40 protein-coding genes, 1 pseudogene and 1 riboswitch (1 of these 42 only partly in view) are annotated in these 50,963 nt (G+C 43.2%); of the genes and pseudogenes, 11 read left to right on the plus strand and 30 right to left on the minus strand.

The window, feature by feature from the left end; all coding sequences use genetic code 11:
- From AACW06_RS06405 to AACW06_RS06415, 3 genes are all read left to right on the plus strand, one after another.
- Positions 1-16, plus strand: partial view of a TRAP transporter permease gene (locus AACW06_RS06405; RefSeq protein WP_192074456.1) — the 3' end only. It extends 2,564 nt beyond the left edge of the window; 16 of the gene's 2,580 nt are visible here — the last part of the coding sequence; the start codon falls outside the window, past its left edge; its stop codon occupies positions 14-16.
- Between the two features lie 85 nt (positions 17-101).
- A complete protein-coding gene (locus AACW06_RS06410) occupies positions 102-539 on the plus strand; it encodes a universal stress protein (RefSeq protein ID WP_192074457.1) in 438 nt (145 codons plus the stop codon).
- Positions 540-688: 149 nt separating this feature from the next.
- The gene (locus AACW06_RS06415) at positions 689-1,081 is read left to right on the plus strand and encodes a DUF2061 domain-containing protein (RefSeq protein WP_192074458.1); all 393 of its coding nucleotides are present in this window, start codon (positions 689-691) and stop codon (positions 1,079-1,081) included.
- Between the two features lie 101 nt (positions 1,082-1,182).
- Here the strand turns inward: AACW06_RS06415 and AACW06_RS06420 are convergent, their stop codons facing one another.
- Together AACW06_RS06420 and rraB are read right to left on the minus strand one after the other, a co-directional pair.
- Positions 1,183-1,986, minus strand: a complete 804-nt coding sequence (locus AACW06_RS06420; protein WP_192074459.1) for a glycosyl hydrolase 2 galactose-binding domain-containing protein — start codon at positions 1,984-1,986, stop codon at positions 1,183-1,185.
- A 189-nt stretch (positions 1,987-2,175) separates the two neighbouring features.
- On the minus strand, positions 2,176-2,598 hold the full coding sequence (gene rraB, locus AACW06_RS06425) for a ribonuclease E inhibitor RraB (protein WP_168523479.1): 423 nt from the start codon (positions 2,596-2,598) through the stop codon (positions 2,176-2,178).
- Positions 2,599-3,158: 560 nt separating this feature from the next.
- On the opposite strand from rraB, the gene arcA reads away from it, so the two are divergent.
- Positions 3,159-4,379, plus strand: a complete 1,221-nt coding sequence (gene arcA, locus AACW06_RS06430) for an arginine deiminase (RefSeq protein WP_053308805.1) — start codon at positions 3,159-3,161, stop codon at positions 4,377-4,379.
- An 87-nt stretch (positions 4,380-4,466) separates the two neighbouring features.
- Here arcA and tldD read toward each other — a convergent pair whose 3' ends face one another.
- From tldD to AACW06_RS06560, 26 genes are all read right to left on the minus strand, one after another.
- Positions 4,467-5,912 (minus strand): metalloprotease TldD, encoded by a 1,446-nt coding sequence (tldD, locus tag AACW06_RS06435; RefSeq protein WP_168523484.1) that lies wholly within the window; start codon positions 5,910-5,912, stop codon positions 4,467-4,469.
- On the minus strand, positions 5,909-6,742 hold the full coding sequence (locus AACW06_RS06440) for a carbon-nitrogen hydrolase family protein (RefSeq protein WP_192074460.1): 834 nt from the start codon (positions 6,740-6,742) through the stop codon (positions 5,909-5,911). Before AACW06_RS06440 ends, tldD begins: the two co-directional genes overlap by 4 nt.
- 10 nt (positions 6,743-6,752) lie before the next feature.
- Positions 6,753-10,631, minus strand: a complete 3,879-nt coding sequence (locus AACW06_RS06445; protein WP_192074461.1) for a YhdP family protein — start codon at positions 10,629-10,631, stop codon at positions 6,753-6,755.
- A gap of 10 nt (positions 10,632-10,641) precedes the next feature.
- The gene (gene rng / locus AACW06_RS06450; protein WP_053308809.1) at positions 10,642-12,111 is read right to left on the minus strand and encodes a ribonuclease G; all 1,470 of its coding nucleotides are present in this window, start codon (positions 12,109-12,111) and stop codon (positions 10,642-10,644) included.
- Between the two features lie 20 nt (positions 12,112-12,131).
- Complete coding sequence (locus AACW06_RS06455) at positions 12,132-12,695, minus strand: Maf family protein (RefSeq protein ID WP_238336649.1); 564 nt, start codon at positions 12,693-12,695, stop codon at positions 12,132-12,134.
- Positions 12,695-13,183 (minus strand): rod shape-determining protein MreD, encoded by a 489-nt coding sequence (gene mreD, locus AACW06_RS06460; RefSeq protein WP_053308811.1) that lies wholly within the window; start codon positions 13,181-13,183, stop codon positions 12,695-12,697. The genes AACW06_RS06455 and mreD overlap by 1 nt, the downstream gene beginning before the upstream one ends.
- Complete coding sequence (gene mreC, locus AACW06_RS06465; protein ID WP_192074463.1) at positions 13,173-14,060, minus strand: rod shape-determining protein MreC; 888 nt, start codon at positions 14,058-14,060, stop codon at positions 13,173-13,175. The genes mreD and mreC overlap by 11 nt, the downstream gene beginning before the upstream one ends.
- 51 nt (positions 14,061-14,111) lie before the next feature.
- A complete protein-coding gene (locus tag AACW06_RS06470; RefSeq protein ID WP_053308813.1) occupies positions 14,112-15,155 on the minus strand; it encodes a rod shape-determining protein in 1,044 nt (347 codons plus the stop codon).
- Between the two features lie 170 nt (positions 15,156-15,325).
- Positions 15,326-19,747 carry a DUF6701 domain-containing protein gene (locus AACW06_RS06475; protein WP_238336650.1) on the minus strand — a complete coding sequence of 1,474 codons (4,422 nt, stop codon included), beginning with the start codon at positions 19,745-19,747 and terminating at the stop codon, positions 15,326-15,328.
- Complete coding sequence (locus tag AACW06_RS06480; protein WP_192074464.1) at positions 19,737-20,165, minus strand: MSHA biogenesis protein MshP; 429 nt, start codon at positions 20,163-20,165, stop codon at positions 19,737-19,739. The genes AACW06_RS06475 and AACW06_RS06480 overlap by 11 nt, the downstream gene beginning before the upstream one ends.
- Complete coding sequence (locus AACW06_RS06485) at positions 20,137-20,907, minus strand: PilW family protein (RefSeq protein ID WP_192074465.1); 771 nt, start codon at positions 20,905-20,907, stop codon at positions 20,137-20,139. The genes AACW06_RS06480 and AACW06_RS06485 overlap by 29 nt, the downstream gene beginning before the upstream one ends.
- Positions 20,907-21,464 carry a prepilin-type N-terminal cleavage/methylation domain-containing protein gene (locus tag AACW06_RS06490; RefSeq protein ID WP_192074466.1) on the minus strand — a complete coding sequence of 186 codons (558 nt, stop codon included), beginning with the start codon at positions 21,462-21,464 and terminating at the stop codon, positions 20,907-20,909. Before AACW06_RS06490 ends, AACW06_RS06485 begins: the two co-directional genes overlap by 1 nt.
- Complete coding sequence (locus AACW06_RS06495; RefSeq protein WP_053308817.1) at positions 21,454-21,951, minus strand: type II secretion system protein; 498 nt, start codon at positions 21,949-21,951, stop codon at positions 21,454-21,456. The genes AACW06_RS06490 and AACW06_RS06495 overlap by 11 nt, the downstream gene beginning before the upstream one ends.
- A gap of 148 nt (positions 21,952-22,099) precedes the next feature.
- On the minus strand, positions 22,100-22,573 hold the full coding sequence (locus tag AACW06_RS06500) for a type II secretion system protein (RefSeq protein ID WP_192074467.1): 474 nt from the start codon (positions 22,571-22,573) through the stop codon (positions 22,100-22,102).
- Positions 22,574-22,611: 38 nt separating this feature from the next.
- Entirely contained in the window at positions 22,612-23,187 is a 576-nt protein-coding gene (locus AACW06_RS06505; protein WP_192074468.1) for a prepilin-type N-terminal cleavage/methylation domain-containing protein, read from the minus strand.
- A gap of 83 nt (positions 23,188-23,270) precedes the next feature.
- Positions 23,271-23,768 carry an MSHA biogenesis protein MshF gene (locus tag AACW06_RS06510; RefSeq protein ID WP_192074469.1) on the minus strand — a complete coding sequence of 166 codons (498 nt, stop codon included), beginning with the start codon at positions 23,766-23,768 and terminating at the stop codon, positions 23,271-23,273.
- Position 23,769: 1 nt separating this feature from the next.
- A complete protein-coding gene (locus AACW06_RS06515; RefSeq protein WP_192074470.1) occupies positions 23,770-24,993 on the minus strand; it encodes a type II secretion system F family protein in 1,224 nt (407 codons plus the stop codon).
- A gap of 8 nt (positions 24,994-25,001) precedes the next feature.
- Entirely contained in the window at positions 25,002-26,726 is a 1,725-nt protein-coding gene (locus AACW06_RS06520) for a GspE/PulE family protein (protein ID WP_192074471.1), read from the minus strand.
- Positions 26,716-27,765 carry a tetratricopeptide repeat protein gene (locus tag AACW06_RS06525; RefSeq protein ID WP_192074472.1) on the minus strand — a complete coding sequence of 350 codons (1,050 nt, stop codon included), beginning with the start codon at positions 27,763-27,765 and terminating at the stop codon, positions 26,716-26,718. Before AACW06_RS06525 ends, AACW06_RS06520 begins: the two co-directional genes overlap by 11 nt.
- Positions 27,762-28,607, minus strand: coding sequence for an ExeA family protein (locus tag AACW06_RS06530; protein WP_192074473.1), 846 nt, complete (start codon positions 28,605-28,607; stop codon positions 27,762-27,764). The genes AACW06_RS06525 and AACW06_RS06530 overlap by 4 nt, the downstream gene beginning before the upstream one ends.
- Before the next feature lie 5 nt (positions 28,608-28,612).
- Positions 28,613-30,286, minus strand: coding sequence for a pilus (MSHA type) biogenesis protein MshL (gene mshL, locus AACW06_RS06535; RefSeq protein ID WP_192074474.1), 1,674 nt, complete (start codon positions 30,284-30,286; stop codon positions 28,613-28,615).
- A 15-nt stretch (positions 30,287-30,301) separates the two neighbouring features.
- Positions 30,302-30,628, minus strand: a complete 327-nt coding sequence (locus AACW06_RS06540) for an MSHA biogenesis protein MshK (protein WP_192074475.1) — start codon at positions 30,626-30,628, stop codon at positions 30,302-30,304.
- Positions 30,618-31,262, minus strand: a complete 645-nt coding sequence (gene gspM, locus AACW06_RS06545; protein WP_192074476.1) for a type II secretion system protein GspM — start codon at positions 31,260-31,262, stop codon at positions 30,618-30,620. Before gspM ends, AACW06_RS06540 begins: the two co-directional genes overlap by 11 nt.
- Positions 31,262-32,701: an MSHA biogenesis protein MshI gene (locus AACW06_RS06550; RefSeq protein ID WP_192074477.1), complete on the minus strand. Its 1,440-nt coding sequence runs from the start codon at positions 32,699-32,701 to the stop codon at positions 31,262-31,264. The genes gspM and AACW06_RS06550 overlap by 1 nt, the downstream gene beginning before the upstream one ends.
- Before the next feature lie 12 nt (positions 32,702-32,713).
- A complete protein-coding gene (gene csrD / locus AACW06_RS06555; RefSeq protein WP_192074478.1) occupies positions 32,714-34,702 on the minus strand; it encodes an RNase E specificity factor CsrD in 1,989 nt (662 codons plus the stop codon).
- A gap of 143 nt (positions 34,703-34,845) precedes the next feature.
- Entirely contained in the window at positions 34,846-35,376 is a 531-nt protein-coding gene (locus AACW06_RS06560; RefSeq protein ID WP_192074479.1) for a single-stranded DNA-binding protein, read from the minus strand.
- 310 nt (positions 35,377-35,686) lie between these two features.
- Here AACW06_RS06560 and AACW06_RS06565 point away from each other — a divergent pair, with 310 nt between their 5' ends.
- The 4 genes from AACW06_RS06565 to AACW06_RS06580 all read left to right on the plus strand — a co-directional run bounded on the left by AACW06_RS06565 (position 35,687) and on the right by AACW06_RS06580 (position 42,173).
- Positions 35,687-36,334, plus strand: a complete 648-nt coding sequence (locus AACW06_RS06565; protein WP_192074480.1) for a LuxR C-terminal-related transcriptional regulator — start codon at positions 35,687-35,689, stop codon at positions 36,332-36,334.
- Between the two features lie 118 nt (positions 36,335-36,452).
- Entirely contained in the window at positions 36,453-37,322 is an 870-nt protein-coding gene (gene galU / locus AACW06_RS06570) for a UTP--glucose-1-phosphate uridylyltransferase GalU (RefSeq protein ID WP_192074481.1), read from the plus strand.
- Between the two features lie 185 nt (positions 37,323-37,507).
- Positions 37,508-40,330: an excinuclease ABC subunit UvrA gene (gene uvrA, locus AACW06_RS06575; protein WP_192074487.1), complete on the plus strand. Its 2,823-nt coding sequence runs from the start codon at positions 37,508-37,510 to the stop codon at positions 40,328-40,330.
- A gap of 70 nt (positions 40,331-40,400) precedes the next feature.
- Positions 40,401-42,173, plus strand: coding sequence for a PglL family O-oligosaccharyltransferase (locus tag AACW06_RS06580; RefSeq protein ID WP_192074482.1), 1,773 nt, complete (start codon positions 40,401-40,403; stop codon positions 42,171-42,173).
- 54 nt (positions 42,174-42,227) lie between these two features.
- Here AACW06_RS06580 and AACW06_RS06585 read toward each other — a convergent pair whose 3' ends face one another.
- Complete coding sequence (locus tag AACW06_RS06585; protein ID WP_192074483.1) at positions 42,228-43,349, minus strand: pyridoxal-phosphate-dependent aminotransferase family protein; 1,122 nt, start codon at positions 43,347-43,349, stop codon at positions 42,228-42,230.
- A 178-nt stretch (positions 43,350-43,527) separates the two neighbouring features.
- Positions 43,528-43,703: riboswitch (Lysine riboswitch) on the plus strand.
- A gap of 105 nt (positions 43,704-43,808) precedes the next feature.
- Here AACW06_RS06585 and lysC point away from each other — a divergent pair.
- The gene (lysC, locus tag AACW06_RS06590; RefSeq protein WP_192074484.1) at positions 43,809-45,161 is read left to right on the plus strand and encodes a lysine-sensitive aspartokinase 3; all 1,353 of its coding nucleotides are present in this window, start codon (positions 43,809-43,811) and stop codon (positions 45,159-45,161) included.
- Between the two features lie 77 nt (positions 45,162-45,238).
- On the opposite strand, the gene metH is transcribed toward lysC, so the two are convergent.
- Positions 45,239-48,916: a methionine synthase gene (gene metH, locus AACW06_RS06595; RefSeq protein WP_192074485.1), complete on the minus strand. Its 3,678-nt coding sequence runs from the start codon at positions 48,914-48,916 to the stop codon at positions 45,239-45,241.
- Between the two features lie 181 nt (positions 48,917-49,097).
- Here metH and AACW06_RS06600 point away from each other — a divergent pair, with 181 nt between their 5' ends.
- Complete coding sequence (locus AACW06_RS06600) at positions 49,098-50,414, plus strand: cation:proton antiporter (protein WP_172532129.1); 1,317 nt, start codon at positions 49,098-49,100, stop codon at positions 50,412-50,414.
- 223 nt (positions 50,415-50,637) lie between these two features.
- Positions 50,638-50,963, plus strand: a pseudogene (locus tag AACW06_RS06605) (IS982 family transposase); the annotation flags it as partial.

The raw sequence follows: 50,963 nt of genomic DNA on the forward strand, positions 1-50,963 counted from the left end.
AAAAATACGCGCTTAATCAATATGCCTAGCTAAAGCTAGGCATATACTTAACGGAAACAAGGTGCTCCAAAGCGCCATATCGCACAATGAGATAAACAATAATGTATAAACATATCCTTGTTCCAGTTGACCTAAATGATAAAGGCTTTGCAGATAAAGCCGTTGAACTTGCTGTTTGGCATGCAAGACATTCAAACGCTGAAATTCATCTATTAAATGTACTACCTGGCATTCACATGTCGATGGTCGCAACTTACTTCCCTAAAGATGCTGCGGCTAAAATGAAAAGTGATATCAAGCAGCAGCTCAAACAGTTCGCTGATCAGCATATCGATGATGAAATTATTTACAAACTGCACGTAGCAGAAGGCAAAACCTACGCGACCATTTTAGATTATGCAGAAAAACTCGGAGCGGATCTGATTGTGATGCCAAGCCATAAACGCTCGAAGATCGATAAAGTCATGTTGGGTTCAGTGGCGAGTAAAGTCGTGCAGCATTCACCGATTAACGTGTTGGTTGTAAAGCCACAAGGTTAAAAACCTTATCCCCACCGTAAAAAGGCGCTGAATGCGCCTTTTTTTACGTTAGGAATCGACTATCACATTAATCGATATTTCCGCCTTTCCATTGTGAGAATAGTTATCAATAATGTTTGTATCCCATAGATAATTAATAGGTATACGACATGAAAAAGACACTTAACTTTGCAGCTATACATTTTAGCATTGCGTTTACAGTGGCTTATTTATTAACCGGTGACATCATTCTCGGTAGCTTGATTGCTATGCTTGAACCTATGGTCAACACAGTTGCTTTTTACTTCCATGAGAAGCTATGGGCTCAATATTCACCGCTGCAACGCTTTGCTCAGTCCGCCACAATCAAAACCACCAGTTTTGCTGTCATACATTTTAATGTCGCCTTTAGGGTCGCCTACTTAATGACAGGGAGCTTTTTAATTGGTGGGGTAATGGCGATGATCGAACCAAGTATTAACACTTGTGCTTACTACTTCTACGAGAAATTTTGGCAACGCAAACATGCAGCCACTTGGCACCCAGCCCATTGTTCACACTAAAATGTTTTGAAGTTGCAGTGAGGTGCAAACAAGCCCCTCAATGGCTATAAACAAGATAATTGGGAAAGTTGAGCGCCGTCAGCAACTTCACAGCGCAAGGTTTACAAAGGAAAATGAGTGACACATAAATCTTCACTCAATGCGATATGAAATGATTGCTGCTGTCCATCAAGTTGCACAGTTAACGTGTAAAGATCACTCGGATCAAGCTTATTCAGATCAGCATATTTAGGGGCTTCAACTTGAAATAGCGCACTGGCGTGATCTTGACGTACATCGATCGGCAACTGATAGCTCATACCATTAAATTTAACCACCGCCGCCACCAACCCTGGTGAGTAGGTTTGGTAGTGCAGATTGACCAAAAACTCACACCCACCACCGTGGTGCCAAATCTGTTCAGTGGTCACATGCTCTAAACGAACGTGACGAATACACTGTAGATACGGCTGCTGCCAAATACCGATTCGTTGATCGTACTTTTTAACTTGATGATGGCCCAGTGGACAAAGTTCAATCGCTTCTTCTTCGTCAAGCAACCACTCTTCTTCTTGTTCGAGAAATAAAATCTCAAAACGATTACGCCCAGGCTGCATTAAAGGACGAATATCTTTTTTATAGATAGACTGGCTACCATCACAATCAAAAAGGGCCACACCGTTTAAACGTATTTCGGCATAAAAATCGATCCCTTCCAATACCAAATCTACCGCGGCAAACGCCAGCATAGACTCATCGACATCAATATCATGCATCAAGTGCCATTCTTGTTCGGCAATCTGCTGCTCTGTCATTGTTTCAGGCAAAACTTGACTAAGAGGAGCAGGAAAGCACAGATCATCTTGAGGGATCGACAAATCAGTCAACGGTGAAAGCTGCCAAAAGCCAGCGAGAGAAAGTTGCATAATAAACTTGAGCCAGATCAATTTTGTTGCATTATATACAAAAAAAGCACTCAAATGTGCGCTTACAGGTAACTATTTATTCTGTAGTCCGAGATAAGCAAAGATGAAATGTTGGATAAATAAATGCACTTTGCCTAGTTGCAGATAAAAAAATACCAGCAACAAGGCTGGCATTCTTTAACTGAGGAATTACTCTTCATCATCCTCGTCGTCGTCACCGTACAGTGCATCCTCACCTTCGTAGTAAGTGCCCCATCCGTCGTAGATGATGTCATATTTTTCAGCAAGATTGATAAGCTTAGCCGCTTGTTCGTCAATGGCTTCTGCATTGAGCGTTGACTGCATTGTCGCATCACAGCACAGTAATTTATTACCATCTTCATCTTCAGTTTCTTCAGCTTCAAGAACTTCAAAACCCATTTTAAATGCTTCAACTACCGCTTTTTCTAACGTGTCAAAATCTTCGGCAAACAGATGGTGCTCAATCTCATATAACGCTTCTGGATCACTTCCATCTTCCAATAGTGCTTGAATGATGTCGCGAGTATCCTCTTTTTGGATTTCAATTAACTCTTCAACGGACACGTAATCATCTTGTTGAGGTTGAGACATAAGGCGCTCCAGATTTGGCAAAAATAGATCTAAATGAATTGCGACGAAATATGGCATGGATCGCTAAAAATTACCACCAACAAAGTATTAAGATCGTTATCTTTGTAGAAGATCATTCACCTTAAAACTCTCGTAAAGCGGCGAGACAGCATAATTTAACAATTTATTTTCAATTGACCACTTCAGCAGATTATCTGCCTATCGTTTTTGGTGAATTACGCCTGAAAGTGCCCATTTATCGATCATCCATGCATATTCGAAAATTAGAACTTACAGAGAATCTCTGACCTTTATTCACTAAAAACGCATAAAAGCGAAATTTTATGCATATATTGTTCATGCTTGATTACTTTCTATTTTACGCAAAAGCGCATAATAAGGCATTTTCTATTCTAGCTCTTATTTATGCAAAATTGGAATTTATGAGCATTAAAGTAAATATTAATAAAATTTAAAACCAATCATTTTGATTTTTTTGGTTTATATTGCCAGAAGGATAACTTGCATCTTAACGGTAAGCTTGTCATTAATAGCCTCAGGAATAAGAGTAAGGATACAAAATGAGTAAGTTGTACGTGGGATCTGAAGTAGGCCATTTACGAAGAGTACTGTTAAATCGACCAGAACGCGCCTTAACCCATCTCACCCCTTCGAACTGTCATGAACTGCTGTTTGATGACGTTCTCGCGGTCGAAGATGCGGGAAAAGAACACGATGCTTTTGCTGATACACTAAGAAAGCAGGATGTCGAAGTATTGCTATTGCATGATCTTTTAGTCGATACCTTAGCGGTGGCAGAAGCAAAAACCTGGCTGCTTGATACTCAGATATCTGATTTTCGCTACGGGCCGATCTTTGCTCGCGATCTTCGCCGTTATCTAGCCGAGATGGACAACGAGCACCTTGCCACTATTTTACTTGGTGGGCTAGCCTATTCTGAACTACCGATACCTTCATCATCAATGCTACCAAAGATGCATAGACCATTGGATTTTGTGATTGAGCCTCTACCTAACCACCTATTCACTCGTGATACATCATGCTGGGTATACGGTGGCGTATCACTCAACCCAATGATGAAACCAGCTCGTCAACGTGAAACTAACCATCTGCGTGCAATTTATCGCTGGCACCCAGTCTTTGCTGGTCAAGATTTCATTAAATATTTTGGCGATGAAGATCTGCATTACGATAATGCCAATATCGAGGGTGGTGACGTACTGGTGATTGGTAAAGGTGCGGTTCTGATTGGTATTTCAGAACGAACCACACCACAAGGTGTAGAAAATTTAGCGGCGAACCTATTCAAACATGGTCAAGCCAAAGAGGTAATTGCGGTTAATTTACCCAAACATCGCTCTTGCATGCACCTAGATACCGTCATGACACATATGGATATTGATACGTTCTCTGTCTATCCGGAAATTATGCGTAAAGACTTAGATACCTGGCGTTTAACACCAAAAAACGATGCTGATATACAGGTCGAAAATGTCCCCAGTTATATTCACGCCATTGAATCGGCCCTCGAGGTTGATTACCTTAAAATCATCACCACTGGTGGTGACAGCTATGAAGCAGAGCGTGAACAGTGGAATGATGCTAACAACGTACTGACAGTAAAGCCAGGCGTGGTTATCGGTTACGAACGCAATGTGTATACCAACGAAAAATACGATAAAGCAGGTATTGAAGTACTTACGATTCCAGGAAATGAGCTTGGACGCGGTCGCGGTGGAGCACGCTGCATGAGTTGCCCAATTGAACGCGATGGTATTTAACCATTTCTAACTTGATAAGTATTGCCTCATAAAAAAGCGGCGAATCATATCGCCGCTTTTTTGTAAATCTAACCACCCAAAAAGTGCTTATTCCGTGCCGCCAACCGTCAAGGAATCAAGTTTAAGTGTGGGCTGACCGACACCCACTGGTACACTTTGTCCTGCTTTACCACACACGCCAACGCCACGGTCAATGCTTAGATCATTGCCGACCATCGACACCTGCTGCATAGCTTCAATCCCTGAACCGATCAAGGTTGCACCTTTAATTGGGTGAGTGATCTTACCATTTTCAATCATGTAAGCTTCTGAAGCTGAGAAAACAAACTTACCAGATGTAATATCGACCTGACCACCGCCAAAGTTAGGCGCATACACCCCTTTTTTAACGGTAGAAATGATCTCTTCTGGTGTGTGTTCACCTGGCAACATGTAAGTATTGGTCATACGCGGCATAGGCAAATGTGCGTAAGATTCACGACGACCGTTACCGGTCGGGTTAACGCCCATCAAGCGCGCATTAAGCTTATCTTGCATGTAACCTTTCAATACGCCCTTTTCAATCAAGGTATTGTATTGGCCGTTCACCCCTTCATCATCAACATTGAGTGAACCACGCAAATCTTTCAAAGTACCATCGTCAACAATAGTACAAAGATCTGACGTCACTTTTTGGCCGATCTTACCGGAAAATACCGATGAGCCTTTACGGTTGAAATCACCTTCCAGACCATGTCCGACCGCTTCGTGAAGCAGTACACCCGGCCAGCCAGAACCCAAGACCACTGGCATAGTGCCCGCGGGAGCGGCTACCGCTTCTAAATTCACTAACGCTTGGCGAATCGCTTCATCTGCAAATTGGAAAGCAATTTTGCTTCCGTCTTGTTCAGTCAAGAAAAAGTCGTAGCCAAAACGTCCACCACCACCAGCACTACCTCGCTCACGGCGGTCACCTTTTTGAGCCAATACGCTGATAGACAAACGAACCAATGGGCGAATATCACCCGCATAAGTGCCATCAGTTGCTGCGACTAACATTTGTTCGTGCACACCACTTAAGCTAACCGACACCTCCTGAACCATTGGTTCTTTAGTTCGGATGTAAGCATCGAGCTCTTTGAGGAGATCTGTTTTTTGCTGCTTTTGCCAGCTTTCTAATGGATTATCCGCAGAGTAAAAGGCTTGGTTATCGGTTCGCTTAAATGCTTGAACACGGCCATTTTTACCTTGCTGAGCAATACCACGCGCCGCCATAGCACTTTGTTTCAATCCTTCAAGTTGAATTTGGTCTGAATAGGCAAACCCCGTTTTCTCTCCGGTAACAGCGCGTACGCCAACACCGCAGTCGATATTAAATGAACCATCTTTGATAATGCTGTCTTCAAGTACCAATGACTCATGCCAGCTAGATTGAAAATAGATATCGGCATAATCAATTTGGCGAGTAGCAATACTCGCTAGCGTGTCAGCAATATCTTGCTCAGTTAAGCCAGCGGGTTTTAATAGTGCATCTTCAATGCGGTTAATACTCATAGTTTGCTCTTATCATCTATAAATTGATTCGTGAATCGTGTGTGTGTGGCAATGGGCATGCGTTGGCGAATCTGCTCAACGATGCTTAAATCAATATCAACCACCAAGTTATCAGCTTGGTTGGCTAAGCTTGCGACAACTTCACCCCAAGGATTGATAACCATAGAATGCCCCCAAGTTTCACGCCCACATGGATGAACGCCCGTTTGCCCGACGGCAACGACCCAACACTGATTTTCTATCGCTCGCGCTCGCAGCAGAATTTCCCAATGTGCTTGTCCAGTCACAGCGGTAAAAGCCGCGGGAACTATTAAAATCTGCGCACCTTGTTTTCGAAGCTGAGAATACAAATGAGGAAAGCGAACATCATAACAGATGGATAGACCTATTTGACCAAATGGTGTCGAAACAACATTCAGCTTTGTGCCGGGGGTAAAAGTTTCAGACTCTCGATAGCGTTGATGGCCATCGGTAACATCAACATCAAACATATGTAGCTTATCGTAATGTGCGCAAAGTGTGCCTTGCGCATCAAACAGCAACGATGTAGTCGTCACAGCAGCACCTTGCTTAATCGGCATACTACCAACCAACAACCAGACCCGATACTGACGCGCAATCGATGCTAACTTAGCTTGAATATCACCTTGCCCTAGTAGCTCTGCATATTGGTGATAATCTTGCCGAGTACCAAATACAATCGAGTTTTCTGGTGTGACAACCCATTGAGCGCCTTGAGCAGCCAACTGACTAACTTGTTGTTCGATATCAGCAAGATTCAACTCCGGCCGAGGGCCGGAAGTCATTTGAATAAGTCCTACGCTATCCATGCTTGTGTCCTTATTTTTCTGCGATATTTCTCAGTTTTTCGGGCAGTTTGAATTCACCTTTGCTACGTGACAGTTCTTTAACAACAGGAGCGTTAATGGGCCCTTTAACCTCATAGTTCACTTGGCTAAACACTTCCACTACGGGCGCAATGACCGTGGTAATTGCCAATACATACAACGCGGTTTGTGGCGTTACCGCAAACGCTGTCAGTACTGGAATGCCAGAGGTAATATCAGGCACAAAGTTAACTTCAGCATCGACTATCCGTGTATTAAGGTTGGCTAACCCTTTAATTTTCATGTCACCCGCAACCGCATCCATCTCGATATTATTAGTCACAAATACCCCTTGGGAAATTTCACCGCTACCGGTAATCGAGTTAAATGCCATACCTTTATCAAAGACATCGCTAAAATCGAGCTGCATCTTACGGATGATCGAGTCTAAACTAAACAAACCAAGTAACCGCGCCGCGCCGCTTACATCTGAAATGATACCTTTTCCTAATTTAGTTCTGAGTTGTCCTTGTAGCGTATTGATCTTCATTGACCATGGTGCACCATCCCAATTACTTTCAGAGGACAATTCAAAAGGTGCTCTCTGAATGCCTGAACTAATACCAAAACGTTCCATTACATCACTGTTATTGTCACCTTTCATATTGAGGTTAAAAACAGTATGACTGCTTTCTTCGCTGAGCGTCCAAGTAGCATTTATATTGACCTGGTTAGTGCCGCTATTGATGTCAATATTCTTCCATTCGAGCGTGTCACCATGACGTTGGAAGTCCATATTTAACTGACCAATTTTATACCCTTGCAACCAAAAATCATCGATAGCTAAGGTTAAGTTTGGCATCAACTGATGAAACTGGCGGTCAAACTCAGAAATAAGAGGCTCGGCTTGACGGCCTGAATCCACTAGTAAGTTTTTATTATTATCGTCATACAAAGTATCTAAAGATGGAATGTAAACATGCAGACGTTCTAATGAGACAGACAAATCATAAGGCTCAATATAACTGGCTTGTCCTTTGACTTCTTGACTGTCAAGTTGTACCAACCACCCTAGGTTTTTACGTCTTGTACTAAAATCAACATCGTGCCATTCAAGCCCAGCTAACATCAACTCCTTGACGTTAACATTAATCTTTTCTGGCTGTGGAATAGTCGGAGTGTTCATTTTATCAAGCACAGCACTAGCTTTTGGCTGAGGTTCATTGGCTACGTTTAACCACTGGTCTAAATCAAATTGATCACTACGTATCAGAGCATGATGCCCCACGACAGGGCTAATTCTGAAATTTCCCTTTCCAACCACTAGGTTGGTGGCAGTAAGCACTGGCGTGTTAGGGGTTATGTCTATTTCCGCTTGGTATTTAACTTGTGGCAATTGTAAGCGAGCGGTAATCGACTCCTGATTTCCTGAAGCTTGTAAACGCGCTTTACCTGCCACATTAGATGCTTTTTTCAATGGATATGGATAATCACTTTCGATCATCTTCATATCTGCTGTGCTATCAATTTGGTAAGTAAAACCAATATCATTGAGCTGGAGATCAACGTCCATTTGCCATGGTGCATGACCACCTAAACGACTCACCCAACGTTCACCAACAAACGAGGTCAACGGTTTTATGTCCCAATCACCTAACGCATCAATCTTCACTGAGTAGCCTTGAGGGACATTTTCACCCTTAAAATCGATAGAGATTGGCTGAGTCAGCAGTTCAGCGGAAAGACCGGCCGCCGTTACGACATCATTATCAAATTCAATTCGTCCTGATACCCCGTCCAGTGTCATTGGTGGTGCATTAATTTGGACATGGTTACTGTTTAAGTCAGCCCAACCCCACGCTCTGGCTTCTCTATCGTGATCAAAAGGGATATTGAGCTGAAATTGTGATTGAACTTCCCCACTCACTTGAATAGCGGTTAATGCCGCACCAACCGAATCAACCAACGGTGTGGAAGTCATGTAATCACGAACTGCGTTGCCTTGCGCTACCGCCGTGGCTTCAATTTCTATATGACCACCCGGTGCAAGCTTGGGAATACGACCTGTAATTCTTTTGGCTGTCACATCCATTAACGTTGCAGAATGTGAATCTAAATACATCACATCATTTTCAAATAACAGATCAAGCTGTAAATCGATGATCGGTGGCCACGCGGTATCAAAACTAAACTTAGCTTGTTTTAATCCAACCCACGCCTGGAACATGCCGTTATTTTTGTCGTAAGGGAAATCCGCTAGTTCACCGTACCACAGTAGTTTAGAAGTAGTGACTTTACCGGCCTGAATCGCCGTTGAAAGATAATCGGTTAAGTTACGACCCATCGCAAGCGTTGGTAAATAACGCCACGTTTCACCAGCGTTGTATAAATCCGCTTCCGCATAGAATGAAAGCAAAGGGCTTTTCTGCTCAGGGAAATCGAGGCGAAATGCACCAAGCACTTGTAGATCGGGCGTTGCTGCAGTGACTTTATCTGCCCATAATGACCAACCGTCAACCTGCTGTTGCCAAACAATATCAACTTCAGCTTGACGGATATTTAATGGCGCTTGAAAGACTTCGCCATACGGTAACACATCATCAATCAAAGTAACCTTAGCTCTGGCTTGTTCTGTATTACCAGAAATTGCAGCTTGCAGGTGATGAACTTCAGGCAATAACTTCCATTGCGCCATTGAACCGTCATTCAATTTGGCAGAATATTTCAGTGAATTTAGCGTTTCGCCTTTACTCAACCGGACATCTTCCAGTATGCCGCCAAAGTTTAACTGTTGCAAAAGCTGGTTGGTTTCCGATGAATCAGGTACAAGTTTGACCAACGGAAGCAGTGTTTTAATGTCCAATTGAGAAAGATTTAAGCGCCATTGGCTAGGATGCCAATCAAAAGCGACATCAAGATCTGGCCATGCATCATCATCCGTACGAAGTTTCAGTGAGTAAGCATTTACTTGCCAACCTTTATCCACTGGAGAAAGCTTAACCGTTCCTGATTCTAATAGCAGATCATGTTGACGTTCATCATGCCACACCAGTTCTGACGGTTTTAGCTCAACATAACCATCGACTGGCTGGTTATGTTGAGCCGTTAGCCAACCATCAAAGCTAATGTTGCCTTTTTCAATCCCGGTTTCATCTTTCAAGTAACGAGTTAGCCAAGGCCCAATTTTAATATTGTCAGCACTGACATAGAAATTGCCGGAAATATCAAGCAATGAACCATGATCTTCGAAGTTAGCACTCACCAACAAAGAGTTGATACTGGTATCAGCAATACTGACCACACCTTCCGCTTTATGCTCAGCGCCATTATTTTGCCAACGCAGACGCTCTATATCTAACTGACGAATATCGCCCGCTACCGACTGATAAAAGACAGTAGAGTCGAGCAACGCAAAATCATCCAGTTGCCGTAGCAGTAAGTTATCTAAACGATGAATGACACTGCTCTGAGTGTTATTTTGAGGATTATCATCCTTATTCAGTTCTAACCAATTTACCGAACGAATATCCAGTTTGAGTTGATGTACGCTCAGGTCAGCAATGACAGGCTGTAACTGCAACAGAGATTGAATAAGGTCAAACTCAACATCAATTTGCTGGGCGGAAAAATAAATTTTCGAACCATCGGGTAAATTAGCTTGTAGCCCTTTTAAGGCAATAGAAGGGTGCGTATTACGCCAGAATCCCTTTACCTCACTGAGCTCAAATTCAAAGTCTGAGTTTTGGTTGATCCAATGCTGAATCTCGTCCTGAAAACGATTCATTTGTGGCAGTGCAACACGCAAGGTGGTCACAGCAATGGCTAAGACCACCATGGCACTAACTAATAGCCATAACACGATGCGCCAAAGGCGCGTAAAAGGTGATATCACAAAGGTCCTACTACATCATTACAACGTCAAATTGCTCTTGAATATACAGTGGCTCAGCCTGAATACGCACTTCTTTACCAATAAAGACTTCCAGTTCAGCCAGAGCATGAGACTCATCTCCTTGCAAACTTTCTGCCACAGCTGGCGATGCATACACCACAAATTTATCCGAATCATAGGCGCGATTGACGCGTGTAATTTCACGTAATATTTCAAAACAAACGGTCTCAACCGTCTTCACGCTGCCACGACCCTCACAGGTTGGACAAGAAGAACAGAGCACATGTTCAATACTTTCGCGTGTGCGTTTACGCGTCATCTCTACCAATCCGAGTTGCGTAAAGCCGTTGATATTGGTTTTTACACGATCTTTAGATAACGCTGCATCTAATGAAGCGAGTACCCGCTTACGATGCTCTTCCGACATCATATCGATAAAATCAATAATGATGATGCCACCAAGATTACGTAACCTAAGCTGACGAGCGATCGCCTGGGTTGCTTCAATATTGGTGTTAAAGATAGTTTCTTCAAGATTACGACGGCCAACAAATGCTCCGGTATTAATATCAACCGTGGTCATTGCTTCGGTTTGATCAATGATCAGATAGCCACCAGATTTAAGCTCAACCTTTCTCTCTAGAGAGCGTTGAATTTCATTTTCGGTGTCATACATGTCGAAAATTGGTTTATCCCCTTCATACAGTTCAAGCTTTTCGGTAAGCTCTGGCACGTATTCAGAGGTGAATTCTTTAAGGTTTTCAAATTCAAGACGTGAGTCAATGAGGATCTTAGTCAGTTCTGTGCCGACAAAATCTCGTAAAATACGTTGAGATAGACCTAATTCACCGTACAAAGTAGTGCGTGTTTTGTACTTTACGCGTCGTTCTAACACTTTCGACCATAAGCGTTTAAGAAAGGCAGCATCTTGCGACAACTCTTTTTCATCCGCCCCTTCCGCAGCCGTGCGAATGATAAAGCCACCGTGTTCATCACAGTAATGTGAAACTACTTTTTTTAGTCGCTCACGCTCACATTCACTTTCAATACGTTGTGAAACACCCACATGACTCGCCCCAGGCATGAACACTAAATAGCGAGAAGGAATGGTAATATCGGTTGTCAAACGAGCGCCCTTGGTACCTAGAGGGTCTTTCACCACTTGTACTACAATATCTTGCCCTTGACGAACCAGCTCTGAAATATCACGCACTTGAAACTGCTGTTTCTCGTTTTCAGCAACACATTCGGTATGAGGAACGATGTCGGATGCGTGCAAGAAAGCGGCTTTATCTAAGCCAATATCAACAAAAGCCGCTTGCATACCAGGTAAAACCCGGCTGACTTTACCTTTGTAAATATTACCGACAATACCGCGCTTTGCTTCACGTTCAATATGGATCTCTTGAAGAACTCCACCTTCAATCATCGCCACACGAGTTTCACTCGGGGTGACATTTAGTATCAACTCTGCACTCATGAGCACACCTCAATGTTAAATTATAAGAATTCGTGCAAGAGCTGGTCAGTTTCAAATAGCGGTAACCCTACAACGGCGTAATAACTGCCTTCGATCCTCGTTACAAATCGTCCACCCAATCCTTGAATGCCATAACTGCCAGCTTTATCGCATGGTTCTCCTGACTGCCAATATTGTTCTATTTCATTGTCTGACAGAGGTTTAAACCAAACATCCGTGGTAACAACCACGGATTTATAGTGATCATTTGTTGCTACGGTTACAGCAGTCATCACTTGATGCTTTGTCCCCGATAAATGGCGTAACATTTGTTGAGCATGGTTGAAATCAATAGGTTTTTCCAGTACGGAATCACCTTGCACAACGATGGTATCTGAACCGATAACAATCGCATCAGCGGAAATAAGTTTGAGTCCAGCAAACGCTTTATCACGAGAGAGCCGCTCAACGTAAGCTCTCGGGCTTTCATTTGCTTGTCGCGCTTCTTCCACATTCGGTACGTTAATATCAAATTGATAACCCAATTGGGCGAGCAATTCTCGGCGTCTTGGCGAGCCAGAGGCTAAAACAATTTTTTTACTCATCACTTCACATGCCAATGGCGACGAACTCGACGCAGTAGTAAAAACATCCATGGCCATAAAATGCAGTTAATCAACCCACTCCACAGTGAAAGAGGATTGAAAGTCACATCTTGAATCAAATATTCACCACAGAAAATCAATACATCTAGCAACATCGAAAGCAAACCAATCACTACCGCTTGTTGCCACAACGCCATATTGCGTAATACTAAAAAGTTGATCGCAACCAAATAGATCACGATCGCCATCATCATACCGCGAATACCGAGTGTAGAACCGAGCAATAAATCCCAAAGCAAACCAAGGATTAATGCGGTGCCGACGTTGATTCGATACGGCAAAGCCAGCACCCAATAACACGCAACCAGCAATAACCATGATGGGCGCATCAGATCTAATTCACCAGGCCATGGAATAGTTTGCAAAATCAGAGCGAAAAGAAACGAAACACCAATGACCAATTTACCGCGAAATACTCTATTGGCCATGTTCTACGTCCTCTGACATTTGCTCTGGTGTTGCTTGTAATACTTTATGCTGGCGATCTTCATTAGGCCAAATAAGTAACAAGTACCGCAGCCGATCAAAATCGACAACAGGGTCAGCTATGATGGAAGCAAACTCGCGCTGCGTGTCTTTATCAACAACAGAAACGTGCGCCACTGGGTATCCTTCTGGATAAACACCACCCAGACCTGATGTCACTAATGAATCACCCACTTCAACATCAGTGCTAGTTGGTATGTGCTCTAACTGAATTCGGTCAATCTGACCATTACCAGAGGCAATGACCCGTATGTCGTTGCGGATAATCTGCACTGGAATTGCGCTATTGGAATCGGTAAGCAACAACACTCGGCTATTATGTGCCGCAACAAACGTAACTTGCCCAACAATGCCTTTATCGTTGATAACCGGTTGTCCTTCATAAACACCATCAATACGTCCTTTATCGATCACAACTTGATGTCGATAAGGTGAGGTATCCACCGCCATGACTTCGGTAACGACCTTCTTTTCATCACGAACAAAAGAAGAACCAAGTAGTTTGCGCAAGCGCTGATTTTCTTCACGGTATTGGTCAAATAAAATCAAATCACTTTTCAGCCCCAAAGCTTCTCGTTTCAGTCTTTGATTGGATTCTAAAAGATGTTGATGTGTCGTAAAACGCTCGTAAACGCCATCAAACATACTGCGTGGTAAGTCGGCAGCATATTGAATGGGGGCAACTAAACTATTTAAAAAAAACCGAACGTTAGAAAATGCGCCTAAACGACTATCAGCCAGCATTAAACTGGCTGATATTATGACAGCAAAAAAGAGACGTAGCTGAAGAGATGGTCCTCGACCAAATATTGGCTTCATTCTATAAAAATCCTAGATTTCATGATGAGAGCACAATGGCTCTCAAAGCCATTATTCTTCGCTAAATAGGTCGCCACCGTGCATGTCGATCATTTCTAACGCTTTACCACCACCAAGGGCGACACAAGTTAGAGGATCATCAGCGACAACCACTGGAATACCTGTCTCTTCCATCAATAGACGATCGATATCTTTCAGTAGTGCACCACCACCAGTCAACACCATACCATTTTCTGAAATATCAGAAGCTAGCTCTGGTGGACACTGCTCAAGCGCAACCATGACAGCAGAAACAATACCACTCAGAGGCTCTTGAAGTGCTTCTAAGATCTCATTGGAATTCAACGTAAAGCTACGCGGCACACCTTCAGCAAGGTTACGACCACGCACTTCAATTTCCATCACTTCATCACCTGGATAAGCGGAACCGATCTCATGCTTAATTTTTTCTGCTGTTGCTTCACCAATTAAACTACCGTAGTTACGACGTACATAGTTGATGATAGCTTCGTCAAAACGGTCACCACCGATCCGCACAGAAGAAGAGTAAACCACACCATTCAGTGAGATAACTGCAACTTCGGTCGTACCACCACCGATATCGACCACCATTGAACCTGTTGGCTCTGATACGCGTAGACCAGCACCGATTGCCGCCGCCATTGGCTCATCAATCAAATATACTTCACGAGCACCAGCACCGAGTGCAGACTCACGAATAGCACGACGCTCAACTTGAGTTGAACCACAAGGTACACACACAAGAACACGAGGGCTTGGTTTAAGCACACTGTTGTCATGCACTTGTTTGATAAAGTGCTGCAGCATTTTTTCAGTCACATAGAAGTCAGCAATAACACCGTCTTTCATGGGACGAATAGCAGAAATATTGCCCGGTGTACGGCCTAGCATTTGCTTTGCCGCATGACCGACAGCAGCAACACTTTTGCCACCACGGCCTTTGTCTTGACGAATAGCAACAACGGAAGGTTCGTCGAGGACAATACCTTGTCCTTTAACGTAAATCAGAGTATTGGCGGTACCTAAATCGATCGATAGGTCGTTAGAAAACATGCCACGCAGTTTTTTGAACATATTCTTCGCTCGTCCTGCAAGAATTAGAAGATAAAAAATTGCACTAAATGTACCAATGCCTCGCCATCACAGCAAGGCATTGCTACATAAACATGAACCGAAACCCGTAATTTCTAACAGATCCCTAACTTAGGTAGGAAAAAACGCTCTAAATTGAACTCATTCTTCGATTAATTTCTTTCGCGCCACCAGATAACGCGATCACTACCTCGGTACAAACCAAATTGAACTCGTCCCGATACGTCGTTTTCAAAACTCCCATCTTGATCTTCATCGATGCGTAACCAAGGTAAACCATTGGCATCAAGATCGAGTAAGGTATCAATAAATCCTTGTTCCCCCGCACCTGGAGCAGAGAATTTAATCGTTGTCACACCAGATGATAATGTACGATTCGTTAGGGTCGCCTCCACAGCCGGTGGTCCACCCGAGCCTAAAGTCAGATCCGTCGCTGTTAAAGTGAAATTCGCAATGTCTGGCAACTGAGTACAACTATCGAAACTGTTAATGACAAAACCATTTGCCGAATAATATTCACTCACCACCTGTTGCAATAACGGTGTTGTTTCTGGGCCATAAGTGTCGTGGATCACCAGTTTTCCCCAACGCAGTTTCATTTGGTTATCGATATCGGCAATCGTATAGTCTATGCAAGGGCTGCTTGCCGTCGCCCTATAACAAACACCATCAAGATCAGTAAGATCGGACGCGGTGAGAGTAAGATCTAGTTTGCTATTAAAAGGGACAATCGCCTGTGGTGGTTTTTGATAAATTAACTCTTCGCCTAAAAGCTCAATACGAGAATCCCCCGCGTTAATTCGGTTTACGCTAGTCGCATCTTTATCAAAGCTGATTGATAAATCATGCACGGTATCCTCATAGACACGATTATCCCACTGTTGGTTATAACGCCACCAAGTACTGTCGAAATAATTGACCGTTTCATTGCCTAACGCGGATCTTGGGTTTAAGTAGACACCAGGATTTTCTTGATACCCAAAAGGTTGCCCTAAATAGCTAAAGGATTCCGTGTTTGAAGAAATAACCTCACATTCAGCCTTTAGGCTTGTCACAACCGAGGTTGGAGAAAAGTAAGCGGGAATAAAACGCCCAACAGGCCCCGTTGATACCATAGTAATTGGTAAATTTTCCTCTAATAAATCAACGCCAAGGTAAGAAGTCGGCGACAGCAAAGAAAAATCAAATGCCCCAACTTCACTCACTTTTTGTAGCACAGTGGTTGAACTGCCCAATTGATGGTTATATTCCACTTCACCAAGATTACCCGGCACGCCAGTTGCCGGCTCTATTAGTGTATGCGAGAGTTCAATATTTGTTTGCTGATAATTTGTCACACCGAGATTATTGGTGAAATCATTATCTTCAACGGGTTCAGCCGCTACCGCCTTGACATGCAGATTGAAGTTTTCATCAGCCCTAGCAAAAATATTACAGCTCATATCGGCACTTGGACACGCTCCATCATCACCATAATAATTAGTTGCACTGAGCACTAAAGCACGAGGTACACGAACAAAACTATCTTGTCCTGTGAGCGTTAAATCCTGCTCTTCTCCACTACCCTCAAAACGTGCATTTAAAGCTAGGCTACCTGCGTCACGATAAGAGACACTAATGCTCGCCTCGCCATTTTGGTTGAAATTGAGAGTGACCGGAACCGAAGAATTTGATGATTGCCCTACAGCAACATTATTCACTCCAACTGTGTAAGCTGTGAAACCTTGCCCTGCAATTGGACTCAAGTAATCACTCCAAAAAGAAACGGATTTCGGTACATTTTGGAAGCTAGGCGAACACTGTTGCGAAGCATTGTCTTTACGTACCGCTTTAATGGTTCCTGCTACCGTTTGATTGGCATAAGAATTCGGCACATCCAAAATAAAACCACTGTCAGCAAAAGTGATGGTGCAATTGTTAGTCGAAAATGGGCCTGCATCACCATTATGGCTACATAACGTATCATTGAAGGCGATCGCTGTAGGTATAGAGCCGGACACACCAACAGTGACATTACCTGCACTGTTACGCCTTAATTGAGCATTGCCGACACCATTGCTAAACGATAATGTTGAGCCCCCCACCCAACCACCACTGGCGCTTGGCAAGGAATTCGGTATTAGATAAGCCGTCACGGGATCAGTGAATAAATTATTACAGCTGTCATCGGCACACGCTTTTATAGAAACATCAGAAGCGGCACAAGTTAACCCTTGCGCAGGCAAAGAGATACGGAAGTGATTAATCTGTTCTCCGACTGGTCGTGAATCGAGCGCACAGACTTCAAAATTATCAATTTCATGATAATTGGTTGAGTCTCCCGTTGACCCTGTAATGGAAAGTAACAGATCGTCAGGAACATTACTTTGCCCAGCAAAGCTTAAGACGTTAATTGGTCCAATTAATGTTTCCCAATTATTTGATCCCACTTTGCGTTTGATGGTGACATTAGATACACCCGATTGCGTCGAGTCGATCGAGATTTGATAACGATGTAAAGGGTTACCATTATTGCTATCGACTTTAGGATTTAAGCAGTCACCATTACTGTTTTGTGAACCATTATTACAAGTGCCAGCCAGATAACCATAGCCACTATAACCACTACCAGAGCCTCTCAGTGCAACGGCTTGTTTTCGACGTCCCGGTCCATCAGGGCCGCCCTCGATGGAATAGTTACCAAATTCATCAATACCAATCCCTAGCCAACCACCCGCAAACCCCGGTTTCTGCTCATAGGTTTTATAGCCATAACCTAACGGGCCACCGAATGCTCCCACTTGCGGAGTTATACTCGCATCAGAAAAAACGATGGCAACGCCGTCGGCTCCTGAGCCTCCGTAAGCAAAATAATCAAACTCAACATCAATTTTGTTATCCGCCGCTGGAAATATACGTTGGAAGGTTGAAGCGGTGGCCTGATTCCCCACCGCCTGAGTCAAACGTAAACGCTGGTTAACGATCGAGGGGGTAAATGCACCGCTACTACTAAAAACACGCCACTGTTCGTCTAAAGGTTTGCTCTGAAAATCATCGGTAAAACAACTTGGCGTAACCTCTCCACATAAGTGACGCTGGCTATAAAGATCCCAAACTTGCTGATCGGTTAATGAACGATTAAAGATCAAAACCTCATCAATACTTCCATCAAATGCACGCTCAGGATTGTTTTGATCTTGTCCTATTTGTAATGGACGATTATTGGTTTGCAGTTGTTTGTTTTGACTCGATGTTCGAGAACCCGCAAGTACACCATTAATAAAAATATTTGCGCTGCTATTTTTAAAATTATAACGAACTGTAACGTGACTCCATTGATCATTGGGAATCGGCGACGTACTGGTTAAAGAAAGGGTTGAACCATTTTTTTCTTGCCACCACCAATAAACATAACCAGTAGAGTTTATATGAAATTCGTAGTTGTTATCTTTAGACAAGATACTGTATAAATCGCGATTTGGGCGACTCTTCGGATACACCCATGCTGAAATCGTTAACTCTTTATCCAGATCTAATTTGTTATCATATGGTACCTCTATATACTGATTACTTGCATGTTTAAACTCACCATAACCACATGTCCCTAAGTTATTAATCTCAGGTAGAGCAGGCGAATTCTGTGCAGTGTTTGCTCCATTTATCGCTCGACCATGAAGATTATTTCCCGAACTATCAGCAACAGTGCCTTGAAGATTATCCCAACTATCCTCATCCATTTTTAACCACATAACAGGGTTCGATAGCAAGCTATTACTGCCCTCGATGACCGAGTCATTAGTCATTATTAATCTACGGCTATTGGTACGACCGACAATTCTGGCTGAATGATAGAGATTCAAAGTCTCCGATATATATAAATCACCCGTTATTTGTGTATCACCTACGAGCGATGCTCCGCTATATCCAATAACTTGAACACTGCCATTAGCCGACGGTTCAATAGTGGCAAAAGTATTTAAAGTAATATTACCATTAACGAAAATTCTCACATCACCATTTGCGATGATCTTACTGCTGCCATTTAATTGCAGCAAATTAAACCAATAGTCACCAGTATTGAGTATCACTTCAGCACCGCTGCCCATATCCAGTGAATTCACTCGATATTCCGTTCTTGAACTATCAAACTCTAAAGTGCAATTACTGTATAAAAAGATATTCTGTGTCTTGAGGGCATTAATGAATAAGCGCTCCCCAGGCTTACAGCTATAAATTGAGCTACCACCGTTACTATTTTTAAATTTGTCTAAATTTAACTCTGGCGTTGGAGAGCCTGAAACATTACAAAGCACACCATTACCAGCACTATTGTCACAAGTGCTACCAAGCCTCTCATAGATTGAGTTTATAGTACAAAATGGTAAATCAACGCCATATGTACCTTTGATCTGTGAACGACCATATTGAATCAATTGTGAACCCCAAATATAACTGCAACTGCCACTTATGGAATGCCCTTGTGCGCTATTAGGGAAATAGACAGACTCATCAATCGGTGCCATTGCTTTGGCTAAATTGGCAAAGCACAACATTAAAATACAAAATGCAAACTGACCCAATTGCCTAGCTATCATCACGAATTCCTGCCTCAATAATTCTTTGGTAGAAACTATCTCCTGCCCTACAGGTTCCAGTACTCACTAATAGATAAACCTGATATCCACTATCATCTAGCACTCCAATTGAACTACAAGATACCTTTGCCTGACACCGCTCAAGCCCTTCACCTTCAAAATTATAGTTAGTCTCAGTACTAAGCTGGCAGCTTCCTTGTGCCTGTGGGCTATAAAAACGGCTAATATCAATTTGCATCGCAGAGCGGGCTGCCATTTCGGCTCTTGTGCCTAAGACCATGGATACCAACTGTTGACTATTACGTTGTTGATTTCGATTGGCAACCGCGGCAACAAAGCCCACCACCACAATGATAAAAATAACCAACACCAAACCACTGCCTTGTTGCCTATGGCGTGTTGTAGATAAGTGCATCATGGTCAAACTTGATCTCCTCACCACGGTCAGAAAACGTTAATTCAATTTTAATTAACCCATTTCGTTGCAACTCAGGCTGTGTAACTTGAAAACTGGCTTGGCTAAGATTTTCAGCGACTAGCGCTCCACTTCCAAGCTGACTCGGTGTTAGTGCAGTACGATTTAAAGGGTAGTTAGCGTAACGATAAATACGCTGATTTTGATAACAAAAGGCGACGGGAGCACGATAAAAATAAAGTCGCTTAGCCGGAGATTGAATTGAAAAACCGGTCGCTTGAGTCAGCGAGACATCAACCATAGTGGCACGGTTCACATCGGTAAACTCAACATCGGCATCTACTTCTGCTATCTGGCTATTTGCCGTTGGGGCTTGACGTAATAATGCCGCATTGGTTGGATAAACGACGAGCCGCTCTCCTTTCGATACACTTTTATTTATAGGCAAAATACGAATAGCACTTGATGCCGCTTGAGGGGAAGGAAGGGTATTGTAAATCGCGCTATTGGTGATAGGTAAAAACTCAATACAGTCATTTTCCACCAGCACACTGTTGGGTACGGCTTCTCTTAATTCTCGGCTTAAACGCTCTGTAATAAAGCGCCCTTGTTGGATAAGCGCTTCACGCGCGGTGGTATCGACATAAATGCCCATCCCTTGGCTAATCACTGAACCTAAAAACAACCCAACGACAGATAAAAGAATAATGGAAATCACCATTTCAATCAGGGTAAAACCACGCATTAAAAGTTTCCCCTCGTTGCAGCAAAAGGATAGCGGTTGCCACTAGGGTCGATGATCACTACCGATATTCGTTTATAGTCGGTTATCGTGCCTGCATCTTGCCCAGTCATAACACCGCTACTGTTTTGTTCATAAAACACTTTAATCTCAACGTTATAACGTTGGTAATCAGCACTAATATCAGCGCCTAATACATCTTTAACTGGACCAGTTAAGCCATGAAAATCATCAACATCGTTATAAAGCGTATTCGCATTTTCACCCGCGTCAGGTCCAAGCGCACTCGGCAAGGTGCAAGTTTCTCGCCCTGTGGTAGCCACCAACACACACTCCGGCACCCCACCATTGGGGCCAGAGTTTTCGTCAAAAGCGCGGCCCATTACCTCATCTAATACGGCGCGACCAAGCTCAGCCGCTTTCACCGCCAATACCTGTTCAGCACTCTGCTGAGAACGCGGATAAAGCGCAGCGGTGATGCCGGTCATAGCAATCGCAATCAAGGTGATCACAATGATCATCTCGATTAAGGTAAAGCCTGTTTTTCTCTTAGCAGCCATAAATAAACCCTTCGCTATTGATGCACACTTGACGAGACTCTCCAGACTGGGGGTTGCTTACTGTCACTGTACATTGAGCGGCAAGGCATTGAGCGGCGCGCCCTAAGCTATCAAAATCAAAATAGTGGCTACCGTCGTTATTGGTCAATGTCAGGGTAATATCGTTTGCTGCCGCATCAACAAAACTGCTGTCTGTCGACGGATTGGGTAGTGAGGTGGTGCAAGCACCAGCAGAAACGGAAGGAGACACTTGTTGCGCTTGATTATTGCTGACCAACCAGCGGTTACAATAGCCCGTGCGCTGCATGGCACGGTTTTGCGTTAAACGTAATGAGGCCAGAACTTCACTTTGCGTCGTAATGGTAGAAAATGTGGAAACACCACTGTAGCGGCTCGCCGCATAAACAGAGACAATACCAAGCAGTAGAATAACGACAATCAGTTCGATCAAGGTAAAAGCCGACTGCTTCACTAAACGTTGCCGCATCACAATGCCTCAAACAAAAAATAAGTGCTTAGATTATATAAGAAATAGCGGAGTTAGACCTAAAATTTGCTGGGTTTTATTGCGAGAAGAGCTGGGTCGATCAGATAGATATAATAAAGGCCAGCATTGCTGGCCTTTATTCAAAAACTTAACAACCGTCAGAACTTACTGATGTGGAATAGACTGCAGAACTAGTTGCCTCTGTATAAGTGACATAGCAATTTGTTTTTGCAACAGAAGACGCATTTGTAAGCTTGCTATCTTTAAACGTAATCAGGTAAGCTGCAGGGCTTGAACCTGAGACTTGAGACGTCCAATCACTACTTAAACCAACCACCGCCCCAGCGATACCATTAGCACTAGCTGTTGGATAGCCATAAATAGTTTCAATGCCATCTTTAGTCTTGGTTGCAGAACTCTTTGTTTCTAGACCTTCAATTGCTGCTTTACCATATACAATACCAGCGGCACCATCTAAAGCACCTTTTAGGCCTTGTAGGGATGACTTACGAGCATCATTTTGCAAATTCAAGAAACGAGGTGCTGCGGTCACCGCTAAAATACCCAAAATTACAATTACCACCACTAGTTCAATAAGGGTGAAACCGCCTTGTCTTTTCATAGTTACCATCTCTCTATGTTTAAATTAAATACGCAGACTTACTGCAAAGTTACGGTCACACGACCTGTTTTAATCTCGTACACAAACTCGTGTGCGGTTCCGCCCTCTTTTTGTACATAAGTACAAGTGGATAAATCCGTATCGGCTTGTGCTGAGTATTTTACGTCAGAGTTAGTCGCAGCATTAGCAACTGTGTCAACTGTTGGTGGGTTTTGTAATAAATTATCCATTAAATCAATACATGCTTGGTCAGTAACTGCATTTGGGTAACTAGCATTATCGGTATTCAACGCAATTGGATAACCATTACGAAAGCCGGTTGATGTCCCACTGCTGTCTTCCGAACGAGTTAACCAAAAGTTTACCCCATCATAATTGACGGTATTTTGTTTCTCAGCACCCAGCGTCACCGATGTTCTTGCTTGTGCCTCCCACTGAGCACGAGCCGACAACACACCAGTAGCATAACCACCAGCGACACCTTCAATACTGGCTTTTTTGGCTTCATCGGCTACATCTAAGAAACGAGGCAACGCAGCAACGGCAAGTAAGCCGACTACCACAATGACAACCACTAATTCAACCAAAGAAAAACCGGTTTGCTTGTTATGCATGCATCTACCCATTCATTTATTAGTTGAGCGTATTATACTCATGTATTTTTACATAACTATATGTTTAGTGACAATTTACCTTACTATGCCGGAAAATCGACACGAACAGTAAACTTATCATTCAAAATTTCAATAGTTATCACTTGTTTTTTACTATAATGATAACGACATTGATATTGGTTAGTTTGAACTTTAGCATCAATCGCAACCACATAGCTTTCTAGCACTTTCTCATCAGGATACAGCAAAAGTAGCCAATGCTGGCAATTGAGCGTTGATGATTTATCCTTAACCTGAGCATGATGTACAGCACTCCCATTATTAAACAGTGGTAGTACCCAACCGGCCTTGCTCATTGTTAACTGTTGACCATCCACATTCAGAATTAAAGGCTGACCTTTTAGTAACCAGTTTTGTTTATAAAGATTGGCACTTTCAACAATTCGGTTACGTGCAACCGCAAAAGCCGTTTGGTTCGCCTCCTGCTCTATTGACTTCCAAACAAATAAAAATGAAAGCAACAAAATGAGTACCAGAAAAAGCCAAATCACGAACTGAGAGCGCTCTATCGCTGTTTTCATATTAACGACCTTTAATCGCGTCTAACATGCCCCACATTGGTAAGAAAATACCCAGTGCTAGCACCAATACCATACCAGCGACAATCACCAATAAAATCGGTTCGATGCGAGCCGTTAATGTTTTAAGATCGTAATCCACTTCTCGATCATAGAAATCAGCGACTTCCAGCAACAACTCATCAATACGTCCCGTTTCTTCACCCACTGAAATCATCTGAATGACTAATGGGGTAAAGATATGCGCATTAATTGCTGTAGCTGACACGCTTGTCCCAGCTTCAATCGCGGCTTTCATTTCCAATAGCCGAGACTCTAAAAACTTATTATCTAATGCTTCTGCAGATAAAGCGACAGCTTGGTTAAGCGGTATACCTGCTTTCAACATTAACGCGAAGGTGCGAGAGAAACGCGCAAGCTGAGCTCTGTTAACTATGCCACCGACAATGGGCATTCGCAGGCGAAATTTATCCCATTTTTCACGACCGGCTGCGGTATTCAACCACGCTCTAAATCCAAATAAACCACCAATAATAACGCCGACCATCATTGGCCAATAGTTGACAAAAAAATCTGACATACCAATCAAAATACGCGTCGGTAGCGGCAAGTCGACACCAAAACGACTAAACATACTGGAAAATTGAGGTATCACTTTAATGTTGAGAATGAATAGTGCGACCACGATAAAGCTAATCACAAACGTTGGATAACGCATTGCCGTTTTAATCCGCTTACGGGTTTCCACTTCTTGTTCGTAATAGTGAGAAAGTTGCAATAACGCCTCATCAAGCCGGCCTGTATTCTCCCCGACCTGAATCATAGAGACGAATAATGGGCTAAACACTTTAGGGTGTAATTGCATTGAGCCAGACAAACTGCGCCCGTTTGTCAATTCAGCACTGACCTCTTCTAATGCTTCTTTTAACTGTTTATTGGCGCAATTTTGGATCAACCCTTTCATTGAGCGTAATAACGGCACCCCAGCTTTGGTTAAGCTATAAAGTTGACGACAAAATATCACCAATACTTCGAGCGGTACTGCTGGTGTGAATACGCTTTTCCAGTCAACATTAAAACCAGCCGAGCCTTTGTCTGATGAGATTAGCGTCGGAATAACCCCTTTATTAAATAAAGCTTCAGCGGCCAGCTCTTCAGTTGGAGCATCCACTTGCCCCGAGGCTTTACTGCCATCTAAATTTCGGCCTTGATAGCGATAAGTTGGCATTGGTTATCCTATAAATAAATCGCTTGGATGACGCCCGATGAATCACCTTCACCCAAGTTCATCACTTCATCTAAACTGACGATACCTTGCAACGCAAATTCCATTGCAGATGCCAGCAGTGGTTTATACTGCTCGGATTGACGCGCAGCAGCGGCAAAGCCAACCGCATCATTTGCCCTTAAAGCATCCATCATGCCGTGTTCCAGCTCGAGCATTTCAAACACACCAATTCGACCACGGTATCCGGTTAAATTACAGTTTTGACAACCGCGACCATGAGTAAATGTCGCCTCGACTTGGTTTGGGAAACGAACCGCTAACCACTGTTTACGAGCTTCATCCACTTCCTCATTGGTCTTACAATCTGGGCACACTTTACGTACCAAACGTTGTGCCACTACAGCACGTACGGCACTGGCTACTAAATAACCTGGCGCGCCCATATCCATCATCCGTAAAGCACTGTCGACCGCATCATTGGTATGCAACGTACTAAGCACCAAGTGACCGGTTAGCGCTGCACGTAAACCAATTTCAACCGTTTCTTGATCACGCATCTCACCAACGAGAATGATATCTGGGTCTTGACGCAAAAAGGTTCTGAGTACTTTTGAAAAATCGAGATCAATTTTGGTATTGATTTGTACTTGGTTAACACGCGGTAGACGATACTCGACTGGATCTTCAGCAGTAATGATTTTTTTGCCCGGAACATTGAGTTCGGACAACGCACCGTACAAGGTGGTGGTTTTACCTGAACCGGTTGGCCCAGTGACTAATATCATGCCATGTGGGCGTTTAAGTTGGCGACGCAAACGCTTAAGCAGATCATCGGGAATACCTGATTCTTCTAGCTTACGGACTCCAGAAGACTGATTGAGCAAGCGCATCACCACTGACTCACCATATTGCACTGGCATGGTAGACATACGAATATCGACCGATTGGCCTTTGACTCGGATATTAAAACGACCATCTTGTGGTAGGCGTTTTTCTGAAATATCAAGGTTTGCCATCAGCTTTAAACGCAGTACTAACGCAGAAGCAATGTTAGTTTCATTGAGGAGGGTTTCATGCAATACGCCATCAATACGCTGACGCAAACGCAACACATTGGCATCGGGTTCGATATGAATATCCGATGCCCCGACTTGAATCGCATCTTCAAATAGTGAGTTAATCAGCTTAACAACCGTAACTTCATCACTATCGTCTCCACCAATATCAAAATCAAATGCATCGTTACCTTGGTGCTCAAGCTGTAACTGTTCGGCAAAGGAGGCAATTTCTTTTGTACGGCGGTAGTAACGGTCAAACCCTTCAACCAATTGTTTTTCATGTGCGATAGCAAATTCAAAGCGATATTGCGGCAGTTGAGTTAACAGTGATTCTTGGGCAAAGAGATCCGCAGGATCACTCATTGCCACGCGCAGTATGTCGCCATTTTGACCAATAACTAGAGCACGTAGACGGCGCGCATGAACTTCAGGCAGTAGTTGCACCGCGTCAATATCGACGTTCGCTCTGCTCAAATCAATTAAAGGTAGAGACAGTTGCTGAGACAAAAAGCTCAACATTTGCTGTTCCGATAAAAAACCAAGTTCGATAAGGGTGTCACCGAGTTTACGACCGGTGTTTTTTTGCACGGCAAGTGCTTGTCCAACCTGCTCTTCAGTAATGATGCCTTCTTCAACCAGCAGATCACCTAGCCGTTTACGTAACTTAATTTGCATTTGCACTCTCCTCTAAACTACCGAGCACTTTCAGGCGATCACGAATAAATAACTGTGACTGATTAGAGAGCCCGACTTTAGTGAGTGATTGTTGATAAGAGTATTTAGCTGCGCTTAAATCCATATTTCGCTCTTGGGTAATCGCAAGCCCAAGCCACCAGCGAGCATTCTCACTGTCTAGCTTGACTAAAGATTGGTAGCTTTCCAAAGCCATCGTATCTTGTTTCACTTTTTGTGCTAACGCTGCCCGCAGCGCAAGATAGTCCACGGAAGGATTATGCGGTAAGTGCACTAATGGGGTTAATGCCGCCTCGGTTTGCTTTTCTTTAAGCAGTAATTTAGCCAAAGCAATACGTAACGCTTCACCTTCATAATTCGATTTGATACCAGCCTGCAAGATATCGAAAGCCTTACGTGCATCACCTTTACCGTAATATAAAGCGGCCAATTTTTGGCGAGCAATGTCATTATCAGGAGTGTAACGCAATACTTCGTTGTACGAATCTAAGGCTTCTTTCAGTGAATTACTGTCTACCGCTTTAGCGGCGCGCTGCATCGCTTTTTCTGCAAGTTGCTGTGGGGTTAACTCGACTTGTTCGATCATCACACTAGATGTATCGACAATCACAGAAGTCTCTGGTATTGACGCAACTTGCGCAATCTTAATCGGTGCATTTTTTTCTGGTTCAGCAGGAGAAGGCACACGCTGCACTTCAACATATAATTTAGAATCAGTGCGAGACTGTAACGAGGGCACTGAATAAACCTGACCATCATTGGTCACTATTTTTTTGGTCGGTGACGGAACCTCTTGCTCACTAAAAGCAATGGGGGTTGTCAATGTGCTGACTTGCTCGCTAACCGTCACTTGCTGCTGTGAAACAGCCCAACCACCAACAGCTAAACTGGCAGCAAAGCCGGCAACTAACCATAACCAAGCTCGGCTGCGCTTTACTTTGGCAACCTTTGCTTGTTCAAGGATCGCCATCGTCGGGCGTTGCTGCGCAAGTTCGGATAGCGCATTATTAATAGCACTCATGACTGACTCCATCCCCAAATAAAAGGGCGTTTAAACTTAGGCTTACAGGTATCAAAAGTGTCGTGAATAGCTGTAAATAGGTGTTGATTATCAATACTCGATTGCCCCTGAGTAAATGCGAGCAATAGTGCTTTATGACAAACTTGATTAATCAAACGTGGTATTCCATGACTCGCTCGCCAGATGGCTTTTTTCTGTTCAAGACTAAACAGTTCCGTTTTAGCGCCGGATTTAGTGATACGGCTATCGACATAAGCAACAGACTCATCTAATGATAAAGGTCGCAGAGAGGCACTAAATGTTATCCGCTGACGAAATTGTCGCAAATGGTGCTGTGCTAAACGCTCATCCAACTCGGGTTGCCCGATCAAAACCAATTGCAGTAATTTGGTGTATTCAGTTTCTAAGTTACCAAATAACCTTAATATTTCTAATGCATCGTCAGGTAAGGCCTGTGCTTCATCAACGATAGCGACCACTCTTTTTCCTTGCTGCTTGAGCGAAATCAGTTGCTTCTGAATTTGGTCAACAATATCAGCTTCATTTTGTTTGCCCAGCCCTAATTCATTCGCAACCGCTTGCCGCAGTTCTCGACCATTTAAGGCGGGGTTGGGCAGGTAAATTAACTCGATATGTGGTTGCAGGTGATTGATCAACATCCGGCAAACCATGGTCTTGCCCGTCCCCACTTCACCCGTTATCTTGATCACCCCCTCACCTAACTCAATCGCAGCACTCACCGTCTGAATCGCTTCATAATGTGGGGCTAACCCCAAAAACAACGAGGTATTGGGCGTTAAGTGAAAAGGTAATTGCTCAAAGCCAAAATGCTCAAGATACATGGTGTCTATTCTTCGTCTGGGAACCACTCCTGCAGCAATTCACGTGAACGTTCGAGCTCTTTTTGCCAAGTATTGACACCAACAACGGTTGGTTTAAGCAAAATAACCAGTTCTGTTTTTTGGGTGATTTTAGATGTATTTCTAAATAAGTGCCCAAGTGCAGGAATGTCACCTAAAAATGGGACTTTAGAGACTTGATTTATATTGTTGGACTTCATCAAACCACCAATGACCACAACATCGCCATCCTGAGCTCGAATAATGGAGTCAGACTCTCGAATCGTGCTTTTTGCTAGAGGTAAAATGATTTTCGTCTCACCATAATCAATTTCTTTATTCTGCTGCTCGACTTCAATGACCGCAGGATGAACATGGAGAAATACATTCCCTTGGTCATCAATTTGCGGTGTCACATCCAGAGAAATACCAGAAAAGAATGGCGTTAATTCAACTTCAGGTGCAACATTTGAGTTATCACCATTACCCACGACACTCGATAAATCAGTCACATAATATTCATCAGCCCCAACTTTAATCACTGCTTTTTGGTTATTGGATGCCGTTATTCGTGGGCTAGAAAGAACATTGAGATCACCTTGTGTACCCATAAAGCTCAACACAGCATCAAAGCTACCACTTGATATCACAACATTTGACTGGCCACCCAACAATGCACCGATCGAATCTAGTACAGGCAAAGCTGCCGGTAAAATATTGCCCGCGGCATCTTTGACGATACTGCCAGCACCTATGGTGTAACTGTTGCCATTTGAGGAGAACATCTTCGACCAATTGATACCTTGTTGGTATCCATCACTTAACGTTACCTCAAGAATTTTGGCTTCTAAAATGACCTGACGTTGCATTCGGTCATGAGAAATCCCGAGAAAATTGCGCACTTCGCGAATTTCATCAGGGTAAGCGCGAACCGTAATCACACTGGCTTGAGGCGTTACGACAACACTCTGTCCCTGCCCTGAACCAATCAACTGCAAAACGGCTTTTTCTAACTGCGGCCAAAAGTCACTCTCACTGATGGTTTCTATTTCAGTGCCGCCTTTAGTATTGGTTGATGATTTGACAGTAGTTGAGTCTGAATCTGAACTCACGCTCAAGCTTGAGTTACGTGAAGACCCAGAACTGTTATTCGAGCCCGTATCAGTGTTGGTGATGGTACCGGTGCTAATCGATGTCAGCGAGCGACCAGTGCGCTTGAGTTGCAAATAATCAACAGGAATCGTCACCGTACGTAAGCCAGCCGGATAGACCTGAATCACTTTGCCTTTTTTGGTGATTTCAAATCCATACATATCGCGTACAACCGATAGTACATCATCAAGTGTGACATCGGTTAAGTTAACCGTTACACGTCCTTCAACATTAGGGTGAATAGCAGCACTAAATTCTGTTCCTTTGACCAAACTGGCAAAGAAGGCTTTTGCCTCGACATTATTGGCTTTAATTCGAAAACGCTTCACCGTTTCTTGGCTACGTGGTGTTACCCCTTCGATGTCAGGCATAAGATCAGCTTCCACAGAAGGAGGAAGCGCGTCTAAGTTTCGGCCATTCGATTCATTAATCGACTGATTTAAAGATTGCTTAATCTCTACTGGATCACGATGTCCCATCGAACAACCCACTAATGATGTAATCAACACGCCTAATACGATTTTACGCATACGATTTCTACTACCTTACTGCTTAATATCTAGGGAAAAGAGGCCTAAGTTCCATAACCTTCCTCCACGAGAAAGCGTCACTTGTTGAGGTTCAATAGCTTGCACGGTATAGCCCCTCAATGACTCCCCAACGGTGATTACCTCGTCATTCAATACGGCAACACATGGTGTCTTTTGCTGGCAGGTAATACTTTGCAAAGTAGGTAGCGGATAGCTAACTACCTTTTTAGCTCGAACAACACTTTGTTCTACCCAGCCTAATGGTGCGGTAGGGTCTTGCGTTGCCCAACTGTGGAATGCAATAGCCGACAACAATAATGAGAAAACAACCTTAGCCACCAATAAACTCCTGTCTAACCCCTAACGTATACACTTCCATGATCACTCTGGCTTGAGGGTAATCTTCCACCGAGTATTGAAAGTGACGCCAGTAATACTTCATTGGTAAACTTTCCAGACTGGCGAGATAGTTTAAAATTGCAAAATATTCCCCAGTAAACTCAAGTCGAACCGGGTGGACATAATAGCCTGAATATTCTGATGTTTTACTGTTATTGGCTATCGATTCTGCACTCAAAGACTCTAGCGACACAAGTTTTAAATTTTGACTGTTCGCTAACACGCTTTCTAACTGTTCTGCCATTTGCGCAGGTGTGATCAAGCTGTCGACCACTTTGGATAACTCCAGTGACAGCGCTTGGCTTTGCTCTAATAACTGTTTGAACTCTATATCAATCTCTTGATTTGGATCTTTATTGAGTTTAGCAGTAAGTAACAGAATATCGCCTTGAATACGCTGATTGCTTTGCTCAAGCAATTGAAGTTGCAATTTATTGGCTGTGATTGACTTCAGTGTCGGTTCCAGTAATAAGCTAAAAATCAACAATACGCTGACCACCAGCCCACACAGTGCAATTAACACTTTCTCGCGCGGGCTAAGTTTTGAGAATTTGTTATTGAGATCCTGCCAATTCATTATTTATCACCTTCCGTTGTTTTAAGCTCAAAGGTGATGATGTCTTGCTCATTACGACCTATTTTCAGCTTCTCAAAGCTACGTCCAACCAAGTTAAGCTCACTTTTAAACTGGCTTAACCAATTAGGAATCACTTTAGCTTCACGAGCGAGACCGTGAAGATCAAGCTTGTCTGAATCGATCTCGATTGAGGTTAATGAAATATCATTGCGACTTAATTTGGCCAATGAGCGCATCACTCCTGAATAGCCTACTTGTTGCGATTCATCGAATTGATGCACGGCATTTAAAGAGTCTTGCTTGGCTTTTATTTCAAGCTTAAGTCGCTCAATTGCGGCGATTTTATCCGCTGATGGTTTATGGCGGTCTGCTTTTTGTTTCATTTGTTCAAATTGAACGTTCAGTGTTTGAGCTTCGCTTTGTACCATTTGTAACTGTCGAAGTTGGCGCTGATTTTGCCATTGATAACCGACATACATAAGCAACATTAACAATGTCACGCCACCACATACTGTAGCCACTGCAGATAAAGAAAAATAGTCTTTCTTCGGTTTGAGATGATCTGGATACAGATTTAGCATCTCATCATTAATACTGGTAATTTTTTCGAGCAAAAGATCCACTGAATCAGGGTGGCGATCATCTAATAAAGAAACTTTAACGCTTAAACGCTCATTTAACGCATCGACTAACTCTTGTTGATCTTCTTCATCACACTGCACTTTTAACTGATGAAGTGAGGCACCTTTCAGTTGCGATGAAAGGTAATCTATCGAACGTTGCAGCTCTAGAGCTAACCCATCAAGTTGTAATGCTGAACTTGCTACGCCAGTTATAGGAGGAACCACACCTCTCATGGTGCGTTGAAAACTGCATTTACGGTCAATAAATGCATCGAATTTAAAACTGCTATTTTTATTGCGATGCAATAAAAGAAAGTTACCTAATTCCCCAGCACTGTGTGCCCACACTTCACTTTCAGGGATAACCTTACCCAGTAACAAACCGTTGGCTTGCAATAATGCACTAACCTCCAGTACCAAACGTTTTGCCACCACATAAGCCTGAATTTTATTGCCAATAGGCAACGGAAAAGCATCCGCAACGATTTCGGTCACTTTTTCGGTAATCAGATCCTTAAGTAAAAATGGCAGCGCTACCGACCATTCTTCCTTCGGTAAATTTGGTTTTTCAATTTGATAGGTTTGATAAAGGTTGGAGTGCAAAACAAGGTGAACCACCAAACCTTTTGCATTAAGCGCCTTTACGCTATCGAGTAATACACTCTGCCACGTTGCTCCCTTAAGAGGAACCTCCCTTGGCAAAGTAATGCCCTCTAACGAGGAGAAATAGATAGCCTCTGGCTGTACAACAACAAAAAGTTGTTTAGTCGCCGCTTTTGATGGTTTTATTTTTTCAATCAGTGACTGAACATTCATTGAGGATCGCTTTTATTTTTTACGCCAACGATTTCTTCGCCCTGCTTTTACAGTACGACCAGCTATTTTTTCTGGTAACAAGGGAAGTTCTTCTTCAAACAATCTCCCTTGACCACCTTGAATACCAAGGTTTTGCAATGTTTGCCATTCTTGTTCAGTCTCAACACCAACAGCAATAACCTGTGTCTGAGTTCCACTACAAACACCAAGCATACTACGAACAAACAGTTGATTCTCATGCCTTTGGTCTATTTTTTTAACCAAACTGCGATGTAACTTTAGATAATCAATGTTTAAATCTTTTATGTAATGAGTGCTGACGATGGTTCTACCTGCTTGACTCACGACCACTTTAGCGCCTAGGTTTGAAATCATTTTTATCACAGGCCGCATATAATCAAGGTGCTGTACTAATCGCCCTTCTGGAAATTCAAATGAGAGCAAGCCCCTAACATCAGAAGAGAGTTGAAGTAACTCATATCTAAACCATTTGAAGTATGGTTTATCAGCAAAAGGGATTACGTGCATATTAACTGAAACCGGATCAGTAAGTTCTGATGTTTTTAATAAGCGCAGCACTTTCAATAGCACCGCACGATCCATCATCATTTCATAACCGACGGTTTCTAGCGCAGCATGAAACCGAGAAGCTTTGAGCACGCCCAACTCAGGATCATCAATACGAACAAATAATTCATTATGTACCCATTTTAAATCATTTGATTTTTCAATTAAATAACAAGACTGTCGGCACAACAAAATAGCATCTGGAGTAAGCACTTGATCAAACAAGGTTCTCCAACGAACATTTCCTCGCTCTTCTTGAATAAAATTGCTCTTTTTAAAACGACTCCAAGTATTCACACTTTGTAACTGCGCACTTTTCAGTGCAGTTTCAGCCTCATCCAATACTCGGCCACGTCGCTCGCCTTCGCTGTACATGCTGATACCAATGTGGCACCAATTTTCTGGATCAAGAGGCTCTGGAGGGTTAACACGTGCAAATAATTTCAGGCATTGCACTGCGATAGAGGCGACCTCTTTGACGCCCTGATGAGGCACAAAAATAGCAAAATCCGCATCGTAATAGCGCGACAATATAACATCAGGATAACGCTGTATCACATTAGAAATACTTTCACCCACTTCGACGATCAGCTCATCCGCGACTTTTTTACCGCACTCTTCGCACAGAGAATCCCAATCATCAATACGTATCATCAACACTCCACCACGAGCACCACTTTCAAGTAGAGCGGATTCCAATTTGCTATCAAATAATACGCGGTTAGCTGTTCCGGTCAGTTTGTCTAAGAAAGTCTGAGTACGAATGAAAGTATCGAATCGACTGCGCTCTTGACGGGCATCTTGCAGCTCATCAATTAACACATCAAGTGCTTCACTTGCGGTGTAAGGCCACTCACGGTGATCCCCTTGCGCATATTGCTCTACTCGACCAGCTAAGATCATACGACCACGCTCTTCAAGCAATTCAGATCCTATCAACTGCTCTTTCAACCATTTGATGCCTCTGATCAAACAGAAAACTATCAGCCCGACCGCTAGGGTAATGGACCACATCGCTCCTAACGAATAGCTGTAGCCAAGGTATGGAGGAATGGCTTTGAAAGAGACGCTATAACTGGGATTGCGCTGCAAGGGGATATCAATATGATAAAGACGCTCAGGTGCAATTGTTGAAGAGGTATCTTTAAAGCGATAGATAACACCCGCTTGTGAAGTTAGCTGCATCTCGACAATATTACTGGCTTGCAACATTTTAGGCATCCAACGTTGCATTGAATAGGCAGCGTCAGGGTCTTCCATTTCTTTGTCTACGACTTCCACAATCCCGGTCAGATAGTGATTGAGGTACTCTTGTCCTATACGCTGAAAAGACAAGGTTCCACCAATAAACAAAATAAACATCGCACTGGTAACGATTAAGGTAACAAATGTCCCTAAGCGCGTGCTCAGTTTCAATGTGGGGGTATACCGCATGAATACTGAATTCCTTTTCGATTCAAACCATATAAAAAGAAAATGTGCCGACAGATAAGAAAGTCTTAACTAGGGCGTGCTGACCTAATGATAACTATATAAAAAAGCCGCGGTTTTCGCGGCTTTTTTCGAAATTGGAGCGTTTAGAATGGGATGTCGTCATCAAAATCCATCGGCGGCTCGTTATATTGTGGCTGAGCCTGTTGAGGTGCAGACTGCTGCTTTTGAGGTTGCTGCTGCATCGCTGGTTGTTGAGGTTGTCCCCATCCACCTTGTTGCTGAGGCTGTGACATACCACCTTGTGCAGGTGCACCGCCTTGAGCACGGCCACCTAACATTTGCATTACGCCGTTAAAACCTTGAACAACAACTTCTGTTGTATAACGGTCTTGGCCACTTTGATCTTGCCACTTACGCGTTTGTAATTGGCCTTCGATATAAACCTGCGAACCTTTACGCAAGTATTCACCAGCGACTTCAGCTAATTTGCCAAATAGTGCAACACGGTGCCATTCGGTTTTTTCACGTTGCTCACCCGTTGCTTTATCACGCCATGACTCTGACGTTGCGATGGTGATATTTGCCACAGCACCGCCACTTGGCATATAACGAATTTCTGGGTCGTTACCTAGGTTACCCACTAAAATAACTTTATTTACTCCACGGCTTGCCATGTTTTGCTCCGTCTTCCATCATGAGTGTTCTAAAAATAGCTAACTAGGATACCACGCTTTACGCGGGGTACAAATATACATAGAGAGACTGACAAATATTCAGCACTATGCCCCACCCTTTTTCTCTTTTTTTAGAGCAGCTCCCTCAAAATTAATGGTGATAAAATACTCATTTACTTTCTCATATGAAACCAAACGCAATCTCGTTTCTTTGATTCGCATTATTTGGGCAGTTAGTTCATTTTCGCGACAGATGGATAATTGTTATCCACTGAGTAAATAAAGGATATCCCATTAACAGGACGTTAAAATGAGAAAAGCCAACTATACCCGCACCATTTATTTTTTGTGTTTAGATGCTCAAAGCTCCTCACCCTATATCGAACAGCTTACCTCGCTATTAGCGCTACCGATCCCCCAAATAGAGCCAGAAGCACTGCGCCAATCTAGCGGTTTTGACAAACATAAAATACTAATGATTGATTACGGTAACTATACACAACTTAAGCAACAGCTAGGCAATAACCCACTAAACAGCAATCACCACGAAACGATATTATTCAACGTATCACAGCGTCTTACCACCGATGAATTGCTCACATTTGGTCATTTAAAGGGGCTATTTTACCGTAGCGATAGTTTCGAAAGCATCGCACATGGACTCGGTGAGATCATTAATGGCCAAAACTGGCTACCTCGCCATGTCACCAGTCAATTATTGCATTATTACCGTTATACTTTTGAGTCTCATACTGCACAGGTCATTACCGATTTAACCGCTCGCGAGGTGCAAATTTTGCGTAGCCTTCAAACCGGAGCATCCAACAGTCAGATGGCTGAAAGCCTGTTCATTAGTGAGTTCACCGTGAAGTCTCATCTTTATCAAATATTCAAAAAACTCTCGGTAAAAAAACGCTCACAAGCGATCGCTTGGGCAAATCAAAACATACTATCTTAATTATGAGGCATGGCACAGAATTTCATCATCATCAAAGTGTTGATGATGATACCCACCAGTAAAGCGTGGTAAGGTTGCGCCATCTTCCAATTATTATTCACAATTATAAGGTTATAGCATGATCAAAAAGTGCCTATTCCCAGCCGCTGGCTACGGTACGCGTTTTCTTCCAGCGACTAAATCAATGCCAAAAGAAATGATGCCAGTGGTTAATAAACCACTGATCGAGTACGGCGTTGAAGAAGCGATTCAAGCCGGGATGACGGGAATGTGTATCGTGACCGGACGAGGTAAACACTCGATCATGGATCACTTTGATAAGAACTATGAATTAGAACATCAAATCAGTGGCACCAACAAAGAAGAGCTGCTGGTTGATATCCGTGAAATCATCGATACCGCTAACTTTACCTATATTCGTCAACGTGAAATGAAAGGCTTGGGTCACGCAATCTTAACTGGTCGTGAGCTGATTGGTGATGAACCTTTTGCTGTCGTGCTTGCCGATGACCTTTGTGTTAATGAAGAACGAGGTGTTCTGGCGCAAATGGTCGCTCTGTACAAACAATTCCGTTGTTCTATTGTTGCGGTTCAAGAAGTTCCTGACGATGAAACACACAAGTACGGTGTTATCTCTGGTGAGATGATTAAAGATGATCTATTCCGTGTTGATGACATGGTTGAAAAACCAGAACCAGGTACCGCGCCAAGCAACCTTGCCATCATCGGCCGCTACATCTTAACGCCTGATATTTTTGACTTAATTGAGCAAACAGAACCTGGTAAAGGTGGGGAAATCCAAATCACCGATGCATTGCTTAAACAAGCGAAGTCAGGTTGCGTGCTTGCTTATAAATTCAAAGGACAACGTTTTGACTGCGGTAGTGTTGAAGGCTATATCGAGGCCACTAACTACTGTTTTGAAAACATGTATAAGAAAAATGAGCAGAAAGTCGCGCTAGACAAACATTCAACGCACAAAGCTTAACTTACCTAAATTGTTCAGGCCTTAGTTGCTGTTTAGTTAAGCATCTTATGAAGCAAAATAGTTGCCAATAAAGCCACGTTAAACTGCGTGGCCTTTTAATTACTGTTTTTTTATCCAGTATCTATTTGCACAAAACTCACACTATGCAATACTTGCCACACTTGGTGTTACATAGAGCATAGATGATGGATAAAATCGAAGTTAGGGGCGCACGCACCCACAATCTAAAAAATATCAACCTGATTATCCCACGCGATAAATTAATCGTAATTACTGGACTTTCAGGGTCAGGAAAATCGTCGCTTGCCTTTGATACTTTATATGCGGAAGGGCAACGTCGCTATGTTGAATCTCTTTCTGCCTATGCTCGCCAATTCTTATCTTTAATGGAAAAACCCGATGTAGACCATATTGAAGGGCTTTCTCCAGCGATATCTATTGAACAAAAATCAACATCACATAACCCACGTTCGACAGTCGGCACTATTACTGAAGTCTACGACTATTTACGCCTACTTTATGCTCGTGTTGGTGAGCCTCGTTGCCCAGAACACAAAGTGCCATTAAGCGCACAAACCGTTAGCCAAATGGTCGATAAGGTTCTTGAGCTCCCCGAAGGCTCAAAAATGATGCTGCTAGCGCCCATCGTCAAAGAGCGCAAAGGTGAGCACGTCAAAACATTGGAAAACCTTGCAGCCCAAGGTTTTATTCGTGCCCGTATAGATGGTGAAACTTGCGATCTTTCCGATCCTCCAACACTAGAACTGCATAAAAAGCACACCATTGAAGTAGTGGTTGATCGCTTCAAAGTTCGCAACGACTTACAGCAACGCCTCGCTGAATCTTTTGAAACCACTCTTGAGTTATCTGGCGGTATTGCAGTCGTAACGGATATGGATGGTAAAGGGGAAGAAATTGTATTTTCGGCTAACTTTGCCTGCCCACATTGTGGTTACAGCATGCAAGAGCTTGAGCCTCGACTGTTTTCGTTCAATAACCCAGCAGGGGCCTGCCACACCTGTGATGGCTTAGGAGTACAACAATACTTCGATCCTGAACGCGTAATACAAGACAGCAATTTGAGTTTAGCGCAAGGAGCGATTCGCGGGTGGGATCAAAAAAACTATTACTACTTCCAAATGCTCACCTCACTTGCAACACATTATGATTTTGACTTGCATGTGCCATTCAAAAAATTACCGAAAAAAGTCCAAGAGATCATTTTAAAAGGCTCTGGCAGAACTGAAATCGAGTTCAATTATATCAATGACCGTGGTGACATTCGTGTTAAACGCCACCCATTTGAAGGGATTCTTAATACCCTTGAGCGCCGTTACCGTGATACAGAATCAAATTCGGTGCGTGAAGATTTGGTGAAATACATTTCAACCAAACCTTGCACCAGTTGTGATGGTACACGCCTACGTGTTGAGGCTCGCAATGTGTTTATCAACAATACGGCACTACCTGAAGTGGTTGAGCTTAGTATCGCCGACGCGCTGCAATTCTTCCAAACCTTAGCGCTGACTGGGCAAAAAGCACAAATTGCTGAAAAGGTAATGAAAGAGATCAATGATCGCTTACACTTCTTGGTCAACGTAGGGCTTAACTACCTAAACCTCTCTCGCAGCGCTGAAACACTCTCGGGCGGTGAAGCCCAACGTATTCGACTCGCAAGTCAAATTGGTGCTGGCTTAGTCGGTGTAATGTACGTTTTAGATGAACCGTCAATTGGTCTCCACCAGCGTGATAACGAACGGCTATTGAAAACATTGACCCATCTGCGCGATCTCGGCAATACCGTGCTGGTTGTGGAGCATGATGAAGACGCAATCCGTATGGCTGACCATGTCATCGACATTGGTCCAGGAGCTGGTGTTCATGGGGGGCAAGTAGTAGCGGAAGGAAATGTCGACCAAATCATTGCCAACCCTAACTCACTTACAGGTCAGTATCTCAGTGGCGTAAAAGAAATCGCCATCCCTCAGCAACGTACTCCGAGAGATCCAAAGAAAACCGTTGAGCTTATTGGTGCATCAGGCAATAACTTGAAAGATGTCGATTTATCGATACCTGTAGGTTTATTTAGTTGCATCACTGGTGTTTCTGGTTCTGGTAAATCCACCCTTATCAATGACACATTTTTTAAGATTGCTCATACCGCTTTAAATGGTGCTACTACTGCTACACCAGCCCCCTACAAGAAAATAAAAGGGTTGGAACATTTTGATAAGGTTATTGATATCGACCAAAGCCCAATAGGCAGAACACCGCGCTCAAATCCTGCGACCTATACAGGCATTTTTACACCAATTCGTGAGCTATTTTCCGGAACTCAAGAATCACGATCTCGTGGTTATAAACCGGGCCGCTTTAGTTTCAACGTGCGTGGTGGTCGCTGCGAAGCTTGCCAAGGTGATGGTGTTATCAAAGTAGAAATGCATTTCTTACCTGATGTTTACGTCCCTTGCGATGTATGTAAAGGCAAACGCTATAACCGTGAAACGCTAGAAGTACGCTACAAAGGCAAAGCGATTGATGAAGTACTCGAAATGACGGTAGAAGATGCGTATCAATTCTTTGAACCAGTTCCCGTCATTGCGCGTAAGCTAAAAACATTAATTGATGTCGGCTTATCCTATATTCGTCTCGGACAAGCGGCCACAACCCTGTCAGGGGGGGAAGCACAACGAGTCAAGCTAGCTCGTGAGTTATCTAAACGTGATACCGGTAAAACCTTGTACATCTTGGATGAACCAACAACAGGTCTTCACTTCCACGATATCCAACAACTGTTGATTGTCCTGCACCGCCTACGTGACCATGGCAATACCATGGTGGTGATTGAGCACAATTTAGATGTAGTGAAAACCGCAGACTGGATCATTGATTTAGGGCCAGAAGGTGGTCAAGGTGGTGGCCAAATTATTGCCCAAGGGACTCCAGAAGATGTCGCACAGGTCGACATATCTCACACAGCTCGCTTTCTTAAGCCTATGTTGAAATAGAAAAAAACGGTAGAGTAGAGAGACCAGCACTCACGATGGCTGGTTTCTTTTCAACTGGAACGTGAGACCTATGGCTACATTGCATCTAAGCGGTACGCAGCTTGAGAACCAAGCACCAGCAATTCCTTTAAATAAACCTTTTTTATTTTCGATTAGCATCATCTATTTACTGGCAATGCATTTTTTTATGCCTAACCCTGGTGGTTCAGGTTTAGCGCTATCTTTTAACCCAACAACTTGGTTAACGCTGAGCATCACGCTCTCGTTGGGTTTATATCAACTGGCTTCTAACCGTCGGCTACGTTATTCCAAATTAACTATCGGCTTGTTGATTAGCTGCATCATTATGACCATTCCACTGCTTTACACCAATGCGTCACTGGAACTCTCAGTCAGCCGCTTGGTAGGGCTATGGTGCGGGCTATTGCTTTTTGTCTTACTACAACAATTCCGTTTTAGTAACAAACATAAACAGCGATTACTGTGGTTTATTGTATTAGGCGTGTTGATTGAAGCTCTGTTTGGTTTCTATCAGTATTTTCTATTGCAACCAAATAACCTATTTGGTTATAACACTGAGGTAAATCGGCCTTACGGCATTTTTCAACAACCTAATGTCATGGCAAGTTTTCTTGCTACTGGCTTGGTGATTTCCGGTTACCTGCTTGCTCGCCAACCAAAAAAATACAATCAACAATTAAGCGCAGTAAGCCTTTTATATTTCACTCCGCTTTTAACCGCACCGTTATTGGTCGTACTAGCCTCTCGTACTGGCTGGCTTGGTGCAATATTAGGGATTATGTTCGTTCTCCCTTACCTATTTCGATTCTCGACACCAAAACGCTTTTGGGGATGGAGTGCTGCAACATTAATCGGTATCTTGCTCGGTATTGCTGCAATGTATACTCAGGGAAGCGATGGGTTTGTTAGCAATAAAGCCGATCTAGAAAGCCCTCGCCGTTACACCTTTCCTCAAACGCTCGACATGATCATTGAAAAGCCATTTACAGGTTACGGCTACGGTAAGTTTGAAGCGGAGTATTTACTTTATACCGCAAGACAACATCAGCTAAATTCAAGTTATCATCCGGGGCTCCATTCCATGGATCACCCACACAATGAATTACTGTTGTGGGGGGTCGAAGGCGGGTTACTGCCTGTCATCGGAATATTATTGGCGATTGCCTTCGTAATGATGAGGATATACTCAGCCAAGAAAGGAACAAGGCTCGCAGTGTTTGCCTTGTTTATTCCTATCGTCTTACACAGCCAACTGGAATATCCGTTTTATCACTCAGCGGTGCATTGGATAACCTTTATCATCTTGCTTTTTTGGGTTGATCAACGTGTTGCCAAATATAAATACGCACCATTTAGCTCGGTGAGTAAGTCATTACTGAGGGTCATAAGTTTAGTGGCTCCTGTACTGACGGGTTTTTACATGGTGAGTGCACTGCACACTAACCATGTGCTCACTCAGTTTGAAAAATCTCAACCACCAAACCCTGATATCTTACAGAAGGTCACCAATCCTGTAGTGTGGAGAAATCGCTTTGATTGGGATGTGTATAGCACCTATCTCAATATTGGTTTATATACTCAAGACCCCGAACTTATAACGCCTTATATAGATTGGTCATTAGAGATCATTAAGCACCAACCTCGACCTACCTTCTACAGTAATTTGGTGATTGCTTACCAAGGCATTGGCGATGATAGTCGTGCCGAGCAAATTCGCTCGGAGGCCCAATTTCTATTTCCCGACATAGATTTTAGTTCCGTGCAATATATTCGACCATCTAGTGCAGCTTCAAGTAGTGTGCAAGCAACAGCTACTGAATAATTGCCTAACTATGACCAGTAGAGTAACCATTAAGGCTGCTCTACTGGTTTTATTCTACTCAGTTAAAGACTCTTCTAACGCCCGCAAACACAAGGCTATATTTTCTCTACGAGCCCCATAGCCCATTAAGCCAATACGCCAAGCTTTACCCGCAAGTGCGCCTAAACCAGCGCCAATTTCCAAATTATATTCACTGAGCAAGTGGGAGCGAACCTTCGCATCATCAACACCTTGAGGAATATATACCGCATTAAGTTGCGGCAACCGACTTTGCTCTGGCACCACAAAGTTAAAGCCAAGTTTCTCTAAGCCTTGTTTTAACTTTTCATGCATATCACGATGACGAGACCAAGCTTGCTCTAGTCCTTCATTTTTTAACATTAATAGCGCTTCGTGTAGCGCATATAAGCTATTGACTGGTGCGGTGTGATGATAACTGCGTTTACCTTCTCCACTCCAATAGCTGAGCACCAAGCTTTGGTCTAAAAACCAACTTTGTACAGGTGTCGTGCGTGATTGAATTTTCTCAATCGCTTGAGCGGAAAAAGTCAACGGCGATAAGCCAGGGGGACAAGATAGACATTTCTGGCTACCAGAATAAACGGCATCTAACTGCCATTTATCGACATAAAGTGGCACACCGCCTAGAGATGTTACCGCATCTACAATACTCAATATGTTATTTTGCTTAGCCAACTGACCTAACGCTTGTGCATCACTTAATGCCCCGGTTGATGTCTCCGCATGCACAAATGCCAATATTTTTGCGTCGGGGTTCGCCTTGATCGCTTGTTCTACTTTATCAACCGAAACTGGCATCCCCCATTCATCATCAACCAACACGACTTCCCCGCCGCAACGAATGACATTTTCTCGCATTCGCTCACCAAACACACCATTGCGGCAGACAATGACTTTATCACCCGGTTCTATTAAATTGACGAAACACGCTTCCATACCGGCACTGCCTGGCGCAGAAACTGCTATCGTGAATTCATTTTGCGTTTGAAATGCATATTTAAGTAGCTGTTTGAGCTCATCCATCATCTGAATAAATAACGGGTCTAAGTGACCAACGGTTGGACGACTTAGTGCTTGCAATACTTGTGGGTAAATATCTGAAGGACCAGGTCCCATCAAGATCCGTTGTGGTGGGTTGAAACTGGTAATGGACATAATTGCTCCTTGCTTGCGGCCAAATGTGGAAAACCAGAGTAAAGCAAAAATCACCTAGCAACAATTCGACAGAAGTCTAGAGGTCAAACCAGAGTCACAATCTGGTTAATTTTATTTTACATTTGAACTTAATTAGCAATTGACATTAATAGTTCAAAAACGTTCAATGAATGAGCTATCTAGCAGAAGAGGAGCACTGCCCAGGCAGATGTTTTGTGGAGCCTCAACTCCAAAACAAAGCATTGATGGGGAGCAGTGCCGAGATGAACCAAGGTTGTGGATTTGGTTTGTCGGTTGAATGGGCTGAATCCCTTCAACTGTCATTAGCCGCGCTGATGAAGAGCTTCTGAGGTAAACCAATCAAAAACACCTCTTTATATGCTCTAGAAATTTCTCTTCAAACATTGGACGTTGGAACACCAACACATTTTTATTTTAGGAAGTCGTGGGAGAAATGCTGTGAGCGCATTCAATGTAGCCAAGTTTGGCGGAACAAGTGTAGCTAACTTTGAAGCAATGAGCCGTTGTGCTGCTGTTATCGAAAACAATCCAAATACAAAATTAGTGGTTAGCAGTGCATGCTCTGGTGTCACTAATTTGTTAGTTGAGTTAGCCAGTGGAGTTCAAGATGCTGAGCAACGTTTGGCGATCATCAAACAGTTAGCCGATATCCATCATGCCATCATCGATCAACTAGCCCAGCCAGCTCAAGTTGAAAAAGAAGTACATTCAATTTTAGACATGGTTGCTAGTGTTGCAGAAGCCGCCTCTTTTCAATCAAGTAAAAAATTGACTGACCATCTCGTTGCGTGCGGCGAATTAATGTCGACCTTTATTCTTACCCAATTGATGCGTGAACGAGGTATGGAAGCGGTGCGTTTTGATATCCGCGAGATCTTGCGCACCGATGATCATTACGGTCGTGCTGAGCCTCAGTTAGAGCAAATAGCATTACTTGCTAAACAAAAATTAACGCCATTATGTCAACAGCACGTAGTGGTAACGCAAGGCTTCATTGGTTCTGATGAACAAGGAAACACTACCACCCTTGGCCGTGGTGGTAGTGATTATTCAGCCGCTTTAATTGCAGAAGCAGTCCAAGCGTCAGGTTTAGAAATTTGGACCGATGTACCTGGCATTTATACTACCGACCCTCGTATTGCGCCTAATGCTGCACCGATTGCTGAAATCAGTTTTAGTGAAGCGTCTGAAATGGCGAATTTCGGTGCCAAAATTCTCCATCCCTCGACATTGTTACCAGCATTACGACATGACATTCCTGTATTTGTAGGTTCATCGAAAGAGCCAGAAAAAGGTGGAACTTGGATTCGCAAACGTGTCGAAAGCTCGCCACTTTTTAGAGCCTTGACCTTACGCGGCAACCAAACTATGGTCACACTGCGTAGTGCTAGCATGTTCCATGCTTATGGCTTTTTGTCGAAAGTGTTCGAGATTTTAGCCAAACACAAAATTTCAGTAGATCTGATTACCACTTCTGAAATCAGCGTATCCTTAACATTAGACAAAACCGATACTTCCGGGGGTTCACCAGAATTACCACAAGCTGTTCGTCAAGAATTGGAAGAATTATGCACTGTCGATGTTGAACATAACTTAAGTTTAATCGCACTGATAGGCAATAACATGAGTAATAACAAAGGTTACGCCAAGCAGGTATTTAGCACGTTAGAAGACTTCAACATGCGTATGATTTGCTACGGTGCGAGTCCGCATAACTTATGTTTCTTGCTGCATGAATCGGTATCAAAAGCCGCTATTCAGAAACTACACCAAGAGCTGTTTGAGAAATAATCTAAAGTGCTTTGCTCAATAATTTGAGTGCCACAAAAAGACAGAGGTTGGATATTCCAACCTCTGTCTTTTTTACCTTAATCTAAATTAGGCCCTAACCATTTTTCTGCTTCTTGCTCGCTCCAGCCTTTACGCTGCGCATAATCTTGCATTTGATCTTGCTGTATTTGTGCGATGGCAAAATAACGAGAATCAGGATGAGAGAAATACCAACCAGATACCGAAGCCCCTGGCCACATGGCATAACTGGTGGTTAGCGACATATCAATCGCTTGCTCAACATTGAGCATTTCCCATAAAGTTCCTTTCTCTGTATGTTCAGGACACGCTGGATAACCCGGAGCTGGGCGAATACCTTGATACTTTTCACGAATCAATTCGTCATTCGATAAGTTTTCATCTGTAGCATAACCCCAAATATCTTTACGAACTTGCAGGTGTAAATACTCAGCAAAAGCTTCCGCCAAACGATCCGCTACGGCTTGGATCATAATCGCGTTGTAATCATCACCATTTGCTTTGTATTGATCGGCCAATTCACGCTCACCGATACCACCAGTAACCGCAAACGCACCGATCCAATCTTTCTTGCCTGATTCTTTAGGTGCTATGTAATCAGATAGGCAGTAGTTAAATCCTTTCGGCTTCTCAGTTTGTTGACGCAAATTATGCAAAACATGAACAACCTCAGTACGGGACTCATCACTGTAAACTTCGATATCATCACCAATACTGGCCGCAGGAAATAAGGCGCACATGCCACGAGCTTCGAGTAAACCTTCTCGCTCGACACGATCAAGTAACTCGTTGGCATCCTTAAACAGACGCAGAGCTTCTTCACCCACCTCTTCATGATCAAAAATTGCCGGGTATTTACCCATCAACGACCATGTCATAAAGAACGGAGTCCAATCGATATACTGGCGTAACGTCGAGACATCAAAATCATTAAACACATGCACACCAGGTTTAATTGGCACTGGTGGTGTATAGCTATCCCAATTAATCGCGACTTTGTTAGCGCGAGCCTGCTCTAAGGTGACAGGTTTAGTACGCGGACGCTTACGAGCGTGTTGGTCACGCACAACGTCATAATCAGCCTGAAGCTTTTCAACAAAAGCTGGCTTTTGTGTCTCAGACAGTAGCGCCGAACAGACCCCAACTGCACGTGAAGCATTGTTTACATATACCACCGGATGTTGGTAATTTTGTTCTATCTTCACGGCAGTATGCGCTTTCGATGTGGTTGCACCACCAATCAAAAGTGGTAAATCAAAACCCTGACGTTCCATTTCTTTCGCGACATGGACCATTTCATCCAATGACGGTGTAATAAGGCCAGATAAACCAATAATATCAACGTTCTCTTCTTTGGCTACTTTGAGTATTTTCTCGCACGGCACCATCACCCCAAGGTCAATAATTTCGTAGTTATTGCATTGCAATACCACACCAACAATATTCTTACCGATGTCATGCACATCACCTTTTACGGTTGCGAGTAGAATTTTACCGTTGGTTGAACCTGCTTGTTTCAATGCATTGATGTAAGGCTCTAAGTGGGCAACCGCCTGCTTCATAACTCGCGCAGACTTAACCACTTGAGGTAAGAACATTTTACCCTCACCAAATAGGTCACCAACTACATTCATGCCATCCATTAATGGGCCTTCAATCACCTCTAATGGTTTGCTCGCATTCAGACGGGCTTCTTCAGTATCTTCAACGATAAATTCTGTAATTCCTTTAACTAACGCATGCTCTAAACGCTTTTCAACCGACCATGTTCTCCACTCAAGTGCACTCGCATCTTCTTCTTTTCCTACGCCTTTATCGGCATATTCAGCCGCAATATCTAATAAACGTTCAGTACTGTCGTCTCGGCGATTTAGAATTACATCCTCTACGGCATCCCGCAGCTTTTCTGGAACATTGTCGTAGATCTCCAATTGACCAGCGTTGACGATCCCCATATCCATACCATTTTTAAAACAGTGGTAAAGGAATACCGCGTGAATTGCTTCACGAACATAGTTGTTACCGCGGAAAGAAAACGAAACGTTGGAGACTCCACCGGAGATCATGGCGTAAGGTAAATCGCGCTTGATGTCTGCAACCGCTTCGATAAAGTCAACGGCGTAGTTGTTATGCTCGTCAATTCCCGTAGCAACAGCAAAAATATTTGGATCAAAGATGATATCTTCTGCGGGGAAACCAACCTCATCGACCAAAATACGATAAGCATTGGTACAAATTTCGATTTTCCGTTGACGTGTATCAGCTTGGCCCACTTCATCGAAAGCCATCACGATAACCGCCGCACCATAGCGACGGATCAGCTTCGCTTGTTCAACGAATTTTTCTTTACCTTCTTTCAAAGAGATCGAGTTAACGATGCCTTTACCTTGAATACATTTAAGACCGGCCTCAATGACTTCCCACTTAGAAGAGTCAACCATAATAGGCACTTTTGATATTTCAGGCTCAGAAGCACATAGATTAAGGAAACGCACCATGCACGCCTCGGCATCAAGCATCCCTTCATCCATGTTGATATCGATGATTTGAGCACCATTTTCGACTTGCTCACGCGCTACGTGTAGCGCTTCATCGTATAGCTCTTCTTTGATTAATCGTTTGAAACGTGCGGAACCCGTTACGTTTGTTCGCTCGCCAACATTAACAAATAATGTCTCTTTCGCGATGGTTAACGGCTCCAAACCAGACAAACGACACGACTTTGGCAATTCCGGCAAAGAGCGAGGCTTCACTCCTTCAACTGCTTGTGCCATTTGTCGAATATGTTCTGGCGTTGTACCACAGCAACCACCAACTAAATTTAGAAACCCAGCTTGCGCCCACTCAGCGATATGCTCTGCCATCTCTTTCGCTTCCAGATCATACTCACCAAATGCATTTGGTAAACCGGCATTAGGGTGCGCTGAAACGTAGCATTCAGAGATACGTGACAACTCTTCAACATATTGGCGTAGCTCATCGGGACCTAGAGCGCAGTTTAAACCAAAGGAGATCGGCTCCACGTGGCGAAGCGCATTGTAGAACGCTTCTGTTGTCTGCCCTGAAAGGGTACGACCAGAGGCATCAGTTATCGTCCCTGAAATCATCACAGGCAACTTATAACCGAGCTCTTCAAAAACCGTATCGACGGCGAAAGCACACGCTTTGGCATTTAATGTGTCAAAAATGGTTTCAATAAGAATTAGATCACAGCCACCTTTAATTAAAGCTCGTGTTGATTCTGAGTACGCTTCAACAAGTTGATCAAAACTGACATTGCGGAAGCCAGGATCATTCACATCTGGAGAGATAGAACAGGTACGGTTGGTTGGACCGAGTACACCGGCCACGTAACGGGGTTTATGCGGTGTTTTAGCGGTCCATTCATCAGCGACTTCACGCGCTAATTTTGCAGCAGCAAAGTTGATTTCATCACTGATGGCTTGCATATCATAGTCAGCCATTGCGATAGTCGTCGCATTAAAGGTATTGGTTTCAAGAATATCAGCACCGGCCTCTAAATAAGCACTGTGGATCTCTTTTATCAATTGAGGCTGCGTCAATACTAGGAGATCGTTATTGCCTTTTAGATCACTTGGCCAATTAGCAAAACGTTCTCCTCGATAATCTTGCTCTTCAAGCTTGTAACCCTGAATCATGGTGCCCATACCACCATCGATCAACAATATTCTTTGTTGCAATTGAGCTTCAATTTGACTCTTCACTTTTCTTCCCACAGTACAGCCTCATTCCTTTTCGTTATTTCCACATCCTATCATATAACCGTTAGAAATCTAGACGTCTAAACAGCACTTTAATCGCTGCTTGTTGTTAACTCTGATGTAATGAAAAAGTGTTTGCTATTTGCTCATCATAGAAGGAGAATTTGTTCATATTTTGTTACACACTGAGAAAAAAATGTCGGTCTACTATACTTTGTGCTTCCTATCGGCAGCCGCGATGATGATTGCTTTCTTAAACAGTAAGATAGGAAAGATGCAAACCACCATTGCTATCACCGCAGGCTCTATGATGCTTTCGTTATTAATCTTAATTGCGGGTCAAAACGATTGGTTTCATCTCACTGAAATTGCTATCGATACCGTTAATAGCATCAACTTTGAAAATTTTTTACTCAAAGGGATCCTAGGCTTTCTTCTTTTTGCGGGTGGCTTAGGTATTAAACTGCCTAATCTTAAAGATCAAAAATGGGAAATAACCGTTCTCGCACTTGGAGCAACATTATTTTCAACCTTCTTCATTGGTTTTGGCCTCTATGGCTTCTGCCAACTGATCGACATTCAATTTGACCTTGTGTATTGCTTATTATTCGGCGCGCTGATTTCACCAACCGACCCAATCGCTGTGTTAGCCATTGTCAAAAAACTTGATGCGCCTAAACGTATCTCAACTCAAATTGAAGGGGAATCTCTCTTCAACGACGGTTTTGGTCTAGTTATCTTTGTCACAATATTTACTATCGCATTCGGTACAGAAACTCCGACCGTTGGTAGTGTTACTATGCTGTTTGCACAAGAAGCTATGGGGGGAATTATCTACGGCCTAGCTCTCGGTTTATTATTTCACTACCTTATTAGCGCGACTAATGACCACTCCATGGAGCTGTTATTAACCATCGGTATTCCAACCGCTGGTTACGTTTTTGCAGATGTCATTCATGTCTCTGGGCCACTCGCAATGGTGGTATCAGGTATCATGATCGGTAACTGGACCCGCTTTATCGGTTTCTCAAAGGAAAGCGAAGAGCATTTAGATCACTTCTGGGAGTTAGTTGATGAATTTCTCAATGGGGTATTGTTTCTATTGATTGGTATGTCGATGCTACTCTTCCAATTTCATGAAGAAGATTGGATGTTAATGGCATTTTCCGTTCCGCTTGTGTTATGTGCTCGCTACCTTAGCGTTTTCTTATCGTACATTGGCTTTAAACGTTACCGAAGCTATAACCCATGGTCGATTAAGATTCTTACTTGGGGAGGACTACGCGGAGGATTAGCACTAGCAATGGCTCTATCGATTCCCTCTGGAATTTTAGTCATTCCGGATAAGCTTATCGATGTAAAAGAACTGATACTGGTTATGACGTATGCCGTTGTAGTATTTTCGATACTGATCCAAGGCTCAACCATTACTCCTTTGATCGAAAAAGCGAAACAGGCTGAAAAACAAAGGGAAGCCACTGAATCGACAGTAGTCCAAGAACAAGAAAGTTAATCCCGATTCGAATGCATCTCACAATATCTGTTGAATCACCAAGTCGATACCACTGCGTGTCGACTTTTTTAAATCTAAAGTATTTGATGATTTAAAAATTTAAAATAGAAACCATTCTTAGGCTCTAATGCCGTTCACTTAAGGTGAGCGGCATTAGGAACTAAAAGCTGGCTCTGCGATCAGATCTTTCGACCAAGAGAGAACAATCGCAAAGGAACCAGCTATGCATAAACTAGTAGACTTATTTTGCCATATCGATGACTTTTATAAGGCTTTTCTACCTCAGTGGCAAAAACTTCAGCTTGAAAGCGGCGAACAAAAGCGCAACCGCAAAGGCAGGATGTCCGAAAGCGAAATCATGACAATCATTATCGCTTTCCATATGTCTCATCAGCGTGATTTCAAAAACTTTTACCTTGGGGTCGTGCGTCGCCACTACAAGAGTTATTTCCCAACTCTGCTCAGTTACACACGGTTTCTTGAAGTAATGCCTTCAGTTCTTGTGCCACTCAGCTCTTTCTTTACCCATGTCAAAGGTGAACCGACAGG

The organism is Vibrio sp. S12_S33 (genome assembly GCF_963889785.1).
Classification (GTDB): Bacteria; Pseudomonadota; Gammaproteobacteria; order Enterobacterales; family Vibrionaceae; genus Vibrio; species Vibrio aestuarianus.

Bases quoted from the DNA above. Each gene is read 5' to 3' on its own strand.
- AACW06_RS06410 (WP_192074457.1), top strand. From the start codon at position 102: ATGTATAAACATATCCTTGTTCCAGTTGACCTAAATGATAAAGGCTTT.
- AACW06_RS06415 (WP_192074458.1), top strand. From the start codon at position 689: ATGAAAAAGACACTTAACTTTGCAGCTATACATTTTAGCATTGCGTTT.
- AACW06_RS06420 (WP_192074459.1), bottom strand. From the start codon at position 1,986: ATGCAACTTTCTCTCGCTGGCTTTTGGCAGCTTTCACCGTTGACTGAT.
- rraB (WP_168523479.1), bottom strand. From the start codon at position 2,598: ATGTCTCAACCTCAACAAGATGATTACGTGTCCGTTGAAGAGTTAATT.
- arcA (WP_053308805.1), top strand. From the start codon at position 3,159: ATGAGTAAGTTGTACGTGGGATCTGAAGTAGGCCATTTACGAAGAGTA.
- tldD (WP_168523484.1), bottom strand. From the start codon at position 5,912: ATGAGTATTAACCGCATTGAAGATGCACTATTAAAACCCGCTGGCTTA.
- AACW06_RS06440 (WP_192074460.1), bottom strand. From the start codon at position 6,742: ATGGATAGCGTAGGACTTATTCAAATGACTTCCGGCCCTCGGCCGGAG.
- rng (WP_053308809.1), bottom strand. From the start codon at position 12,111: ATGAGTGCAGAGTTGATACTAAATGTCACCCCGAGTGAAACTCGTGTG.
- AACW06_RS06455 (WP_238336649.1), bottom strand. From the start codon at position 12,695: ATGAGTAAAAAAATTGTTTTAGCCTCTGGCTCGCCAAGACGCCGAGAA.
- mreD (WP_053308811.1), bottom strand. From the start codon at position 13,183: ATGGCCAATAGAGTATTTCGCGGTAAATTGGTCATTGGTGTTTCGTTT.
- mreC (WP_192074463.1), bottom strand. From the start codon at position 14,060: ATGAAGCCAATATTTGGTCGAGGACCATCTCTTCAGCTACGTCTCTTT.
- AACW06_RS06470 (WP_053308813.1), bottom strand. From the start codon at position 15,155: ATGTTCAAAAAACTGCGTGGCATGTTTTCTAACGACCTATCGATCGAT.
- AACW06_RS06475 (WP_238336650.1), bottom strand. From the start codon at position 19,747: ATGATAGCTAGGCAATTGGGTCAGTTTGCATTTTGTATTTTAATGTTG.
- AACW06_RS06480 (WP_192074464.1), bottom strand. From the start codon at position 20,165: ATGATGCACTTATCTACAACACGCCATAGGCAACAAGGCAGTGGTTTG.
- AACW06_RS06485 (WP_192074465.1), bottom strand. From the start codon at position 20,907: ATGCGTGGTTTTACCCTGATTGAAATGGTGATTTCCATTATTCTTTTA.
- AACW06_RS06490 (WP_192074466.1), bottom strand. From the start codon at position 21,464: ATGGCTGCTAAGAGAAAAACAGGCTTTACCTTAATCGAGATGATCATT.
- AACW06_RS06495 (WP_053308817.1), bottom strand. From the start codon at position 21,951: ATGCGGCAACGTTTAGTGAAGCAGTCGGCTTTTACCTTGATCGAACTG.
- AACW06_RS06500 (WP_192074467.1), bottom strand. From the start codon at position 22,573: ATGAAAAGACAAGGCGGTTTCACCCTTATTGAACTAGTGGTGGTAATT.
- AACW06_RS06505 (WP_192074468.1), bottom strand. From the start codon at position 23,187: ATGCATAACAAGCAAACCGGTTTTTCTTTGGTTGAATTAGTGGTTGTC.
- AACW06_RS06510 (WP_192074469.1), bottom strand. From the start codon at position 23,768: ATGAAAACAGCGATAGAGCGCTCTCAGTTCGTGATTTGGCTTTTTCTG.
- AACW06_RS06515 (WP_192074470.1), bottom strand. From the start codon at position 24,993: ATGCCAACTTATCGCTATCAAGGCCGAAATTTAGATGGCAGTAAAGCC.
- AACW06_RS06520 (WP_192074471.1), bottom strand. From the start codon at position 26,726: ATGCAAATTAAGTTACGTAAACGGCTAGGTGATCTGCTGGTTGAAGAA.
- AACW06_RS06525 (WP_192074472.1), bottom strand. From the start codon at position 27,765: ATGAGTGCTATTAATAATGCGCTATCCGAACTTGCGCAGCAACGCCCG.
- AACW06_RS06530 (WP_192074473.1), bottom strand. From the start codon at position 28,607: ATGTATCTTGAGCATTTTGGCTTTGAGCAATTACCTTTTCACTTAACG.
- mshL (WP_192074474.1), bottom strand. From the start codon at position 30,286: ATGCGTAAAATCGTATTAGGCGTGTTGATTACATCATTAGTGGGTTGT.
- gspM (WP_192074476.1), bottom strand. From the start codon at position 31,262: ATGAATTGGCAGGATCTCAATAACAAATTCTCAAAACTTAGCCCGCGC.
- AACW06_RS06550 (WP_192074477.1), bottom strand. From the start codon at position 32,701: ATGAATGTTCAGTCACTGATTGAAAAAATAAAACCATCAAAAGCGGCG.
- csrD (WP_192074478.1), bottom strand. From the start codon at position 34,702: ATGCGGTATACCCCCACATTGAAACTGAGCACGCGCTTAGGGACATTT.
- AACW06_RS06560 (WP_192074479.1), bottom strand. From the start codon at position 35,376: ATGGCAAGCCGTGGAGTAAATAAAGTTATTTTAGTGGGTAACCTAGGT.
- AACW06_RS06565 (WP_192074480.1), top strand. From the start codon at position 35,687: ATGAGAAAAGCCAACTATACCCGCACCATTTATTTTTTGTGTTTAGAT.
- galU (WP_192074481.1), top strand. From the start codon at position 36,453: ATGATCAAAAAGTGCCTATTCCCAGCCGCTGGCTACGGTACGCGTTTT.
- uvrA (WP_192074487.1), top strand. From the start codon at position 37,508: ATGGATAAAATCGAAGTTAGGGGCGCACGCACCCACAATCTAAAAAAT.
- AACW06_RS06580 (WP_192074482.1), top strand. From the start codon at position 40,401: ATGGCTACATTGCATCTAAGCGGTACGCAGCTTGAGAACCAAGCACCA.
- AACW06_RS06585 (WP_192074483.1), bottom strand. From the start codon at position 43,349: ATGTCCATTACCAGTTTCAACCCACCACAACGGATCTTGATGGGACCT.
- AACW06_RS06600 (WP_172532129.1), top strand. From the start codon at position 49,098: ATGTCGGTCTACTATACTTTGTGCTTCCTATCGGCAGCCGCGATGATG.